At 36.0% G+C, this 57,671-nt stretch carries 32 protein-coding genes (1 of these 32 cut by a window edge); all 32 read right to left on the bottom strand.

Annotated elements, in window-relative coordinates:
- On the bottom strand, nt 1–553 hold the 5' end (the start) of the coding sequence (locus CLV33_RS08810) for a glycosyl hydrolase family 28 protein (RefSeq protein WP_105473595.1). The gene continues 986 nt to the left of window position 1, outside the view; the window shows 553 of its 1,539 coding nt (coding positions 1–553); the start codon lies at nt 551–553; its stop codon lies off the left edge, out of view.
- Between the two features lie 12 nt (nt 554–565).
- Complete coding sequence (locus CLV33_RS08805) at nt 566–1,498, bottom strand: prolyl oligopeptidase family serine peptidase (protein WP_105473594.1); 933 nt, start codon at nt 1,496–1,498, stop codon at nt 566–568.
- A 16-nt stretch (nt 1,499–1,514) separates the two neighbouring features.
- Complete coding sequence (locus CLV33_RS08800; protein WP_105473593.1) at nt 1,515–4,259, bottom strand: hypothetical protein; 2,745 nt, start codon at nt 4,257–4,259, stop codon at nt 1,515–1,517.
- A gap of 79 nt (nt 4,260–4,338) precedes the next feature.
- Nucleotides 4,339–5,973 (bottom strand): GH39 family glycosyl hydrolase, encoded by a 1,635-nt coding sequence (locus CLV33_RS08795; RefSeq protein ID WP_105473660.1) that lies wholly within the window; start codon nt 5,971–5,973, stop codon nt 4,339–4,341.
- Nucleotides 5,974–5,986: 13 nt separating this feature from the next.
- Complete coding sequence (locus CLV33_RS08790; RefSeq protein ID WP_170063998.1) at nt 5,987–7,336, bottom strand: family 43 glycosylhydrolase; 1,350 nt, start codon at nt 7,334–7,336, stop codon at nt 5,987–5,989.
- Nucleotide 7,337: 1 nt separating this feature from the next.
- Nucleotides 7,338–9,128, bottom strand: a complete 1,791-nt coding sequence (locus CLV33_RS08785; protein ID WP_105473591.1) for an arylsulfatase — start codon at nt 9,126–9,128, stop codon at nt 7,338–7,340.
- Between the two features lie 10 nt (nt 9,129–9,138).
- Entirely contained in the window at nt 9,139–10,716 is a 1,578-nt protein-coding gene (locus tag CLV33_RS08780) for a sulfatase family protein (protein WP_105473590.1), read from the bottom strand.
- Nucleotides 10,717–10,725: 9 nt separating this feature from the next.
- Nucleotides 10,726–12,525 carry an arylsulfatase gene (locus CLV33_RS08775; protein ID WP_105473659.1) on the bottom strand — a complete coding sequence of 600 codons (1,800 nt, stop codon included), beginning with the start codon at nt 12,523–12,525 and terminating at the stop codon, nt 10,726–10,728.
- Between the two features lie 401 nt (nt 12,526–12,926).
- The gene (locus CLV33_RS08770) at nt 12,927–15,011 is read right to left on the bottom strand and encodes a galactose-binding domain-containing protein (protein WP_105473589.1); all 2,085 of its coding nucleotides are present in this window, start codon (nt 15,009–15,011) and stop codon (nt 12,927–12,929) included.
- A 155-nt stretch (nt 15,012–15,166) separates the two neighbouring features.
- On the bottom strand, nt 15,167–17,218 hold the full coding sequence (locus CLV33_RS08765) for a T9SS type A sorting domain-containing protein (protein WP_105473588.1): 2,052 nt from the start codon (nt 17,216–17,218) through the stop codon (nt 15,167–15,169).
- Between the two features lie 336 nt (nt 17,219–17,554).
- Nucleotides 17,555–19,495 (bottom strand): hypothetical protein, encoded by a 1,941-nt coding sequence (locus tag CLV33_RS08760; RefSeq protein ID WP_105473587.1) that lies wholly within the window; start codon nt 19,493–19,495, stop codon nt 17,555–17,557.
- A 261-nt stretch (nt 19,496–19,756) separates the two neighbouring features.
- Nucleotides 19,757–20,704, bottom strand: coding sequence for an SGNH/GDSL hydrolase family protein (locus CLV33_RS17690; protein WP_244906410.1), 948 nt, complete (start codon nt 20,702–20,704; stop codon nt 19,757–19,759).
- Between the two features lie 131 nt (nt 20,705–20,835).
- A complete protein-coding gene (locus CLV33_RS08750; RefSeq protein ID WP_105473657.1) occupies nt 20,836–22,200 on the bottom strand; it encodes an alpha-L-fucosidase in 1,365 nt (454 codons plus the stop codon).
- A gap of 6 nt (nt 22,201–22,206) precedes the next feature.
- Nucleotides 22,207–24,567: a PDZ domain-containing protein gene (locus tag CLV33_RS08745; RefSeq protein ID WP_105473586.1), complete on the bottom strand. Its 2,361-nt coding sequence runs from the start codon at nt 24,565–24,567 to the stop codon at nt 22,207–22,209.
- Nucleotides 24,568–24,576: 9 nt separating this feature from the next.
- A complete protein-coding gene (locus CLV33_RS08740) occupies nt 24,577–25,443 on the bottom strand; it encodes an alpha/beta hydrolase (protein ID WP_105473585.1) in 867 nt (288 codons plus the stop codon).
- 4 nt (nt 25,444–25,447) lie between these two features.
- On the bottom strand, nt 25,448–28,234 hold the full coding sequence (locus CLV33_RS08735; protein WP_211297548.1) for a heparinase II/III domain-containing protein: 2,787 nt from the start codon (nt 28,232–28,234) through the stop codon (nt 25,448–25,450).
- 9 nt (nt 28,235–28,243) lie between these two features.
- Nucleotides 28,244–30,916 (bottom strand): hypothetical protein, encoded by a 2,673-nt coding sequence (locus CLV33_RS08730; protein WP_146109725.1) that lies wholly within the window; start codon nt 30,914–30,916, stop codon nt 28,244–28,246.
- A gap of 127 nt (nt 30,917–31,043) precedes the next feature.
- Entirely contained in the window at nt 31,044–32,723 is a 1,680-nt protein-coding gene (locus tag CLV33_RS08725; RefSeq protein WP_105473582.1) for a sulfatase family protein, read from the bottom strand.
- 12 nt (nt 32,724–32,735) lie between these two features.
- On the bottom strand, nt 32,736–34,718 hold the full coding sequence (locus CLV33_RS08720) for a glycoside hydrolase family 97 protein (RefSeq protein WP_105473581.1): 1,983 nt from the start codon (nt 34,716–34,718) through the stop codon (nt 32,736–32,738).
- A 4-nt stretch (nt 34,719–34,722) separates the two neighbouring features.
- A complete protein-coding gene (locus tag CLV33_RS08715; protein ID WP_105473580.1) occupies nt 34,723–37,533 on the bottom strand; it encodes a heparinase II/III domain-containing protein in 2,811 nt (936 codons plus the stop codon).
- A 4-nt stretch (nt 37,534–37,537) separates the two neighbouring features.
- Complete coding sequence (locus CLV33_RS08710; protein WP_105473579.1) at nt 37,538–39,022, bottom strand: sulfatase-like hydrolase/transferase; 1,485 nt, start codon at nt 39,020–39,022, stop codon at nt 37,538–37,540.
- 5 nt (nt 39,023–39,027) lie between these two features.
- The gene (locus CLV33_RS08705) at nt 39,028–39,849 is read right to left on the bottom strand and encodes an alpha/beta hydrolase (protein ID WP_105473578.1); all 822 of its coding nucleotides are present in this window, start codon (nt 39,847–39,849) and stop codon (nt 39,028–39,030) included.
- Between the two features lie 14 nt (nt 39,850–39,863).
- A complete protein-coding gene (locus CLV33_RS08700) occupies nt 39,864–41,189 on the bottom strand; it encodes a sugar porter family MFS transporter (RefSeq protein ID WP_105473577.1) in 1,326 nt (441 codons plus the stop codon).
- 37 nt (nt 41,190–41,226) lie between these two features.
- On the bottom strand, nt 41,227–42,312 hold the full coding sequence (locus CLV33_RS08695) for a glycoside hydrolase family protein (RefSeq protein WP_105473576.1): 1,086 nt from the start codon (nt 42,310–42,312) through the stop codon (nt 41,227–41,229).
- Between the two features lie 14 nt (nt 42,313–42,326).
- The gene (locus CLV33_RS08690; protein ID WP_105473575.1) at nt 42,327–44,096 is read right to left on the bottom strand and encodes an alpha-L-fucosidase; all 1,770 of its coding nucleotides are present in this window, start codon (nt 44,094–44,096) and stop codon (nt 42,327–42,329) included.
- Nucleotides 44,097–44,296: 200 nt separating this feature from the next.
- Complete coding sequence (locus tag CLV33_RS08685) at nt 44,297–48,328, bottom strand: hybrid sensor histidine kinase/response regulator transcription factor (protein WP_105473574.1); 4,032 nt, start codon at nt 48,326–48,328, stop codon at nt 44,297–44,299.
- A 31-nt stretch (nt 48,329–48,359) separates the two neighbouring features.
- Nucleotides 48,360–49,184 (bottom strand): alpha/beta hydrolase, encoded by an 825-nt coding sequence (locus CLV33_RS08680; protein WP_211297547.1) that lies wholly within the window; start codon nt 49,182–49,184, stop codon nt 48,360–48,362.
- A 55-nt stretch (nt 49,185–49,239) separates the two neighbouring features.
- Nucleotides 49,240–50,592, bottom strand: a complete 1,353-nt coding sequence (locus CLV33_RS08675; RefSeq protein ID WP_170063997.1) for an alpha-L-fucosidase — start codon at nt 50,590–50,592, stop codon at nt 49,240–49,242.
- Nucleotides 50,593–50,687: 95 nt separating this feature from the next.
- A complete protein-coding gene (locus CLV33_RS08670) occupies nt 50,688–51,989 on the bottom strand; it encodes an alpha-L-fucosidase (protein ID WP_105473571.1) in 1,302 nt (433 codons plus the stop codon).
- A gap of 44 nt (nt 51,990–52,033) precedes the next feature.
- Nucleotides 52,034–53,350 carry an alpha-L-fucosidase gene (locus CLV33_RS08665; RefSeq protein WP_105473570.1) on the bottom strand — a complete coding sequence of 439 codons (1,317 nt, stop codon included), beginning with the start codon at nt 53,348–53,350 and terminating at the stop codon, nt 52,034–52,036.
- A gap of 56 nt (nt 53,351–53,406) precedes the next feature.
- The gene (locus tag CLV33_RS08660) at nt 53,407–55,071 is read right to left on the bottom strand and encodes a hypothetical protein (protein ID WP_211297546.1); all 1,665 of its coding nucleotides are present in this window, start codon (nt 55,069–55,071) and stop codon (nt 53,407–53,409) included.
- 126 nt (nt 55,072–55,197) lie between these two features.
- Nucleotides 55,198–57,531, bottom strand: coding sequence for a GH92 family glycosyl hydrolase (locus CLV33_RS08655; protein ID WP_105473569.1), 2,334 nt, complete (start codon nt 57,529–57,531; stop codon nt 55,198–55,200).
- Nucleotides 57,532–57,671: the final 140 nt, after the last annotated feature.

Genomic DNA, 57,671 nt, shown 5'->3' with positions numbered 1-57,671 from the left:
TAACATCGTGAACACCAGGACCAAAATATATTACATTAGGGTCGGTAGGATTAGGTATGTCTTCCTCAAAAGGATTTGCAAAAATGTGTAACGATTCATGCCAATCGCCATTAACTTCAATGGTTAAGTTACTTGGTTTATCAATTACAAACGAAATGGTATTTCCTTCAAAATTGGGTTGAATTCCATACGAGGTTGGTAAAATTTTCACCGAACTCACCGGTTGCGGATACGTAACTCTTACCATAACAGCTTCGTTCATATCAAACGATGCAAATGACGCAAACCCATGCTCACTACGCGAATGATTTAATCTTGGAATGGGTTCTGCGGGTGGAATTTTAGTCTTAAATACTGGTACATTTTTATTCTCAACTTCTACCACAAAAGCCTTAGAAAGTTCTATGCCTTCTGGAGCAGGATAAACTTTTACTTTTTCTGCATACTCCTTGTCTTCAGATTTACTTTTACAGGAAATTGAAATTGTGAATAAACATAAAACCAACGTTAATACGCGTAAAATCTTAAAACTATATGTACTAAAATTTGACATGATTACCCTTTTTTATTTTAAATGTGACAGTATATATGCTGTTGCATAATTATTTAGTTCCTCTATTGACGGTGAAATATTATTTCCATGAAAACTATGTGCAGCATTTTTTACGGTAAGTAATTCAACATCAGCCTTTTTTTCTTTGGCGACCTCAACCATATAAGTAGAATTGACAATTGGTAACACCGTATCTTTATCGCCATGTATTAATAAAATTGGCGGACTGTTCTTCTTTAAAAGTTCGGTAGGACTTAGTAATCTCGCCAATTCAGGTTTCTCATCTAAAGGTGCACCTAAAAGTCTTACGAATAATTTACCATCTTCAAAAATAGAACCTGGACGTATTTCTGGGTTTAAGCATGAGGTAAACGGAAAATATGATACCACACATTTAAACTTAGGTTTGCAAGTTTTAAATTCTGAATCGCCTTTAAAGTCTGCATTTTTACCCAAGGCTGTTACTAAACTAAGATGTCCTCCAGCAGAACCGCCCCAAACACCGTATCGTTTTTTATCTACTTTGAAACGTTTTGCATGTTTTAGAAGAAAACGCGCCGCATCTTTGGCGTCTACTACAGCATCGTAAGCGTTAGAATTTCCTTTGGCTAATCTATATTTAATTGTAACACAGATAACACCATTATCTAAAAGAGATTTTAAACTCCCTAAAAATGCTTTTTTAAGGATATTGTATTTACTACCTCCTGCCCATCCTCCGCCATGAACGTGCATCATCCAAGGGTTTTTAGAAGTCATTTTTTCTTCATCTGGATAAAAAATAAGCATGTCTAATTCTTGTCCATCTACCGTTTTATAGACTACGGTTTCCTTGTTTGGAAATGTATCCAAAATCTCTTGTTCATTTGGCTTTTGAGCCATTAGTGCTAACGGACAACACACTAAGACAAATAGTATTTTAATAGTTTTTATGCTTAATTTCATTTAAAATCGTTTTGTTTTATTTAAAGTTAATTACCCTATAATCACCAACATCAAACTTCACTTTTTTAGAGTTTTGAGTTATTTCAACTGGTACTTCATTATGCAACATTAATTGCCCATTTTGTTGTTTTAAAACGATATTTCCGTAGGTAGTAGCTGAAATTGTATAACCTTTGGCTATAACCTCTTTTCCGTTTCCAATGAAGATTACCCAATCATCATTTTTTTCTTGAGCAATCACCGTATAAGTGGCGTCGGTAGTCATATCTTTATACTGCACTTTTTCGTGATTTGCTGATGAAAACACAATATCCTTACGGCCAGATTTATGGCTAATATTTAGCCCAACAAACTCTTTATTTCCGTTTTCATCTTCAAAACTCGAAATACTTTTAATGCTTTTTCCTTCAGAAGATGTAAACGGTTCGTAAACCGATACAAACGGTTTTTCCCATGCCGCACCATGTTGTCTTGCTGCGAAAGTTAAATACGGTTGTTTGTCTACCTCATAAGGCAAGCCATGATTTCCTTTAAAGGCTTTATTTGGAGGTGATTTAATAGAAAATACTTCGCGCCCTTCGGTACCTTTCATCCACAAGTTCATAAAAACATCGTCTTTACCATCTTCAAAATCTATTTTCCATTCTACTTGGTAGTCGTTATTGGTTTTTTTAGATTTTTTATCCCACATATAGTCCAAAGCATACAAATGGCCACCAGCAAAACCCATTTCGTCACTAGGTGCGAGTTCCAAAGGGTTCCCGTCCGCATCCATTATTTCCATTGATTGCCCTAAATTATGATAGTAGTAATCATGAAATTTATCGCCTTTACGTTGTTTTTTAGAACGGAACACATCGATATAATACCCCGTTTCTTCACCTGTTTTTACAATACTCACCAAACGCGATTGGTCGCTGCGGGTTTCTGGTTCTAAAAAGTAAACATCAGAATAAGTGATGTCTGGATAATAGCCTCGTTTTTGTTCCGATTTTGGATATTCGCCCATTACATCGAAAGCATGGTAACTCAACATTTCGGTATAAGACGAAGCACCATCAACCATTACCGTATTATGTGCTGGAAATTGCGAATAATACTCTAAATAAATAGGTTGAAGGTATCCTGCTCCTTTTCCTGGATCGGCGCCTTGTACAAAGCCTTTCCCGTAGAGTTCCATATTAATGCCATTAGCATGCATATGGTTGCCCAAGGAACCGTTTAAAGATACCATCATACCGTTTTTGCCCTCTCCCATTCGTTGCACATGCCAACTTACGTTAGGCGCGTAAAACGTTTGAGTGATGTAATCCTCCAGTTTTCCTGTGCCATATTTTGGGTTCAACTCAAGAGGTTTACTAGCAAAAAATGAACTGATATTGGCTCTCGGTTTTCTATCCCCTTTAGAGTCTTTTGAACCTTCAGTGAATAAGCGATACATTTCGGTAAATTCTTTCTCTAATTCTGCATTGTTATTTTTTTGGGCAATTCGAATAATATCGCTAATAGCATCGGTTCTTAACGCCCCATAATTGCTATCGCCAAAGGCCACCGTTTGTCCGTTTGGAAATAGATATTGCGGAAGTACTTTTACAGCCTTTTCCATTACTGGTAGATACGGTAAAATATTATGGTTAAATGTGTTATCGAAATCATTAATAAAACGAACTACGTCATTGGTTACCCCAAACGAATACCCCGGACATTCTGCCCAAATGCCATTATTTTTATCATACCCATAATCTAAGAGTTTGGTTAATGACCATTGACGTGGCGATGTTTCATTTAAAATATAATTGATATAGTATTCGCGTCCTTTTTTGTCCTCATAGTTTTCATCGCTTTGCAGAACCATGGCCGCTTTTAAAATGATTTTCGCCTGATGCAAATTCCAGTTGTTTTGTGGCACACCATTTTTAATAATTTGGTCGTTCCATTTTTTTATAGTGGCATCGTAAATTTTGATTTTTTCTGGATGATTATTTTCAATGTACTGATGTAAAAAATCATAAAGTTCTGAAGCAGAAATCAGTGTTTTTTCATGAATTACTTGAAAACACTCCATACCAACCAATGTTTGAATATGCCCATTCATTAAATCAACAGGCGCGTTACGGTAGTACATACCCGTCATGTAGGTATCAAAAATATCGAAGGCGAATTTTGCAAATGGCTCATCGTTTTCAAGCCAATACAAAAAGGCGGCATCACGAGCCAAATCCATTAACTTCTGATTGTGTCGGTGAATTATTCCACCTGTTTTAGACTGTTCTACCCACTCTAAAGGCTTTCCTTCTTTGGTTTTATTCCTAAGGTAAAGTCCGCGTTCATCATCCATATAAGGCAAAATATCTTCCAATTCGGGCATTGCGTAATTGGTAGTATAATCTCGAGAACCAGTAAAACGCACTGTAGGCACTGGTGCTTCTCCATCGGCATGCGAATAGTAAATACCATTAACATATACATTGGTGGCTTTGGTTTTCCAATACATCATTAACCTGGAAACCATCCACTCTGGGTCGGTTATATGACGCTCTACATGCGCGTCGATTCGCTTATGAATTCCAGAAAGTACATCTTTTGCCCAAGCTTCCTTTTTAATGGTTTTTTCGAGCGATTTCTTTTCGGATTGCGTAATGTAAATTCTAGGATAACCTTGTTCTAAATTTTCAGGTAGTGGAATTTTGTCTGTTTCCTGTGCATGCACTATGCCTCCAAAACAGAGGATAATTCCAATTATGGTAATAAGATTTTTCATTATTTATGCTTTTTAATATTATAACCTGAATGCTTTCAGCAAACTTTTTAAAACTATTGTGGCCGGCAGTTTTATTTAACTAATTGATTTGTTCTATTAAAACAACACTCCAAGGTGTTAACTCCTTCTGAATTTTCAGATTTCCATTAGTATCAGCAGTCACAATATTAGTATTTAAGCGCTCCGCAAATGCCTTCATCACTTTTATCTGCTCTCTTGTTGGTGGTTCTGGTTTACCCATTTTTTCCCAGTAATCGTAAATATTACCGTGATCTTTATCTAATATTTCTATTTTGAATTGTGTACCAGGTTTTAATTTTGAAAGTGAAAAATTGAGTTGTCTCGAACTTCCGTTATAATGTTTATCAATTTTTCGAATACTTTTTGGAACAGCATTATAGTGTTCTTTTGGATAATTGTAAGCCAATGCTACTATTTTACCATTCCCGGACTTACGACTTACAAACAGGAATTCATCTTTATATAATTTCTCATCACCAAGTTGATGTAGCATTCTGTACGCATGATACGAAGGTTTTACTAACCCTTGATAGTTTATCATTCCAAACCCGCCATGAAAGATACTTTCACCACCACCTTTCTCTTCAAAAATATCTGTAAACGTCCAAAAGGCAAGCGAGTTGGTTAAACCAATACTCTCTAAATTTGTGCGAACAATATAAGCCGCAGGTGGTAAAAAATCGTGCATTGCATCTCTACTGTTTGGTGTGGTATTCCATTCTGTAAGGTGAATTTCGGCATTAGGAAACGCACTTTTAGCCAGTACTTTATTCAACCATTTAATATCTTCTACAGTAGATTGTACGTAACGCGAAAAGTCTTTTCCTTTTCCTGTACGCGGATCTAAAGGAAAATCTGTGGGATAAGGATGTGTACTTATAAAATCTACAGGAAGGTTTTCTTTTTCACAATAGTCTAGAAAGTCTTCAATCCAAACCCCTCGCCACTGGAGTTCGTTAATATTTTCGGCAGTAAACGTAACTGTAAAACCGCCAGTATCTTCTTTTTCACCTTCGTAGCGACCATCTGCAACAAAATTACTAGACGATGGTCCGCCAACTTTAAGACGGTTATCTACAGATCGCACCGCTAACACCGATTGTTTATACAATTCGAAATACTGAGATTTTGTACCGTCCCAAAACCCACGAGTTAAGTTAGGTTCGTTCCAAACTTCAAAGTACCAAGTTAGCACTTCATCTATACCATAGCGGTCTACACAGTGTTGTGTAAACGCTTTTACTAAATTATGCCACTCGTTATACTTAGATTCATCGGGGGTGATATTTGCTTTCCACCAAAATTGAGTTTTACTATTTTCTGCAGCTAAAATTGAAGGGAAATAGGCTAATTCAACAAAGGGTTTTACGTTTAAATCGAGCATTCTGTCGAATAAATCGTCAATGTATTGCCAGTTATAGGTTATTTTACCGTTGTGTTCGAAAACTGGAAACATATCGTCGTGAAAAATGCCATGGAAACGCACATACTCGAATCCGCAATTTTCCTGAACTTTTTGAAGTTGTTCTAACCAACCTGCTCGTAAGCCTTCGTTTGCTCTACCAGCACCAACCATTTTGCTCCAAAAGTGTTCGAACTTCTCACCGTTTTGGCTAGCATCTATGTTGATATCTTGCGATGATATAGGGTTAATGAATAGAATAGAAATGAATGCAATACAAAAAATTCTCATTATAATTTGTTTTTTAATCTTCAAAAATTTGTTCTAGTTTAATATAATCTAAGGCAAAATATCCTTTAGTTGGTTTCCAATTGCTCCTAAGAATGCGTATAATATTATCGCCTGCTTTTAATTCAACAGGACCAAAATCGATTTCTCTAAACGTTTCTGATTTTGGAAACTTAAATTCGCGATATTGGTGGCTATTGATTAAAACATCATGGTTTGATTCTCCCTCGGGTGATGCATAACGTACAATAAAACGGTATTTAGCAGGTTTAGCTACTTGAGCTAGCATTGATACGTGGTCGTAAGGATTATCAAAATTGGTAACATATCCTTTACCACCGTAGTCTTTCATATAGGTATCAACTATTACGTTGTACAATTTACCTCCTGCTGCAAATCCATTTTCTGCTTCTAAATGTATAGTTGTTTTTGTTCGATTTGCGTTACCTAAACCTTTTTTAGAAGGTACAATAGGGATGATATTTCCGTCTTTATCATAATGCAAATAATCGGCCATAACCGATCTTGTTTCACTTAATCCACCAGACAACCAAGCACTATGATAAAACATGATATCTTTTCCTTTATAAGTTACAATACCGCCATGATTCGTTCCGCTTTGCCCTTCAAAATCATCAATAAAACAATCTTTAAATTCATAAGGCCCCAAGGGTTTATCAGCAACTGCATAAAACATTTTCTCTGGCCAACGTCTTGGTGTAAGCCCCGGATAGGTGAGGTAATATTTACCTTTGTATTTATGAACCCAAGGTCCTTCAAAAACATGAGTTAATTGCGATGTTAAATCTACATAAGTCTCAGGTTTAATGGACATTAAATCGCTGTTTAATTCTGCTCCAAAACATTTTCTATCGTGACCCCAAAACAAATAAGGTGTACCATCATCGTCTATAAATATTGCTGGATCTTGTCCAAACTCTACACCTTTTACATAACCTAAATCGGTAAAGGGGCCTTCGGGAACATCACTTCTGGCAACACCCGTTCTAAAAAGTCCTATACCGGCCTCTTTCATACAGTAAATAAGATAGTAGTGGTCTCGATAATATACGGCATCCATTGCCCAAGCATGACTCTCTGCCCAATCTACATTATCTAAGTGTAGTATACGTCCGTGATCTGTCCAATTAACCATATCGGTAGTAGAAAATGCATGGTAATCGGTCATTCCATAGTGATTATTTGATCCTGGTTCGTCGCGAGTAGTGTAAACCCAAAGTCGGTCGTCGTTGGGCCACACATGTGGTGCAGGATCTGCAGTAAACAAATGCGTAAACACTGGATTCTGTGCGATTGAAAACACCGAAACACTGGTAAATAGTAAAACTAAGAGGCTTTTTTTCATTCTAAATTTTTTCGATATACACATAATATGCAGGGTGTCTTCTACCCGCTTCATCTATAAGTTCTGCTTCCATATCGTACTTGCCCGCAGGAATTGTACCTTTAAATGTTACTTCTTCTTGTCCATTTGATATTTCTTGTGATTTTGAAATATTGGCAAAAAACAAGTATGCTTCTTTAAAATCTGATTTTACTCCTGAAGGTGACGTTCTGTCGTATTCAATAGCTTCTTCCTGAGCTGGAAACGTAGCATTTATATGCAAACCGCTTTCTCGAGGGAAACGCCTTAAAGAAATGGTATATTCGCCATCTTCAACCACTTCTATTCGCCAAGAACCACCTGATGGATTTGGGCGTATAGCACTATTTTGATGCCATGCGTTGGCATATCTACCGGTAATTAAATCGTGTGCTGATATTCTACTAGGATTTTCCTGAGAAGAGCCCACCTTTATATAGGCATATTTTTGATCGACACCATCAGCTATAAACGATTGCCACCAAGTTTCGTAACCTACAGCTAATCGATTTGCAACTTCTGGATAATTTTCAATAACATTGTGTTCCTGTGCTCTATCTTCGTTAATATTATACAATTGATTGCCATCAACCAAACGCCAATTTTCGTCCATTACCGTATATTTTTTGTACTTCACAAGATTTTGCTCTCGTTGGGTATCCATATAAAGTATTCTGTTTTCCCAATCGGTATTCGGGTTTTTTAATAATGGTTTTAAACTTTTACCATCTAAAGGTTTCGTTGGATTGAATTTTAAATTTAGTAAGTCTACGAAGGTTGGTAACAAATCGTAATGTGCCACTAATTTATTAATGTCTTTTCCTCCCGTTAGTTCGCCATTTGGCCAACGAATGAAAAATGGAACGCGATGACCCCCGTCGTACTGACTCCCTTTACCGCCTCTTAATCCAGCATTGTAAGTGCTTCTACCTGCAGATGTGCCGTTATCGGTTGTAAATATTAAAATGGTATTGTCGGCAATTCCTAGTTCGTGTAACTTGTTATCTAGTTTCTTAAAATTGTCGTCTATGTTCGTAATCATGCCATAAAACCTTCTTAATCTTGGGTTTAAATCCTCATACTTCTTACCTTGATACATGTTGTAATATTCCTTAGGAAGGTTGTAAGGTCCATGCGGTGCATTGGTAGATATGTAACAAAAGAACGGCTTGTCTTTATTTTTTTCTATAAAATCTATGGCTTCAGAGAAAAATACATCGGTGCAATAGCCTTGGTATTTCTGGGTTTTTCCGTTATGCCAATAGGTATCGTTAAAATAATCGTTACCCCAAAAATCTGGACCTTGACCTATACCTCCAGCACCGTGCCTTACCACTTCATGAAAACCTCTATCCATAGGGCGAAACGGATAATTATCACCTAAATGCCACTTACCATACATAGCATTAGTGTATCCATTTTGTGCCAATATTTGCGGCAGAATTACTTCATCTTCAAATAACAAAGAACGACCTGCTATTGTATGATATACATTAACACGATTGCAGTGGCGCCCCGTCATTATAGAAGATCTGGTTGGCGCACATGTGGTAGACACATGGTAATTTGTAAGCCTAATGGATTGCTCGTACAACCTATCGATATTTGGTGTTTTTATATAAGGGTTTCCGGTACACGCCAAATCTCCCATACCTTGGTCGTCGGTAATAATGAAAACTATGTTAGGTTTTTTATTATCGTTTTGAGCCATTACGGAATAGCTTCCCACGCATAAAACAATTAAGAATTTTTGAAAAAGCTTTGATAATTTCATAGCTACTGTATTATAAGTTTATCCAATTAACTTGTGGCCAATTGGTTTTTATGTAATCTTGAGGTTCACCCTGTGTAGACCTTCCGTTTTTTATAATTTGCGTAATTTCTGTTTTAAGATCATTTACAATCTCTGGTTTTTCAAAATACAAATTGGTGGTTTCTCCCGGATCGTTTTTAATATTATACAGCTCAAAAGGCGCGTCTCCCTCTGTTACCTCGATAAATTTAGGCTCTAATGACCCACCAGAACCACGAAACATATTTAGCTTCCAATCGCCTTTTCGGATAGCAAAATGTCCCGTAAACGAATGATGAATAACTGCTCTGTCTTTTTGATAGTCTTCGTTAGAATTCTTATCAACTAAAGGCATAAGGTTATAGCTATCTTCACCAGCATTATCGGGAAGTTCTGTACCGATAATACTCGCTATGGATGCTAAGTAATCGCCTTGATAAACAGGCTCATTTATTTGTGTTCCTGCATCTATCACCTTAGGCCAACGCATTAAAAAGGGTACGCGATGTCCGCCTTCATAAATATCGCGTTTACCACCTTTAAAGTTCATACAGCTATAATGCTGAAATGTATCTCGTTGGTATTTATAATTGGTTTCTGCTCCATTATCAGAAGAAAATATAACCAGTGTATTATCTTCTAGTCCGTTTGCTTTTAATGCATCTAGCACTTGCCCTACGCGATAATCGGTTTCTTCCATAAAGGCTCCGTAATTGCCACACTCGCTACGCCCTTGAAAATCGGGATGTGTACAATGTGGTAGATGCGGACTTGTTAAAGGAAAATAGAGAAAAAATGGCTTTCCATTTTTAGCATCGTTCGCAGATTTATTGATGTATTCTACTGCTTTGTCAGCGAAGGTTTCTAAAACCAATTCATCGTTAAACGATGGTGCTACTTCCACGTGTCCTTTGCTCCATTCCTCCTTATACGGAGGCGTCATTCGGTACGTTCTAGGCGTTACGTCTAGCTTTTTTTTGGTGTACATAATTGGAGGGTCTAGAACACGGTTGTTTTCTAAATATGTTAGTACTCCATAATTCATTGATCCTGCAATTCCGAAAAAATAATCGAAACCATATTCAATTGGTCCTTCTGTAAATGGTTTAGACCAATCTCTTCCTTCTTTTACAGTGCCTTCAAATTGCATTTGTAAGTGCCACTTCCCTACCATTGCGGTATTATATCCGTTGTTTTTTAAAAGTGAAGCAATGGTCATTCTATCTTTTTCTATTAAGCAAGGACCATCGGCGCGCAATACACCTTCTTTCAACGAGGTTCTCCAACTATATCTACCTGTTAATAACGTATAACGTGAGGGTGTACAAACCGCATCGCTACTATGGCCATCGGTAAACACAGCACCTTCGTTTGCTATTCGGTCTATATTTGGAGTTTTAAATTTGGCGTTTGGGTTAAGAGCACTTACATCGCCATAGCCTTGATCGTCGGTATAAATAATTACGATATTCGGTTTCTGTTTTATTTCATTGCTTTTCTTTTGGCATGAAACCATAAACCAACAACATACACTTAAACACCAAAATAATTTATTAAAAGAATAATTCATGTTATCCTGTTATTTTTTTTTAATATCTACATAGTATGCTCCCAATTCTTCACCATCATTGAGTGTAAACCATGTTTGCATTTTAGTTTCCCCTGCTTGTAAATCAACTTCAAACTCAACATATTCTTTTGAAGCATCAACTTTTTTTACTTCATCATAATTTTGAATTTTTAATCTCGCATTAACAATATTTAGTGCAATTCCTTTTTTTGTTGCTTTAACACTGGTGCCTTCTAAAGCGGGCCTAATTGGCGCTTCTGCATTTAGAGACAATCCTGTTTCCTTTGGCCATCTCCTTAATTTCATACTATATTTTCCTGTTTCTGCTACTTTAACTAGCCAGTAGCCATTGTCTATAAAGGCACTTCGTATGTGTCGTTGATGCCATGGTGTCGCTTCCTTTTCGGTGTGCCAATCGTGACAATATAGTGTTACTGGATTTTCTTTTTCATGACCAATATAGATGTATGGTTGGTCTTTATAAGAAGGTGAAATCTCCTCCCACCAAGCATCGTAAGCTTTTTTAAGTTCAGCTACTTTTTCTGGGTGTTGGTCTATGATATTATGACGTTGTTCTGGATCTGTCTCAAGATTATAAAGCTCTACGCCATCAACCAAACGCCATTTTCCTTGCATTAATGATGTTCTGCGCCAAGGTTCTGGGTTTTCAACTCTTTGTGAATTGGTTATTACTATTCTATCTTTAAATTCTGAATTATTACCATTAAACAATGGTTTAAGACTAGTACCATCAAATTTTATAGAATCGTCTACCTCAAGGTTACACAAATCTACAAGTGTTGGAACAATATCGTAATGTGCAGTAAGTTCGTTAATATCTTTACCAACGTTTAGTCCGCCATCTTTCCAATGAATAAAAAGAGGCACTCTATGTCCGCCTTCATATTTACTAGCTTTAACTCCTCGCATTCCAGCGTTGTAGCCTTGTTTTATGAACCCGTCTAAACGATGGCCTTCGGTTTTAGCGCCTTGAGCCGTACCGTTATCTGTGGTAAAAATTAGAATGGTATTATCTAGTTTAGCAGATTCTTTTAGATAGGTTACCAACTTCCCTAGATTCTCGTCTATATTTCTAACCATACCTAAAAAAGGCGCATGAGGGATGCTATCATTACCTTCTAAATCTTTATAATACTTATCTTCTACGTTGTAATTTGAATGTGCTGTATTTGAAGGAATATAGCAAAAGAATGGTTCGTTTTCTTTTGATTCTATCCATTTAATAGCTTCGTCGAACCAGATATCTGCACTGTACCCTTCGTACTTTTTTAGCTGTCCGTTGTGCAAATACATATCATCGAAATAATCGTTATTCCAATAATCCATAGTTTGCCCCATACCACCACCACCATGGGATAAGACCTCTTCGAACCCCTTATCTTCTGGCCTAAACGGATAGTTATCACCAAGATGCCATTTTCCAAACATACCTGTGTTGTAACCGTTATCTTTAAACATCTGAGCTACTAAGGTTTCGCGTTCTAAAATTAAAGACCTTCCTTTCACAGTATTCCAAACACCAGTTCTGTTATTATGACGTCCTGTTAATAAAGCAGCACGTGTTGGCGCACAAGTTGGGCTTACATGAAAATCTGTAAATCTTGCGCTTACATTATGAAGTGCATCAATATTAGGTGTTTCTATAAACGGATTACCAAGCGCGCTAATATCTCCATACCCCTGATCGTCTATTAGAATTAAAATTACGTTAGGCTTACTTGAAGCTAATTGTTGTTTCTTTTCTTCCTGATTACAGGATAACACAATTAATGCTAGTAACAATGCCAAAAAAAAGGCTGAATTCTTAAAATATTTTAACACAGTTTTGAATTTGATGGGTTTTTAAACAGTTATTTCATATTACAAACTAAAATATAAGTAATCTATATTTTGTAGTATCAATCATGATTCTTTTTGTATAAATTATGAACTGTTTTATAAAAGTGCGGAACACAATGATGTGATACCACAAGTTATAAGAAAGTATTGTATTTGTTAATGAAATTGTACTTTTAAAAATGGCTTTAATTCACACTATAAATTACTTTACAATTATTTTAATTCTATAGGTTTTAATCGCATTAAAAACTGCTTTCCATTACTTCAATTTCAAAATACAGTAATAAAAAAAGCACCTTTTTGCTATTAATGAAAAAAGGTGCTTTAAACACTATTAAGCTGTACTACTTTTACAATTTCACTAGTTTTTTAGTTGCCGTTATTTGTCCGTCGCTTATGTTTAAAAGATAAACGCCTTTAGTTAATTGCGATACATCAACAACCATGTCTTTTGCTCGCATTGGTTTTAATTCTAATACCTTTTGTCCGCTTAAAGCATACACATTAATTTTAGTGCTATCTAGGTTGAAATTCATCTTGCTTATCGAAATATAAAGCTCATTCTTTACAGGATTAGGGTACAAACTAAGAGCTTTACTAATATCTTTAACTGATAAAGAAGATGCAAAAACCTGAACTTCTGCCAGAGATAAGGCATAACTATTATTTAATTGAATAATTTTTATACTTTTTCCCATGGCGCCTCCTGCATTAATAGTGGTGGAAGGGCTAGGTGCCAAAAGTTCATCGTATACATATGAAAATGTTTCTATACCATTAGCATCAAAAACCTTAACTTCAAAGTCGGCTAACCTCAAAGATGTAGATCCTGTTCTGTTGTAAATTACTATATCTCCTATAGCTTGCTCTGAGTTTAAGTTTACTTGCCACCAAGCATCAGTATCAGATGGATTTGTGTGGGTTACTGAATTATTGTTGTAATTACCATTGGTATTTCCATCTATAGCTCTATTTGCTAAACCAGAGTAATCTGTTGAGGATTGTATTGCTGCTCCTGTTAAAGCTATATTTGCGGAAGCGCAATCTAGAGATTCTACACTGTTTCCAGAACCGTTATTAATCACATCTGAAGCATCACATTCTTGCACACGATTATTGGTTGCATCGGCATGTAAAACCACAGGAAAATTTGTTAAATTTTTTAAGAACACATCCCTAACAGTATGATTGTTTTGTGATGCATTACTACCATTCAACACTCGTAAACCTTGTAGATCTCCAGCCATCATAATCTTTAAATCGCTTGGAAAATCTGTTTCCGCAGATCTAAAAGTAAGATTATGTTCTTTTCCTCCAATATATGCTATTGCACCATGACCGTTGTAATAATCATCACTTGGTGGTAAAATAGTAATATCTGCGCTATACCCTGTATCGCTTGCATAGGCATTTTTATAAACAGGCCCATAGATTGCATCAGCACCACAGTTTAATACAGTACCAGAGCCTATGGAATACCCCGATTCGCAACCCAAAACCACACAATTTTCTACGTGTTTCTTGCCTGTAGCATGAACAAGCACAACTCCAGTTCTAGCATTTTTAATGGTACAGTTTTTTACGGTTGGATTATCGGTTCCGCGCTGAATCTCAACACCATCAATATAAGTTGTTCCGGCATTGTAAGCCCTAATACCACCTTCCTGCAAACTCATCATGTATCCTGGAGGTAATTTGTAGCCCCAAGTAGTCATAAAACCTTTATCATAAGCAGGTCCTGATGTTTCTGCTAGCATATCATCTGTTGTACGCATTTCACCTTCTATATAGCATCCTTCAATTATAGGGTAACTTGCGGCTTGCATAAATACACAATGCCCATAAGAACGTGAAATTACCGTTGTGTTTTTTAAATGGTTTCTTAGTCCACGTATTAAAATACCGGAGTGTTTATAATGCTTAATTACAGTATTTGTTCCTCCTTTTCCAAAAGCATCTCCGTAACCGTATGGGTAAGACCCACGTACTGTTAAATGAAAGCCTTCTATTAAATTATCCCTTCCATCCATGGCAATTCCTAATGCAGTTCTTGTTGGCCTTGTATTACCTATATCCTCCATGGTTAAGTTTTTAAGCACATTGTTATTACCTAATATTTGAATTTCCTTCACATCTACATTACCAAATTTTGTAAATACAAACGTATTAATACTAATTTTAGCACCTGTAAAATCGTAAGTACTGTTAGATCCTTCAAATAGAAGCAATGGATTAGAGAATTTTCCTGCTGTAATATCAAAAGCACTAATGGAATAGTTTCCAGGTGCTAATTTTACATCAACATTATCATCATCTAGATAAGGCAATAAATCTTCTAAAGAATTTACTGTTATAGTCTGTGCTTTAACTTCCTGTACAAAAAGCACAAACATGGCTATAATACCCGTTATGAGTAAAGTGTAATTTTTCTTCATACTTTAAATGTTTTTTAAACTTCAAAAATACAAAAGTGGAAACCTGAAGATTATAACATATGTTCCTTAGCCTATAACATAATACCCTAAATAAAATAAAAGCACTTTCTTAATTAAGAAAGTGCTTTTAATTATGGCTTATATTTTTATATATGTTAGTGTTTCACTATTTTTTGATTGAATACTACGTTTTCAGATTCAATTCTTACAACATAAATGCCCGATGGTAAACTGTTTAGATGTAATTGTTTTTTGCCATTTATATTTTCCAAAATAAGTGTTTTTCCGGTTAAATCTAAAATTGAAATTTTGGCTGAAACCGAATTTTTAAGTTCGATGTTTAAAATATCTGAAGTTGGTACTGGAAAAATAGAAACGTTATCCTTAAAAATATTATCATTGGTACTAAGCGTCATACTTGTAAACGAAAATCTTGTATACGAACCTGAGCTACCTGTTGTAACAACATCTACATAAGTATCGAAACCTCGTAATCTTCTATTGTTTTTATTGGTAATATGAAATAAATCGCTATCATAAACATCAAATCTCCATTTTGCAGAATCATCGGTATACGTACTAGGTTGCATTATTGAAACCGTGCCTGCATCAGCTGAAATTCTGGGTTTAGCACCACCACCAACACAATCTATAAAATAATAGCCTGTTTCCCCAGGAACAGGAGTAAACTTCCATTGTGCGTTAGTACTAGTTTCTGTCTCACCCAACATTAATAATTCATTTCCTCCGTTTGCCCCTAATCTGGCTGTCCATCTTGGGTTATTTATAAAATAAGTAGCATTAGTATCTGGAAAGGGAGCAGTATCATCACAAGCCCCCAAATTATTATTTGTTCCATTATCTGTAACTACCCCACAAGAATCTCCTGTAACATTAGAACTCATTGCATCTAACGTAATTGGAAAATCAGTTAGATTATGAAGTTCTAAATTTGATGCTGTAAGCGGATTTTGACTGGATGAAACACCAAGTAATCGTACGTTATTCTTTTCGCCACCAACCTGAATTCTAAGATTCGCAGAAGGATCTCCTCCACGTAAAGTAATATTATGAGAACTACCACCAATGTAAGCTACAGTTCCACTGCCATTATAATAACTTCCTTCTGCAGGCAAAACGTTTATATCTATATTGGTGTTTTTATCATTTGAATACGCAAAACTTAATACTGGACCATATTGGGCATCGCTACTACAGTTTATAACAGTACCACTACCTATGGAATATCCCTGCTCACAACCTATAAGCGTAACACCTTCAACATGTTTCGTGCCAGTGGCATGAACTAAGGTAACTCCTGTTCTTGCATTTTTTATCGTGCAATTTAGAATGGTTGGGTTATCTGTTCCTCTTTGTATTTCTATGCCATCAATATAGGTGGTGCCTGCGTTGTAAGCTCTAATGCCACCTTCCTGCAAACTCATCATATAACCTGCGGGAAGCCTATAGCCCCAAACGGTTTGGAAATTAACATTATCTGCGGGCGATCCTGTACCTTCTTCAGCCAACATATCATCAGTAGTTCGCATTTCACCCTCAATATAGCAGCCTTCAATGGTAGGATGACTTGCGGCTTGCATAAATACAATATGGCCATAGGAACGTGAAATGATGTTACAGTCTTTTAAATGATTTCGCAACCCTCTAATTAAAATACCTGAATGTTTTCTGTGTGCGATAACTGAACCGCCTCCTTTTCCAAAAGCATCGCCATAACCGTATGGATAAGATCCTCTAACAGTTAAATGAAATCCTTCTATCCTATTATCTCTACCATCCATTACAATACTCTGGGCTCTTCTTCTTGGTGCGGTAGTACCTATGTCTTCCATGGTTAAGTTCTTAAGTACATTATTATTACCTAAAATTTGTATTTGGTTAACGTCTACATTCCCAAAAGATCTTAACACTTCAGTATCAATATTTATAGTAACTCCCGTAAAATCGAAAATACTGTTTGACCCCTCGAAAAGAAATAAAGGATTAGAAAATTTATTAGCAGCAATATCAGATGCTGTAATACTGTAAGTCCCGGGTGCTAGTTTAACATCAACATTATCATCATCTAGATAAAGCAATAAATCTTCTAATGAATTAACCGTAATTGTTTGCGCATAAATTTGTTGCGAAAAGACCAGTAAGACGGTAAAAAGTATTCCTTGTAATAATGTAATTTTTTTAGTCATAGTTCAATTATTTATTTTAAGGTAAAACTAATTATTGAAATGCTATACTTTTATAAACCATGTTGCATATAATATAAAATATAACCCTTAGAGCTAAAAAAGTGCTGCTTACAATGTAACTGTTTTGTTAACGGATATGAAAATAAACCACTATGGACTGTAAGCCCCTAGTTTTTACAAAAGAATGAAGCACAAAGAGAAACCTCACCATTATAAGATTTCTTGCCACTTGTTCCTCACTCTATGGAAATGATAAAATACGCTTAAAAGTTTATAGAAACTAAAGTAATTGCAATGAAATTGCAGGATTTTAATCTGTAACTTGATTATAAATTTCTAATGGAATATAGGCGTATATTTTACCGTTACACTTCCTGTTTGTAATGGTTTTTTGAAATCTAACCCAATTCGTTTTGCATCTTTTCCATTGCGTAATGCTTTTACGGGGACGGGCTCAGGGTTAATTATAATTTCACCTCCTACACTAGAAATTTCAACTTTCAACTTATGGTTTTTACTAGTTAAAATAATGGTATTGTTGTTTATAATTTCATATTCTGAAAACGTCATTAAAGCCGTTCCAAACGTAACATTGTTTGATGCTTCGAAATAATCGGTAACACTAATAGCGCCATAACCAGATTTATCGTTTATCATGGTACGTTCTAAGACGTTTAATCCATCAACTTCATAGGCAGGTTTAATATTCATCACTACTTCATCTCGCATTTCTTTAAAATCTGTTTTTAAAACTTCTCCTTTAAATTCATACCCATTAGATTGTAAGATGTTATTTATTCTAGGTACAGGATGCCCCCATGAGCTGCGAGCTTTATTACGCGGAGAAAAGGCCCCTGCCGTGTAAGATGGCGCGCCTATATCGCCACTAATAAAATCTTTCTCTAGCAACAAGGTGTAAGTACCTACATCGCTATGGTTATGGTTCTCCGCATTATGGCCTGCTTTTATTGCTATAGAAAACGGTATTTCTTGTTTTCCTCGAGAAATCACCATTCCAGAAGTGTTAAAATATGTAACATTTGGCAACTGTGGTTTTTCTGTACTTTTTCTTTCTGAAAATATTTCAGGGTGATTCCATGCTATTAGTTGTTCAGCAGCTTCTTCAAATTTAAATTCAGTTGGTACACTAGCGCCATAATAATATGCAGATAATGCATAAGGGAAATTACCTTTAGTATTTGCCGCCACTATGTTACCATCTGCAAAGGGTGCAAATCTTAATTGTTGTATTTCGAAGTTTTCAGGAAAGTTACCTACATTCTTCAGTTTTTCTGGATTGCTGTGTTTAAACATATTTATTTTTCCATTGGTATAATCTAAAACAAACTGTGCCATATACAAATAATGACCAAATCCGTAGCTCCAATAACCAATACCTTCTGAACAGTAGCCATCGTCACCAAATCCGCTTAAATAATATCTAGAACTATTTATAGCACAACCAATAGCGAGCAAACGCTCCTTATAGCTATTTGAATTTGAAATGGTTGAAAACACAGTACCACTATTACAAACCGAATTCCAATTACTTGTGCTACGTATCCATCTGTTTAATTTATTTTCATCTCTGCAACTTGCCAAATACGAATCTGTTATACGCTTTTGAACCATATTAACTGCCGCTGTTTTAAGATCGTTTGGAAGCCTATCAGCTAAAAGCACGATGGCCAAGGTTAAATCGGTACCAAACTTACGAGCACCCAAATCTATAGTAATACTTTCACCTTTTAAATTACTGTTATTATTATCGTCGTGATTAGGATGTAACCAAGACTTCATGTCCATAATGGCCTTCATATACACCCTAACTTGGGGTATAAATCTACCTTTGTTTTCTATACATTCGGCCAAAATGAAGCGCTCTAAACGATCCATAGTACGGTAATATCTGGGTTTATAAATACCGCGATTGCCTTCTTTATTTGCACGCCTGTAAATCTCATCAGAAATGGGTACTTCGGGCTTTTTATCTATTTGCGAAATGGCATAAGCTACATATTCTTGTCCCGATTTAGACTGCGCTATTCTTTCCCAGTATTCCCTATCGTTTATATGAGGCGCTGGTTGATAAGCATTATTTGGGATTACCTCCTTAAGCATTTTTATTTGCGCACTGTTAGGATAAATGGCATCGCCTTCAACAAGACTTAAAAAGGATTTAATATTTAATGTTGAAATGTTATCTTGGGCAAGTGCTTTATTAACCAACACAACAAATAGCGTTAATGAAAAACAAATTGTTTTTAAATACCTCATGGTTTTTTTTGTTAAATCTAATTTTTTATTGAATAATTTCGATTTTGAGCCACCACACCAAAAGTTACTGTGCAGATTAGAACAATTACCAATCTTTTTATTGTAATAATTTTAAAATTCGATTCGTATTTTCAATATTACAATTTAGAGATTCAAAACCTTATAAACCATTGTTCATAGTTTATAAATTATGACTTATTACTATTTGAATATGAAGTTTTAATACAAAAAAAACCACTTTGTTATTATGGGGCTATAGATTTATTTTTTTAATGCCTTTCGTATCGCTTTAATAACCAAAGGTTCCATAATCGCATACCCTTCAATATTAGGGTGCACTGTATCTCTTCCATAGGCTTTTATTAATCCTTTTTCATCATTTACCATTTTAGAATAGTAATCTAGATACACAATGTTATGCTTTTTGGCATATGCTTCAATTAGCGTATTAAGTTCGCTAATTTTTTCAATGGGTTCTATAGACGGGCTCCATGAATAACTACTAGCAGGAAGCACAGATGCTAAAATTACTTTTATGTTATTCGCTTTGGCTAATTCGGCCATTGAAAAAATATTATCGGCAATTTCAGGAACAGTTATGAGGCCTCTATTTCCAGCAATATCGTTGGTTCCTGCATGAATAACTACGGCTACTGGATTTAAATTAATAACATCTTGTTTAAACCTCAATAGCATTTGCGACGACGTTTGTCCGCTAATACCTCTACCAACATAATTGTTTTCGGTAAAAAACTCTGGATGAAAATCTACCCATCTTTCGGTGATAGAATTCCCCATAAACACTACCCTGTTTTCTTTTTCTCTTGTGGATTTTAGTGCCATATTTGCTTTTTTATACCGTTTTAAATTTGCCCAATCATCATTAGGTATCAACTGAATTTTTATAATTGGAACCTCAACATCTGGTTCGTTTTTTGGCAGTAAAACAGTTAAATTACCATCAATTAATTTTATTTTTAATTTTTTTGAAGGATCTGACACCAACCTAGCTTCCCTTGGTTTAATTGCTCTATCTATAACCAATTTACCGTCTTTTGGCCATTGATTAACATGTGCGTAAATAAACCCACCTTCTGAAGTATACGCTCCCCAGTCTGGTTTAGCATAGTTATTTGATTGAGCAAACCCAACCAAAACATTAAAAATAATGGCTATGGTAACAATTATTATTTTCTTTGATAGATTCATTTTTACGATGTCTTTAATTTAATTGATTATATAAAGCTACAATTACTTTTAATTTTAGATATAATAAATTAAAACAGGCAAACACCACTAGGGTATTTGCCTGTTTTATCTTTAATATACCATATTTGGTATTAGTTAGCTAATTCAATTTTAACCACAGATACAGGATTGTCTGGTGCTAAAACTGGAACTTCAACCAATAACTCTCTAGAGGTTGCTAATGTTTCTAACGCTACATCTGGGTTAGTTAATAAGGTAGCTTTTTTCACCTTAATATCTTTATGCAACTTTAATAAACCGCTTTCTGGCCAATCGAAAACATGAGCATAAATAACATTTCCTTTTTTGGTGTAGCGTCCCCATTTTGGTCTTTCAAACGGACTAGCAGAAGCACCATAAATGGCTTCCCCATTCTTTTTGGTCCATTGCCCCATAGCATTTAAACGACGAATACTTTGTGCTGGAAATCTACCGTAACCATCAGGACCAATGTTTAATAAAAAGTTTCCACCTTTAGAAACAATATCCACTAATTTTTGAATTAAATCTTCGCTACTTTTCCAGTTGTTATCATCTGGTTTGTACCCCCAAGTTCCGTTCATAGTCATACAAGCTTCCCAATCTTCAGCTATTCCTGTATCTGGAATTTCTTGTTCTGGTGTTCCAAAATCTCCGGCAAAATTACCTTCTGCATCCATACCTTCCATACCTTTTCTACCTTTATCAACTCTGTTGTTCACAATGGTATTTGGCTGAATATCTCTAATAAAATCGTAAAGCTCTTTACCCATTTCCGTAGTGTAATCTGAAATCCAATCGCCATCAAACCAAACCACGCCAACATCGCCATAATTGGTTAATAATTCTTTAACCTGTGGCTTCATATAATTTTTAAAATACTTCGGGAATTTTGGATTAACCACAGACGGATCGTCATGTTGTGCTATATTATAATTTGGGTACAAGTTTCCTTGCGCTTGCGGATGATGCCAATCTACAATAGAATAGTAAAAACAAAACTTAATACCCTGTTTTTTACACGCTTCTGCCAATTCCTTTATTATATCGCGCTTAAATGGCGAAGTATCCATAATGTCGTAATCTGTTACTTTTGAATCCCATAAGCAAAACCCTTCATGATGCTTTGAGGTAATAACAATATACTTCATGCCAGCATTTTTAGCCATAGTTACCCACGCATCAGCATCAAATAATACTGGATTAAACATTTTTGGGAATTTCTCGTATTCCTCAACGGTATAATCTAATTTATCCATGGCCCATTCTGCGCCACCGCCTGCTATTTTTGTTCCGCGCTCGCCCCCAATTATTGAATATGCGCCCCAGTGGATAAACATTCCGAATTTAGAATCGCGCCACCATGCCATACGCTCATCATCAGAGAGCTTTTTAGTGCTAGAGCTTTGTGCAAACCCTAAATTGGTGCCCATTATAACAACCAATGCAAATAGTACTATGTTTTTTAAAGTTTTCATTTTCATTTATTTAGTATTAATAGTTATTTTCATTTCCGATTGATTACGCATGATAACCACATCTAATTTGTTGGATTTATTTTTTGAATTTATTTTGAAAAAATCTTGAATGGTTTTCACTTTTTGTCCGTTAGCCTCTAAAATTACATCGCCTTTTTTAATACCGTTATTTTGTACTGCTGGACTACCATTCCAAGTTCTTAGCACAATAACACCTTCCGCTGTATTTAAACCATAAGCAGATTGTTCTTGATGAGAATCAACACTCTTTAGCTTGTTTCGTAACCATGCTACTTCCGGACTGGTTTTAGTACTAGAAGGATCTTTAATTGTTGGAACCTCTGGCGTTTTAGCTATTTTTTTTAATTCTGGTTTTTGTACTCCAAATTTATCCATTGGGAAATTTTTAAAACCTAATTTTAATGCTGGTGAGTTTTCAGCAACTGTAAAATCTAAATGCTCTGGATCTTTAAACATAGGATCGCCATATGCACTATTTACATCTCTATCATAAATTTGAGGCTTCATCATAGCGGCTTCGTTTGGAAATAAATTATAATCTAATTCTTTTCCCCAACCCAACAAACGAACATCTTGATACGTAGCCCCAACAATGTTATATTTAAATACATCTTCACTATTAGCAAACCACACATGTGGGTGTAGTGAATTATTAACCATAATATTATTTTCGGCAATACGGTTAAATCCTTCACGCAATTTAAGTCCACTATTCAACATTAAATTATTATAAATATGGTAGTTTGAAGAGCCATCATCTAAATCGATATCCCACCCATGGTCGCAACGAAAACGGTTATTTCTAATAATGGTTGTTTTTACGGCATCCCATGTGTACATATCTGGAATAGCTGTGGTTAAGCTATCCATTTTACTTCGATTTGGTAACCAAAAACGATCGCGCCCCCAAGAGTTAAAAGAGCCATGGTCGCTCGTTTCTAGAACGGTATTAAATACATCATTGTACTCTAAAATGTGTCCGCCCCAAGTACCGTCGCCAATATTAATACCTGCTCGTGGCACATCGTAAATACTATTATGACGTACGGTAATATCCATAGCCATTGAAATTTGCACACCTGCTGTTTGTTTTTCAATTCTTCCTATTCTGTAAATTAGGTTGTTTTCAACTAAACATTCACGTGGAAATAATTCGTTTTTCGGACCCGAAATTGTATCCATTTCGTTATACGGAACAAATTCGCCATAATTAAATGAAGGTGATCTTACAGCTGAAGGATCACCAACAAATGATACTGCACTGGCGCCACAATCGTAAATGTGATTACCCACAATTTCTAGCCCTTTATTGTATTTACTTGCTAAAATTACATTGCCTCCTAAATTGGTGAACACGCTATTTTCCACTTTACAGTTTTCTGTACCTTCAAAAAACAGGACTGCACCTCTGTACATGGTCCAATCGCTACGTAATAAAGGTTCGTATTCTTCCATGAAAGTACGTTGGGTATTTTCAAACGAAATATTTTTTATAGTTACATGTTTAACTGGTTTTTCTAATGTGCCTTCTACTTGAATTAAGTCTTTTAATACCGCTACTTCAAATTCATCTGTATCTAAATTCACCCCGTTTGAAGGCCAATAATATAATTTATCACTGTCTTTATCTAAAAACCATTCTCCGGGACTATCTAATTCTTCAAAAACATTTTCAACCATTCGGTATTCATCATGAAATCTTGAACCTCTGTTATTTTGATGTCCGCCCTCTAAAATAGCTTCTCCTTCTGCATTTACTCCAGTGATTTTAAAATGATAGCCACCCCATCTTCCGCGGTGTAAGGCATGAAAAAAAGCACCATCGGGTTGTTCCCACGACGCTAATCGCTCTTTTGAAATAGCATCGGCAGCGTACCCTTGCCAATAGTGTCCATTTTCGTTATAGTTAGGATATCGTGCCAATATTTGCGCTTTACCGTTTACTACGAGTTGGTCAAATTCTAAATCATCAGGGACAGAACTCACGTAGATATTTTCTTTATATTTTTCCCATTTAGGGGCTAATAATTTAGAACCCTTAATATGCACTTCAGTAGCGCTTGTGCCTTGAATCGTTAAACCATTTAGCACAGGTGAAATTGTAATAGCTTCGTTTAAACGATAATCTCCTGGAAGTACATTGATAACAATCTTAACATCTGCATCTTCTGCCTTTAACTCGGTAGCCTTTTGCATCGCGTCTGCTATTGTAGCAAATGGTTGTTCTTTGGTTCCAGTTTTGGCTTCAGAACCTTGTGCTGATACATAAATTTGTACCGTGTTCACTTCTGTATTACAAGAAAATGTTAGAACTGTAATTAAAAATAAAACTAATATTCTTTTCATTTTAATTGATTAAATAGTTGGTTTTCCTTTGATATATCCTAGTGATTCTAAGAATTCATCGGCTGCTCTTGTGGTTTCTTTATAACATCTATCACCCTCTTGTTTTCCTTTATTAAAAAACCCGTGTTGTTGATTTTCATAAATAATAACTTCGCACCTGCTACCCACTTCTTCCATTTTTTCTTTGAATTTATAGGCTGTTACCACTGGAATTAACTTGTCTTTATCGCCCAAAAAGAAAATTGTTGGCGGAGCTCCTTTTTTAATATTATGCATAGGCGAAAACTCTAAATAACGGTCTCCAATTCTTTTGTATCCATAGCCTTCTTCGCTATTATCTATAACGGGATTGTAAAGCACTAAAGCATTTGCCTTTGGACTTATAGACGTATCATCGGTATCTTCGTTTATCCCAGAAAGTAAGGTTGTTGCGGCTGCCAAATGCCCTCCTGCAGAACCTCCTGATGCTACTATTTTTTTAGTGTTAATACCGTACTCATCTGCATTAGTTTTTAAAAAGCGCATTGCTGATTTGGCATCTTTTACAGACTCAAAAGGTGTAGTTCCGTGTTTATTTTTCACTCTATAATCTACCAAAACAGAAATCATACCTCGGGATGCAAAATATTTTGCTTGGTCTAAAAATTGATAGATGGTTCCGCCATTCCACCCGCCTCCAAAAAAGAACACTATAGTAGGATACTTTTTATTGGACTTAAAATTTGTTGGATTATATATTTGAAGTTTTAAAGTATCCTCATGGACAACTTTATAAACAAGTTCGTGTGCAAACTCATTAGCAACTTCATTTTTCTTTTGGCTATTCGCGATACTTACAACGCAAACTAATAGCAATAGGTGAATTTTTAATTTCATTATTTTACTGGGCTATTACGACTTTATCATAGTTTTTTTCCAACTTAAAATATTGGAGATTAGAATTGTTTCTATTTAATACTGCATTTCTAGTAGCAACTAACTTTCCGTTTTCATACAACAAAATTTTAGCACGCGTATCACCTTGTGTGTAAGGTATATTAATGGTAACTGGTTTATTATTCTGAATTTCATAGCCCTCGTCTACTTTTTCGATAGACACTGTAACCGGCTCACCAGAAGCTATAATTGTCCAATTTTTATAATCGAATTTACTAACTCCAGATAAAAACATAAACTCCAGGGTTTCGTTAGTGTTTGAAGTTCTGATGATTGATAATAATCCTTTTTGATATAACTCGTTAGTTTTTACAACATCAAGTTCCGATGCATTTACAATAATTCTATCTGAAGTGATGTTATCTGCTAATGACACATCAATAATTTGTGTTTGAGGATAATCCTTTAACGAGGTATACGACACATTTTTAACCGGGTTTTCTTCGCCTTCAATATAAGGGTTAAAAACTACTGCAAAAGGATTATTCCAAGCAGCTTCATCCTTTTTAACAATTAATGTTTGTAACGAGTCTTTTAAAATGGACTTTGGCGCAGTCCCTTCACTTAAAGCATTAGAATTTGGCGATTTAACCTTATAAATAGTTTGATTTTCACTGCCCTTTATCCATAACTTCATCACAGAATTTGGTGTGTCATCTTCTTTTAACGTAAATATGGCATTAACATCTTTGGACGTCATTGCTTTCTTTTTATCCGAAAAGAAATCATACCCTATTAAATCTCCTTGTTTGGAACTTAAATCACTTGTTTTTTGAAACTTTAAACCGTTGGAAGCTACATCAAAAACATCCAAAGTTTGTCCGATATTTCGATATATATATTCGTGCTTTTGCTTACCTCCTTTTTGTTTACGAGATCTAAACACATCTACCACATAGGCTTTTTCGGTGTTCGATTTTATTATGGCAGAAAATCGTTGCTGATCTGAAACTGTTTCGGGCTCTACAAACGACACTTTTGAAAAAGTTAACTTATCAAAAATAGTAGTCTCACCCGATGCCGGAAAACAATTATCTAACGCAAGAGGGTGGTACGTACGCATATTGTTATAATTAGATGTTCCATCTACAATTACCGTATTATGGGCTGGCATTCTTGCGTAATAATTTCTAAAGGTTGGATGCCAGTAACTAGGGCCTTTACCAGAATCTGGCCCAAGCACATAATTATTAGCAAACAGTTCTATAGATATACCATTGGCATGTGCATGATTCCCGTAAGAACCCACAGTTGAAAGCATAAGCGCATTATTTCCTTGACCAATTCTTTGGTTAAACATACTTATGTTGGGTGCGTAAAACGTTGGCGTTGTAATCGCATTTAAATCGGCTTTACTGTCAACAATATCATCAACATAAAAGAATAGATTGAAAAAATCCTTAGCTTTTCTTTCATATAAATTATTTGAAATAAACTCAGACAAGAACCCAGAAATTAATACTTCTTTTTCCTTTTGGTTGTACTTTCTATAATTAGCAATTAACAGTTCGAAATTTTCTGGTGGTAATATTTTATGTCCACCATCACCTACTCCAATCATATATCCTGATGGAAATAAATATTGAAATGAAGCCAATACCGCTTTTTCTAAAATAGGATATTTAGATATTTCATTATCATTGGTGACGTGGTCTAGTAAGGTAAATATTTTTAAAAGTGTTGTAATAACGTGTACCGAATAGGTTGGACTTTCGGGCCAAATACCAGTTTCTAGATCGTACACATTTAAAGATTCGCTTACGGCAATTTGTCTGTCTGTTGAAATATTAAAAGTATAATCTAAATAATACTCGCGACCTTTTCCGTTTTCATACATTGTATTACTTTCTAAAACCAGAGCGATATAAGTTAAAAATCGGGCCTGAAACAAGTTCCAGTTATTATCAGGAATACCATTTTTTATAATTTGATCTGCCCATTTTTGAAAAACCGATGCTGTATTTGATAAATCGCTATTTTCAGATTTAAAATAATTATATAGAAAATCGTAAGCAGTAACTAAATGAATTACGATGCCTTCATGAATTACCTCAAAGGTTGCTAACCCCGAAATGTTTTGTTGGTTGGAGTTTTTTAAATCGACTGGAGCCTCTCGGTGATGCATTCCGTCTATATAAGTAAAAAACACTGGAGCAGCGAATTCTGCATAAGTTTTTTCACCAGTAAGCCAATATAAAAAGGCAGCATCGGCCACTAAACTCATAATTTCTTCATTAATTTTTTCAACGGCAAACCCTCCTTTGGATGGATGTATCCATTCCTTTTTGCCCGTTTCTTTGTGCTCTAAGTAAAGACCACGAGGATCATCAAAATAGGGCTCTACGTCCTCCAGCTTTGGGCGGTTATAATCGGTAGCCCAATCCCGCGTTCCCGAATACCTCACGGTTGGCACCGGTGCAGAACCTTCAGAATGCGAAAAGTCTCCTCCCTGTAAAAACACTTTGTCATGCTTGGTCTTCCAATTCATTTGCAAACGCGATACCAACCATTCTGGGTCGTTTTTCCACAGTTTAATATATTTTTCGAGTCGCTCTTTTTTCTTTTCAACTAACTCTTTTTTCCAAGCTACGTTTTGTATCGTCTGTAAAAAATCGTCTTTAGCATTGTTGGTAATATAAATTCGGGGATGCCCCAAATCCTGAGCTATCGTCATATTAATACAGCCCAAAAAACAGAGCGCTGAAACAATATATATTTTAAGTTTTTTCATTTTTAATTTTTACTGAATTTCAACATGATATCCTGCCGGATAGGTTTTTGCCTTTCCATTTTTAAGCTGAATTGAAATGGGTTTATCGGAAGAATAATAATATTTACCTTTTTCGAATTTTAACTCCGCAGAAACCGTTCCGTTTTTGGCTTCTATTTTATAGTCTCCATATTGAACCAAGTTTCCTTTTCCTAAATATAAATATTCGAACACCCCATTGTTTTCGGAAGCCACAGCAAACGTACCCTGAAATCTTAAATCTTTTGAAGGCTTATAAACGGCTTGATCGGTAGCGCTTAAAATAAACTGCATACTGTTTTTCGATGCTACTTTTAAACCCACCAAATCTACAAACTGCCCTATTCGAGAAATAGATTCAATAGATTTCTCACCTGTTTCGTACGTTTCGAAAACTGAAACAAACGGATGTTTTTTTCCATTAATCCCATTTTGGCGCACGATTAATGTTGGTGTTTTCTCTGGACTTTTATTCACCTGCCCGGGAGTTACATCCTCTCTTAACGTTGTTGGTGGAGCATCAACCACATAAAGCTCTCGGTTGGCTTGACCCATCATCCACATATCGGTCACCAACGCCGGTTGCGTATTATTTACCGTCCAAGTGGCATTAAAATCTTCTGTATAACTTACTTTTCTTTGGTTTTTGAAGAAGCTATAATTCTTATCATATTCGGTACCCAAATCGTTAACATTTTGCAAAGACAATGTGTTATTTAAATCATCTTTCAGTACCATTGAATTTCCTAAGTTATGATGGATGTAATCGTTATTCTTTTGGTCGGACCTAAAAATATCGACATAATACCCAGAAGTTTCTGAAGTACGAATCATAGCTACCAAACGTCTTTTTTCTTCCGCTGACACATCAGCAAAAGAGACATGTTCAGATGTTTCGGTAGTATTATAAAATCCTTTGGTGGTATCTACCCACGGATCCATGGCATTTACTTTTATCTCTCCTGATTTATACCCTGGCACAATGGTATTGGAACCTAATATACCCCTGTGGTAACCGGCATCATCAGACCAATACGACTCGTATGCCGAAGCATCGGGTGCCATAGCCCAAGCGTTTCCATAAAACTGCATAGCCAATCCGTTTTCAGATAAATGAGATTTTTTCTTCCCTCCATACAGGGTAAACATCATGCCGTTTTTTTCGTCATTGCCATTTTTAAAAATCATATGCCTATGGAACTCTGAATAAGCCGCTTTATGAAACGGCAACTCATTTCCTGATTCTGGTAAGGGCTGATTGAAAACAATACCTTGCCAATCGGAATTATTCCTATCATACTGACCCGCAGCTATGTTTTTACGAATTACCGTTGCCATTTTTTTTGAGGTTTCAGTATCGTCCTCCCAAGTAGCATAGGTTAACAACGATTCAAAAGCCGACATGTTAGAAGGCCCTCCGCGCATATCGCCGAACACCACCAAATTGCCACGCGCATCCAACCACCCTAAATTGGCCATCGATGCTTTGGCAATCATCGGATTTCCCGAAAGGGTATTCACGCCAGACTTATAAAGCTTCAAGCCCATATCTAACACAAAGGGAATCATACCCGAAGCATACCCCGGAGATTCTGGCCATAAACCTGTTACCTCATCATAATTCGCCATGATTTCGGGTAAGCCTGCATAGTGCTCCCCAGATTTTTCAGTATAAAACGGAATGTAATACTCACGACCTTTTCCGTCCTCATAAAATGCATTAGATTCTAAAGCCAAAATGCTCCCAATAATATTTTTATATCGGTTTACGTTCCAATTACCTTTTTTTCCGCCGCGTACTAAACCAATTTCAATGAATCTCTTAAAAACCTCTCCGGCCACTTCAACCGGTTTTTTGTCGAGTGCTTTTAAGTGTTTATGCGGATTCTCATTTAAATAATCAAAAAGAAAATCATAAGTGATGGCCATAGGTATTTGCCTATCGTCGTGAATCACCTCGTAATCGTAATAGCCTAAAATCCCTCCTGGTTTATAACCTCCGGGACCTCCAGTAGATTCATTTGGATCTAAAGGTGGGTTCATGTAATACGTCCCCAGCATCCATGTCCAAAAGATATCGGACGAAAACTTAGCGTATTTTTCTTCTTGGGTAATGAAATAAGCAAAAGCCGACTTCTCCGCCAATTTTAAAATTTCCATATTGTTTTGGCGAATCATATGCCCTGATTCTTTGTATGGCACCAATACAGGCGTTTTATCGCCACTAGAACGACTAATGCCCCACATATCTCCCGTTTCGTTATACGGAGTTCTGTCCTCTAAAGGCACGTTTAGGTAGTCGTTCCATTTACGCATACCGGGAAGCCTTACCGTGGGTACGGGTGCATTGCCTTCTCCATAATCCCAATCTTGCCCCTTAATGTAGCATTGAGTATAACGTTCGCCGTCTTTCCAATACATAGCCAATCGCGATACCATCCACTCTGGGTCGGTAACATGACGGTTTATATGAACATCAATAGTTTCTAAAAGTTTATTCCAAGAGGCTTTCGCCCAAGCTTCATTTTCTATTTTATGCAAAATGGCTTGTCGGTCTCCTTTTGTTGCAAACAATCTAGGATGGTCTCCGGATTGTTGTGCAGCCAAAAAAGTACCATTTAGCATTAAGATTAGGACTAAAAAAATTGAGGCTTTAAATTTCATAAAAGTTTACTTATGTACTATTTTAGTTTAGTTTCCCATTTTTACTTCAGCTACTACTAGTGTAGCCACGGGAATGACCATTTTAATGAAAACCCCGAGGCCAGAGCCCCGAGGAGTTTATTTTTAATTAATGAAGCGGAACGGTTTCAATATCTGGGTTATCCTTCGCTTCAAGGTATTTTCTTAAAATTTCTTGGTCTAATTCTGAGCTATCGCCGTAATGAGCGCGTAGTTCCTTAAGTTGCTTTTTCAGTTTTACAACTACATCGGCATAGGCTGGGTCGTCAATTACATTGGTCATTTCATTAGGGTCTTTTTTACGGTCGTACAATTCCCATTCATCAACATCGTAGTAAAAATGCGCCAACTTATAATCTTGTGTAATGATGGCGTAATGTCTTTTCACCATGTGGATACCTGGGTATTCATAGTAGTGATAATACACCGCATCTCTGGTCCATTCTTCATCGTTGCCTAATAACAATGGAATTAAACTTTCACCTTGCATATCGTCTGGAGCTTCAATATGAGCCGCTTCTAGGATGGTTTGAGCGAAATCTAAATTCTGAACCATCTCTGTATTGGTAATTCCTGGTTCAATAACATTTGGCCATTTAATTAACAATGGTGTTTTAAACGATTCGTCGTACACAAAACGCTTATCGAACCAACCGTGCTCCCCTAAATAAAACCCTTGGTCTGAGGTATAAATCACAATGGTATTGTCATCCAAACCTGTTTCATCCAAATAATCCAATAAACGGCCAACGTTTTCATCAACCGAAGCAATACATCCTAAATAATCTTGCATGTAACGTTGGTAACGCCATTTCATCAATTCGGTATCGTTCATTTTTGGATATTGTTTTTTAAACTCTTCCATCATTGGGCGGTATACCGAATCCCAAACGGCGCGCTGTTCTTCGTTCATAGCACCAACTTCGCGGTGGAAAGCTTCAATATCCCAACCTGATTTGTCTTCAATACCCAATTCTTTCATTATTTCAGGGTACATTTTAGAATCGCCTGCCCAATTCATATGCTCCAATAAATTCATTTCGGCAGTTTTGGCAGCAGTTCCTCTTCCTTCGTAATCATCGAACAAGGTTTCTGGCTCCTTAAATGTCTTTTTGGTGTATTCTTTAAAGTGACGAGGCGCTGGCAACCACTCTCTGTGCGGTGCTTTTTGCATAGAGAACATCATAAATGGTTTGGTTTTATCCCTTCCGTTTTCCAACCACTCTAAAGTCATGTCCATAATAATATCCGTTACGTAACCTTCTACAGTGATTTGTCCGTCATTAGTATTAAAAATAGGGTTGTAGTATCTTCCCTGTCCCGGTAAAATTTTAAATTCATCTACACCTTTAGGATTGTTTCCGAAGTGTAATTTCCCGAACATGGCCGTTTGATACCCCGCTAGTTGCATAAGCTGCGGAAAGGTAATTTGCGATTCATCAAACGGAAACACATTATCTACTTTTCCGTGAATGTGGCAGTGTTTACCCGTTAGAATCGTGGCACGTGAGGGCGCACAAATGGAGTTAGACACACAGGCATTGGTGAATTTTATCCCTTCATCAGCTATACGGTCGATATTTGGTGTTTCAATCAAATGATTGCTATAGGCACTAATGGCTTGGTACGCATGGTCGTCGGACATCATAAAAATAATGTTCGGGCGTTCCTTAGGCAACTCTTTTTTCTCTGCTTTCGCTACCTCTTTCTTCTCTTCGTTCGATTTACATGAAACCACTCCTACAACTAGGAAAACGGATAATGCTTTTAATAAGGTTAGTCTATTCATTTGTTTTTTGAATTATAATTTAGTGATGTGCATAGCAAAACCATGATTGCTATTCAGGTCGATATTTAATGTTGATTCGTTTGTAACTTCTATTTCTTCAATTTTCACTTGAGTTCTGGTATTCACCGTGTCGTCATCAGTATACACTTTAGATTTGTATTTTGCACCTTCTTCTAAAAATGAAAAGTCGACTTTTACTTGACGAGCTGTTGGTCCATTTATGCCTCCCACAAACCAGTCGTTTCCTGCTCTACGAGCAATCACACCAATTTCGGCAATTTCGGCATGCAATACTTTTGTTTCATCCCAAGTGGTGGGCACATTATTGAAAAACTCCAATTCAGGTTCGTTACCAATGGTTTTAGTATCACCCCAAAGTCCGTCGTCTTTAATTGGCGCTGCAGGGGCTTTATCGTACCAGTATAAAAACTGTAATGGACTAAAAATACAAACTGTTTTTGCCAATTGTGAAGCGTGCGAGCCCATTTTATCCACGCGTTTGTTATAGTAACATACCGTATTATCAGCTGCTCCAGCTAACATTCTGGTAAACATGGTGATTAACGTATGTTCGTTTGGCACGGTTTCTTCATCGCCACGAATACCTTCTTGTGTTAATAAATTTGGGTAGGTTCTTGAAAAACCTGTTGGGCGGTATTCATCATGAATATCTATCACCAGTTTATACTCTGCTGCTTTTTTAACCGCCTCGTGCATCCAAGTGGTTGCATCTTGGTCGCCTACGCGAACAAAACCATATTTTACACCTGAAACACCCCATTTTTTCAGTACTGGAAACACCTCATCTACTTTACCTTCTAAAGCTCTTCGGTTAATATACAGCATGACTTTTACGCCTTTTTCTTTGGCATATTTACAAATCGCTTCAATATCAAAAGGACCTTTAGAACGTTTTGGGTCTAAGGTTACCGTTGTAGCATCAGAAGCATTATCCATTTCGTTTCCGTACCAACCGGCATCAAAATGCACGTATTGCATATTATGGCTTGCTACAAAATCGATAGCCGCAAAACCGCCTTGGGTGGTTAAAGTGGTTTCACGCAATACTTTTCCGGGTTCTACCCAAGAATCATCAATGGCTGATGGCGGGTTTAAATTTTGAATGATGTAATTATTCTCTAGGAGCTCCCCATAACTATCGCCCATCATTACCACGCGCCAAGGCGATTGAAACGGTAATGTTTTATGCACTTGAGCGCCTTCTATTTTTCTTTCGGCAATTACGGCACCAGTAATTGTATCGTGCTTTTGTTCACTTATCTTACCATCAAGTGAAGACACAATGCTGTATTTTGAAGCATTTCCTTTGTTAAAACTCATTCGGGCATAATCTACCAAACGCGCTTCGGCTAAAGCAATTTTTACGCTATCGCCTACTTCGATTAATAACGGACGTTCGGCACCTTCTTCTAATTTGGTAATAGGAATTTTCCTGTATTCCCCTTGTGCTGTTAACACGCCTTTTTCACGTTTTGGGGTTGACCAAACTGGATAATCCTCTGAAAAATTATAGTGCACATTTTCACTTAAACCAATTTCGGTAATGTTGTTTTGCTCTGGAACTTCATAAGAAAAAGCTACGCCTTCATTGTAGGCTCTTGCAATCACATTGAGTTTGGCATCACCTTGTTTTAAGTAAATTTTTGTTTGATTGTAATGGTCTGGAATGGTGCTCAACTCACTAAATCTTGAATTCCAAGTAGAATTTTCAGAGGAATTCTCTACTTTTTCTACAGATACTTTTCCTGAAAAATTTAACTCTTCTGAAACCAATTCCAACACAGAGGTTTGAATAACTTGTTGGTTACCGTAATACACCGAAAACGAAATATCATTTGGATTTTCGCCATCCATAAACACAATTTTTTTCGATGCGTCGGGTGAAACTAATTCAATGAGTTCATTTTGTTTACAGCTCGTTAAAACCAATAAAAGCAAAACCGCTACACTACTTTTTTTGAAAAAGATTTTCATTAATTTATTGTTTTAGTTTGATTGAAATATTCTGAAAATTTGTTGGCGGCACTTTAAACTGTACCACTTTTTGTCCGTTTATAAGTTTTCTTCCGCCATTTAACTGCTTAAAGCCAATGTTTAAAACCACATCGCCTTTTTTGTAAATATCAGGTACGGTTAGTAAAATAGCATCGTTACAAGTTAACTCCAATTGCTTGCCCGTAACCAAAGTAGCAGCACCCGATTTTTTACCTAGAATTTCAATGGAATACCCATTATAGTTTAGTTCCTTTCCGGCTCCAATAAAGAGTGTTGTTCCCTTATCGTCTTCTGTTACCAGTCCAAATGTGCCTGTAAAACGGATGTCGTTATATGTATGGGCATCAAAAACATCAGAAGAAAACACATAGTCCGTTCTATTGTTTTTACTATCAATTTTTAAACCTACAACACTTGATTTTGAATCTACCGCAAAGGTCTCAACCGAATTGATAGTTGCTGGTTCATCTAAAGACGATGGCTCATAAACCGCCACAAAAGGGGTATTCCAAGCTTCGCCATATTGTCTTACTACGGTAGTAAGTTGTGGTGCTTTTTCAATATCTTCAGGCAATATGTTTCTAAAGGCTTCGGAATGTGGTGCTTTTACTTTGAACAACTCACGGTTTTCGTTGCCATTCATCCACATATTCATTTTTACGTTTCCGTTGTTGATAGACAAATTGTAAGTCGCCTTGAACGGACTTTCTATTTCTGTTGAAGTTTCATCTGAAAAATAATCATAAGCTTTAATGTTTCCTGCTTTTGAATTCAGTTTTGAAGATGGTTTTAAATCAATAGATTGATTTTCTATAGTTGAAAAATCTAATTTCTGCCCTAAATTATGATAGAAATAATCGTGATACTTATCGTCTCCCGCTTTGGTTTTCGACCTAAAAACATCGATATAATACCCAGAAGTTTCACCCGTTCTTATAATGGCCATCACCCTATTTTGGTCCGCATCGGTGCTTGGTTCATGAAAATATAAGTCCGAAAAGTTGATATTAGGGTAATATCCTGTTTTTCTTTCGGACGCCGGATACACATGGTTTACTTCAAAAGCATAATAACTGCGCATTTTGTTGTACTGCGATTTTCCGTTAACCGAAACCGTATTGTGCGCCGGAAACTGCGAATAGTACTCACGGTAATCGGGACGGTAGTAGCTTGAACCACGTCCGCCCTCTGGGGCCAACACATAGCCTTTTCCGTAAAGTTCCATTGCAATCCCGTTGGAATGTGTATGATTTCCTAAAGCCCCGATTTGAGATACCATTAACCCGTTTTTTTCATCCATGCCGTTTCGCATGTTTAACCAACTTACGGTAGGAGCATAAAAGGTTGCAGAAGTATAATCGGAAATATTTGCCGCTTCAATACTAGCATCTAATTCCACTTTAGTATTGTATAGTAAATCATTAAAAACATTTTTAGGTTTAGTAGCTTTTAATAATTCCTCCTTGTCTTTCAGCATATACAGTAAAGCTGTAAACTTTTCTTCTTGTGCTCTTTTATTGAACTTTTGAGCGTTGCTGATTAAGTCTAAAAAAGGTTCGGTTTTCAGTTCGCCGTAATGTGAATCGCCATATGCGACGATATGCTTGTTGGGATGTAAATATTGTGGCATTACCTCAACAGCCTTCAATATTACAGGCATATTGGGCATGATATCTACTTCTAAAGCGTCTTGAATAATTCTTACCAAATGCGTATACCCTTTTGCTACGCTCAACGCATAGCCCGAACTTTCGTTCCACACCCCATTGCTATGGTCGTAGCCATAATCTAACACATCGTTAACCGACCACTGTCTGGCTTCCGATTCGTTAAACACTCGGTTTAAATAATACTGGCAGCCTTTACCATCTTCATAAGCCACATCATTATCCAAAACCAAAGCGATGTTAATGACTTTTTCGGCTTGATGTAAATTCCAGTTGTTATCTGGCACCCCATTTTTGATGATAATTTCAGCTAATTTCTTTAATGAGGTCGTATAAATGTGATTTTTGTCCTTGTGATTTTCTTGAATGTAATCATATAAAAAATCGTAGGTTTCGGCCAACTCATCTACTATATTTTCCTTAATGACTTGAAAGGATGTTAACCCAATTACATTCTGCTCATTTCCTTTTCTTAAATCAATGGGCTCTTTTCTGTAATACAATCCGTGGGTATAAACATCGAACAAATGGTGGGCTAATTTGGCGTAATCTGCATCGCGCTCAATAAAATACACCAAGGCTGCATCACGAGCCATTCCCATAATGTTTTCGTTAATGTTTTCAATAACCCGACCTGTTACTTTGGGTTGCACCCACTCCCATTTTCCAGTGTTTTTATTCTCAAGATAAAGTCCTCTTTTATCTTCCCAATAAGGTTTTATATCTTCTACTTTCGGAGTTTTGTAATCGGTTATATAATCACGTTGCCCTGTAAACATAACCGTTGGCACAGGTGCTTTCCCTGTAGCGTGAGAATAGTACTTACCATCTACAAACACATCGGTAGAATGACTCTTCCAATACATTTGGAAACGCGACGACAACCAATCGGGGTCCTTTTTAAATTGGGCGACATATTTTGCTACTTTACTTTTTATGGCTTCATATGACGTCTTTACATCTTCTGATTGATCTATATGACGTAGCAATTCCTCTCGATTAATTTCAGAAGAAATCAAACGTGGATGTTCCCGTTCTATGGTTTCAGGAAACACGAATTGCGCATTGGCATCCTTCATAAAAAAGATGCCAATACAACATAGTATTAATGAAACTTTTTTTAACATAAACCTATTCTTCTCTAACCCAAATATGACTTTCGTCCAATAATTTTTTGTATTCCACTTCCAACAGTTGTTTCATATCTTCAAAAACTTCTGGCTTTTGTGTCGATAAATCTTCGGACTCGTTAATATCATTTTTAAGATTGAACAACACATGGTCTACCAACTTCGCATTTTTAACCAATGCTTCATTGCCATCGTACAAATTATGTATTTTTGGCAAAGTTTCTCCGTTGGCTTCAATACGTGCTAAAATTTTCCAATCGCCATTGCGCATGGCTACTCTGCGTTCATTAATAGCATCGTAAAACGCCCAGATTAATGGCTTTTCTCTGTTGAACTCCCCCTTTTCTAAAAGCGGTACAAACGACTCACCATCTAGATTTCTATTCGGTAATTTGGCCCCAGATAATTCTGCAAACGTAGGCATGTAATCTAAAGCAGAAACAACATTATCAGTAGTTCCTGTATGAATATCTTTGCCAATCCAATTAATGATTCCAGGCACTCTAAAACCAGCCTCGTTAGTCCAAAGTTTCATTCCTTTCAATGCTCCCGGCGAACCATACGAATGCTTCGCTCTGCTGTAGCGCATTAGCGTTTCCGGACCATTATCTGAACTGAATACAATTAAGGTATTGTTCATATTATTCTTTTTGAAATACTCAACCAAACGTCCAACGGCGATATCAACGTTTTCAACGTTGGCAAAATATTCGGCTTCCTCTCTATTTTTTGCTTTCGGAAGGTATTTTTGAACCAAATCTTCAGGCGAAGCAATAGGCTCGTGTGGTTCATGGAATGTTACTTCTAAGAAAAATGGCTTATCATCTTTTTTATTGTTCAACCAATCGATAGCTTCACTAACGATTATCTGGCTACTAAACCCTTCAATTTCGCCCACTTTTTCACGATTACGAACAAAGTTAGTGGGGTTTTTATGACTGGGTGCTGCATTGTTGTGAGTGGCCATCCAATGGTCGAAACCAAAATCGTCTGGTTGTGGTTGCGCGTCAGAATTAAATCGAGAACTACAGTGCCATTTCCCCACTAAACATGTGGCATAACCTACAGATTTTAACATAGCAGGAATGGTTTCTTCATGCGCTTGAAGGTGTACCAAATCTCTGTTATCGGGACTCTTTTTCAACCCTGGAATGAAATCGTAAATACCTGCTTTATTCGGACTTCTACCTGTTAACAATCCTGCTCTTGACGGCGAACAAACCGGTGCGGTAGAATAAAAACTGGTAAGCTTTATTCCCGTTTCCGCTAACTTATCTAGGTTTTTGGTTTCTATAATTGGGTGCCCAAATGATGATAAATCGCCATAACCCAAATCATCACATAACAACACCACGATATTAGGCTGTGTATTCGCTAGACTTGGAGTTTCAATTCCTTGTTCCTGCTTTTTTGCATTTGTATTGCTTTTACAAGAAAAACACAGTACAGTTATAAGTAAAAAAAGACAAACTGTTTTAAAGTTCATTAGTATTAATTATTTGAATTATTAAAAAAATCGTTAAAATATAACATATGATATTTTATAGAATTGGCCCAATACGCATTGGTATGTCCTCCGGGACGCTCAATATAATCGTGCGGAATTCGTCTCGCCAATAGTTTTTTATGAAGGCGTACGTTGGCATCATAAAAGAAATCGTCTATGCCGCAATCAAATAGAAATTTTAAATTCTTTCCATCCAATAAATGCACTAAGTTAATTACCATATTGTTTTCCCAGTTTTCTGGATGTTCAGCATATTTACCCAACCGTTTAGACAGTTCCCATTGCAAAGGAAACCCTCTAACATCAACACCACCGCTCATACTGGCCGCAACTCCCCAAATATCAGGATGTTTAAAGGCTAAATACAAAGCGCCATGTCCTCCCATACTAAATCCTGTTATAGCACGGTTATCTTTATCAGCTTTTGTATTGTAAGTTTCATCAATCTTAGTTATTAATTCTTTTGAAATATAGGTTTCATACCTCATGCTATCATCCACAGGACTATCGAAATACCAACTGAATTTATCCCCATCGGGGCACACCAAAATTACATCATACGCATCGGCATAGTCTTTAATTTTTGGCGCTTTGTCCAACCAAGCCTTGTAATCGCCCCAAGCCCCATGGAGCAAATACACTACCGAATACTCCTTTCCTGGTTTAGGGTAGGAATTGGGTGTAATCACTACATTTTTTATGGTTTTATCCATGGATTTACTATGCACCATAAGCGTATCAACCTTTGACGCAAAAAGCGAAATGGAGATAAAACAACATAATATGAATGCTATGGTTTTCTTCATGAATGATGACTGGTTTATTTTTTCAACATCACATCTTCTAATTCTTCTAAAGTTTTTCCTTTGGTTTCTGGCATCATAAAGGCTACGAATAATAATTGTAATATCATCATACCCGTAAACACAAGAAATACAACGCCTGGGCCTATCATAGGGTGGTTGAACAAAAATGGAATTAACGACGGAATTATCGCAGCTAATATCCAATGCGTTGAACTTCCGAACGCCTGCCCCGATGCCCTTAAATGGTTAGGGAAAATTTCAGAAATAAACACCCAAATTACAGCACCTTGACCAACGGCATGTGCCGCTATAAATAAAAATAAGAAAATGGGTACTGCCATTCCTGTCCATCCTAAAAAGAAGGCTGCTGATACTAATCCCAAGGAAACTATATATCCTACAGAACCAATATACATAAGGGTTTTTCGTCCTAATTTATCAATTAAAAACACACCTAATAATGTAAAAATTAGATTTGTAACACCAATTCCAATACTACTTAAAAGCGCTGTACTTTCACCAAGACCTGCTTCTTCGAAAATACGCGGCGCATAATATAAAAAGGCGTTGATACCAGATAATTGATTGAAAAAAGCAATTAAAAATGCCAACATTAACGGAAATCTGTATTTTTTAATAAAAATAGTTTCAGTTTTATCACTTTTATCTGAATGTGCATTAAATTCATTTACTAGGTCATCTACATTAGCATCTGGCTCTATAATTTTTAATACCTCTCTAGCCTCTGCCTCTCTTGATTGCGACAATAACCATCTTGGACTTTTTGGAACTTTTAAAGCGAATAAAATATATAAAACGGCTGGAATAGCTTCTACACCAAGCATCCATCGCCATGCATTTTCACCTATACCACTCAACAGATAATTGGATAAAAACGCTATCATAATACCAAAAACAATATTAAATTGGTACATGGCTACTAAGCGTCCTCTATCTTTAGCTGGCGCTATTTCTGAAATATAAGCAGGCGCTGCAATAGTTGAAGCACCAACACCTAAACCACCAATAAAACGTGCAAAAGCAAATACGAAAGGATCGTTTGATAAGGCAGAACCAATAGCAGATACTGCAAACAAAATACCTATAACAATTAACGTGTTTTTACGTCCGTATTTATTCGTTGGTAAACCTCCAAATAAAGCACCAACTACGGTTCCCCAAAGCGCTGCTCCCATAACCACCCATCCGTGGAACGAATCGGAAGATTCCCAAATAGCTTGTAATTTTTTATCGGCTCCCGAAATAACCACAACGTCGAATCCGAAAAGAAACCCTGCTAATGCTGCAGTGATAGACCATAATAATATTTTTTTACTCATCTTGTATAAAGTGTTAGTTGGTTTTATTAATTGTTATTTATTTTAATGGAATAACCATATTCCAAGTTTTTGTACCATTACCAAATCCCCCAGGACCATCCATAGTGGCAAAGAAGATATGCGTTGGTTTTCCGTTTTCAACAAAAACAAACGGACGTTCTAACTGTCCTTGTTTTATAGTTTTGCCATCATTCCATTGTACTGTTTTGGTATAGGCTCTAGGGTTTTTATCAACTTCCCAATGAATACCATCTTTGGAATGCGCTAAAAGTCCGTCGCCTTTTCCTCCGGTTATCAATCCGCGTTGGTCTTTGGCTACCAAATGAAAACCCTCATCATCGCTCCATAAATGAGGGTCTTCCACCTCGCCTAAATGCTCCATAGAAAATAAAGGCTTAGTACCCACTACGGTATATTCACCATCAAACGACGGTGCTGTAGCCACACCAATGCTCATATCACTATGTTTTATACCATCTTCTTGATAGCTTCTTCCTTTAAAAAGCAGCACTACCGAACCATCTTCTTTAATTAGTGGCGATGGATTGGATGTTAAAAAACTATAATACGAATCAGGTTTAACATCTAAAATTGGAGCGTCTAATCGCTTCCAAGGGCCATACGGACTTTTAGACGTTGCAATCCCCACTCGTTTTCTCCAGCGTGCGGCGATACACCATTTACTACTTAAATCAAAATCTTCTACATTATTTTTAGTGATCTCTTCAAACGGATGAGTAGACCCCATATAATAAAGAATATAAGTGTCTTTATATTTTACAATTTTAGGATTGTGACACGAGCGCCCGTCCCAAAATTGTGTACCACGACTACCCAAAGCTACGTCTTGAAACTGGTATGGCCCTTCAGGCGTATCTGAAATAGCATGCACAATTTCTGAAGCTACCATCCATCCAGGGTGAAACGGTAAAAAACTAGGCCATCGAGAGGCATACATGTGGTATTTACCATCATCACCTTTTATAACCGAACTACCCCAAACCCAGTAATCGTCCATTTGTAAACCGCCGTTTACAGGAGCTTCTTTCAAATTATCGTAAATGGCGTTTTGGGCATTGCATGACATAAAAACACCAAAAAAGAAAAGAAAGATATACTTCATCGTTGTGTGTTAAATTAGTTTTTAATAGGTTGAATTTTTATCTCTTTTAAATTCAAAGCGTTCCATTTTCCTGCTACTGGCATTATGGACACTTCCTGCTTCCCAGTTTTTTCAATTGAAAACGTTCCTAATTCAATTTTCTTAAAGCGTTTTATATTAGTTCCGCTTGCCGATATTTTTATGTTTTTACTCGCTCCGTTAATAGAAACAGAAATTTCTGTCGCCTCTTTTGCTGAATAATGAGCTACCAGCTGATATGTTCCAGGCACATTAAATTCTAAATTCCAATACACTCTTGCTGTTTCACTTTCCCAATCGCCAATGCAATCTAGATGTTCATTGTATTGTGCTCCTGGACCTTGCAAGTTCTCGTATTGTGCTCTGTAGGCTGGTAAAACTACAACACCATTTTCATCTTGTCCTAGTGGTTTTATTGGTAATGCATTAGGCATACTTTTCAGTTTTAAAACAATTACTGAAGCAATACTATCTGGTGCATCACCCGTTAATTTTACATTGATACCTTGTGCTGTAGTTTCTGCTTGAAAATTTCTAGATTCGTCAGTTAACAGATAACATTGTTCTACTTGATTGTTTAAGCGAATGGGTAGTGAAGCTCCATCTTTCCAATCGTAAACATGTAAATAAAGTAAACCTTTGTTATCTTCGGTTTTCATGGTAATTCTACCCCAATCTGGTATGGTTTCAGTTGGACTAGCTTGAGTACCGTAAATAGCTTTACTGTTTTTATCCATCCATTGGCCAATAGCTTTTAGTCTTTCTACAGCTTCTTGTTTTAAGGTACCTTCGTGGGTTGGACTTACATTTAACAGATAGTTTCCGCCCTTACTTGCTTGATCTATTAAATTCCTAATTAACGTTGGAATGGATTTGAAATTATCATCATCACTTCTATACCCCCAGCTACCACTTATTGGTTGACATAACTCCCAATATTTAGCTTCGGGCTTGTATCTTGGTCCATTTCTTTCAAAGGTTTTATGGTCTCCTGGGTAATCATCGCCTAAGCGGTCGTTTGTAATAATTCTTGGTTGCAATGCTGTGGTAATATGATGCAAACTATCTACAACAGATTTCGTCATTTTTCGAGGCGTATCCCACCAAAAAATGGCAATGGGGCCATATTCTGTTAACAGCTGCTTTACTTCAGGTAATGCTTTTTCATACACATATTCATCGCTACTTACACGTTTTATACTTTTATCCCAATGGTTGCCCATACCTCCTGGGTGATGCCAATCTTGAGCTTGTGAATAATAAAAGCCGAATTTGATGCCTTGTTCTTGACATTCTTTAGCCAATTCTTTTAAAATATCGCGTTTAAAGGGCGTAGCATCTACAATGTTATAATCGCTAGCTTTAGAATGAAACATAGAAAATCCGTCATGGTGTTTTGCTGTAATTACCATGTATTTCATGCCCGCCTCTTTTGCTAAACCCACAAATTCTTTTGCATTGAATTGGGTAGGATTGAAGTCTTCTGCTAATTTTTCGTATTCTGCAATTGGAATTTCAGCTCTGTTCATAATCCACTCCGCACTATTGGGTTGTGCCTTTCCGTTATAAAACCCTGCCAACTTTGTATAAATTCCCCAGTGAATAAACATGCCAAAACGAGCTTCTTGCCACCACTCCATACGTTCTTCATCTGTAATTTGATTTGAAGACGCTACATTCGAAACCTCAGATTTCTTCTCATTTTGGTTACAAGAAAAATTCAATAAAAGAGCCAACAGTATGCTATAAATTCCAACCTTTTTCATTCTAAAAATTTGCTTTTTCGACAGTTTATATTACTATCCACAATAATAGAAATTACATGGTTTTTTTTATATAAATCATGAAGCATTGAATATAAACTATCACTCTTTTGGTCTTTCTGTTACTATGGCAAGCAACAATGGTTGAAATTTCAAGTGAATTATAAATTATACTACTACAACAATTGGTGTTATGCCTCTATCTATTTAATTAATTTACTAGGAGGAAAACCAAACTGTTTTTTAAAGCAACGACTAAAATATAAGGGGTCGTTAAAACCTACTAAATCGGTTACTTCAGACACGTTGTATTTTTTGGATTTTAAATATTGAGCCGATTTTTTTAATCTTACAGTTCTAATAAATTCGTTTGGAGATAGGTCTGTTAATTCTTTTATTTTCCTATATAGTTTTGACGAACTTACCCCTAATTTATCACATAAAAAACTAGTAGTTAAATCGGGGTTACTAAGGTTTTTTCCAATAAGATTAGACACTTTTTCCATAAACTCTTTATCGATGGGAGAATGTACTAATAAGCCCACTTCACTATCAGCTTCATCTGAAAATTTAGATTTAAGCTCTAATCGTGTTTTTATAATATTAACAATTCTAGACTTTAAAAGCGACGGATCGAATGGTTTTGCCAAATACCCATCGGCACCAACATCAAAACCTTTTACCATATCTTCGTTTTCAGATAAGGCGGTTAATAAAATTACGGGGATATGACTTATAAATTCATCATTTTTAAGTTCTTTACAAAATTCTAGTCCGTCCATAACAGGCATCATCACATCGGCCACACACAATATAGGCTTTACTTGACGACACAATTGCAGCCCCTCTTTACCATTTTCTGCCTCATAAACCTTGTAATGATTAGATAAGTAATCCACTAAATATTTTCTTAGCTCAAGGTTGTCTTCTATAACCAAGATTTTTTCTTTTATATTGGTATTTGTAGTTGTTTTTTTAACCTCAACTTTAGGAACAACTATGTTTTTTTCTTTGTTGGTAACAATTTCGAAAATTTCGTCGTCGTCGTAAAAATGGCGCTCCATAGGTAAAGTAACTGTAAATACACTCCCTTTATTAGGCGCACTTTTCACGTGTATTTCACCCTTATGCAGTTCTACTAACGACTTCACTAAAGATAATCCAATTCCAGAACCCGTATTATTTTCTTTACTATTTGTGGCTTGATAAAACCTGGTAAATATTTTTTCTTGACTATTTTTTGGAATACCTATACCATCGTCACTAACCTCCATAATAAGGTAACCATCCTCATTATCTTTTAGGCCCACATACAAATCTACATGCCCGAATTTATTGGTGAATTTTATAGCATTTGATAATAAATTATAAAGTATCTTATCGTATTTATCTCTATCAATCCATCCAAAAAGTTCTTCTGACTCTCGATTGAAATTAAACTGTATTTGCTTATTGTAAGCTAGTTCTTTAAAAGAATCGAATGTGTTATGCGTATACTGTAAAATATCGGTTTTAGACACTTTTAGCTTTAACTCTCCTGTTTGGGCCTTTCTAAAATCTAGCACCTGATTTACTAAATTTAACAATCTACTGGCGTTTTGATGTATGAGATTATATCTGCTTTTTTGATAATCGGTACTTTGGTGCTTAGATTCTTCTAACAATTGCGTAACAGGGCCCAAAATTAGCGTTAATGGCGTTCGCAACTCGTGAGAAATATTGGTAAAAAATCGTAGTTTTTCGTTATTTAGTTTTACATCGCGCTCGCGATTTACTTTTTCGGTGACCAATTCTTGTTTTAAACGCATGCGATTTCTAACCTCTCGCCTAATAAAATAAATTATGATAGCGATTAGTAATAAAAATAAAAATAACGCTTGATAGGTTAACCAAAAAGGGCGTTCAATTTTAATATTGTAGGCTACCTCATCGCTCCAATGGCCATCGCTATTACTGGCTTTTATTTTAAAAACATACTTTCCAGGAAATAAATTGGTGTACTGAACTGTTCGTGAATTACTACTAGTTGTAATCCAATCGTCATCAAAATTTTCTAGTTTATACTGAAACTTATTAAGGCGTTCGTTGGTGTATGAAGGTGAAGAAAATTGCAACGAAAAATTACGGTTTTTATATCCAAGGTTTACACTTTTAGTTTCGTTTAAATCTACAGTAAGAGGGGTTTCATCGTTAATTTCGGTTCCAGGAAGTATAACCTCATTATCTATTTTTAATTCCGTAATTATGGGTGATGGCGATTGCTTGTTTTCGTTGATGCTATAGGGCGAAAAGAAAATTATACCATTTTTTCCTCCTAAATAAATGTTTGAATCATCATAATTAAAAAATCCACGAGAACTAAAAAAATCTAATCGGTTTCCACTGTTAACATGATAAATATTGTGGTTATTATTCGTTGGATTAATTTTGGCTACACTGTTGTTGTTTACGTTTAACCATAAATTCCCGTTACTATCTAAAAGCATATCGGTAACCCATTTTCTGGCTAAGCCATTATAACCAGTAAGTGGCATAAAATTGTTTTTATCATCATCAAAAATGCTTAAACCTTCACGAGTAGCTGCCCATAATTGCCCAGAGTTATCGAAAATTATGTCGCTCACATTATAATGTGGTAAGCCCGTATTTTTATTAAATGATGACGTGTAATTAGTTTTTGTATTTGAAGCCGTATTGTATTTTACCACCCCAGCTTCAGTTGCAAACCAAACATTGCCAATACTATCCATAGTAATTTCATTAATGTTGCCGTCCTCTAATAAAACGGTACCATCGGATAAAACATTAGAACTTTTAATCTTTAAAATATTAGCCCCTTGCCCAAACGAGCCTACTACTATGTTATCGTCATGAATGATTTGTATGTCAGAAATTGGAATGTCTTCAAAACCTACATTAACTTCGGTTGCAGTGTTATTCAAAAAATCGTAAATCAGCACTTTTCCATTCCACAATCCGCAATAAAAAATCTTACCATCCTTGGAGTATATATTTGCTATATCTTTCTGGTTATTGAATAATGGCACAAATCCATCGTCCTCTTCAATAAACAGTCCGTTATGCCTTGTTGCTGCCACAATTTTATTATTGTAGGTTTTAGCAAACCCTCTAATTCTAGGCGCCTGCCCTTCTATATGTTTAGAAATATCTTTGTTGAAATGAAACTGATTTTCATAAGGGTCGTATTTATCTAAACCATCTTCGGTACCAATCCATAAAATTCCTGTGGCATCGAAAAACAAGCCTGAAACCAGATTATCTACCAATGAGGTTTGATCGGTTAACACAGAATAATACCATTGAAAATCTCCCACCGCAATATCTTCTAATTGGTTACAAACCAACAAACCACCTAATGTTCCTACCCAATATTCACCTTTTGGCGATTGTGCTACAGAAACTATGTAAGGCCCTAAAGCATCACGAATTTCATCATTTTCTATATATAAATTTTCAAACTGGTTTTTGTCTTCGTTTAATTTGTAAAGTCCTTTCCGCGTGCCAACAAAAATATCTTTTTTGGAATCTTCATATATAAAATTTAGATAGGGATTTATTTCTGTTGTATAAGGTACTTTAAGCGTAAACGTTGTGGTTTGTTGAATTGCGCCATTATCATCAAGCGTTAGTTTTGCTATAGATGCACTTTCATAGCTACCAATCCAGATATTTCCGTGTGAGTCTTCAAAAATTTCTTTTATGTATCTAAAATTGGGTAAGTTTATTTTTTCAAATCTATTTTCATTAACATAAAAAATATGTAAACCCTGCTCTTTTGTTCCTATCCATACGCGTTTGATTTTATCAACATAAACCGATCGGATTTCATCTTCAGGTAAACTATTCGGGTTACTTGGATCATTTAAAAACGTAGTAAACTTATAAGTATCCAATTTTAACACAGTTAACCCTTTTCGTGTACCAATCCATAATTGATTAGCGTCTTCATCTAACTCTAATGCGGTTATATCGTCATTATTTATTTTGTTACTGCCTTCAGAAGTACTTAAATACGATTTAAACTCGTATCCATCAAAACGGTTAAGTCCAGAAAAGGTTCCAATCCATAAAAACCCGTGTTTATCTTGCACAATATGGCGTACAGAGTTATGCGACAAGCCATTGTTATCATTATAATGCTCAAATTTTATATTCTGTGCTTGAGAACATAAAAAGAACAACATTATATAAAGAAGTACAAAACGCTGTAGCATTAGGTTATTTTATTTATTATTATTTTAATATTTATTCTGAATTCAACAGATTTTCCATCCAAGTTTCGGCTAATATTGGCCATGTTTCGGCTGCTCGGTTTCCTTTTCGTAAACCATAGCCATGACCGCCTTTGGGCAGCATATGTAGCTCTACCAGTATTTTATTATTCCTTAACGCTGATGCAATAACCAATGCACTATTACCGAATGGATCGTCGGCCGTTTCAAACACAAAAAATGGAGGTGTTTGTTCATTTATTTTTAACTCTGGACTCAATGTTTTTTCCTCTCCTTTATCTAAATACGCAGGGTAAACGAGCATTGTAAAATTAACACGAGCCGACACATTATCTATAGTATCACTCTTTGGATAGGTTTCGTTCTGATAATTTATTGAAGCCTTAGCTGCCAAGTGTCCTCCTGCCGAAAACCCTAAAAGCCCAATTTTCTGTGGATGTAAGTTATGGATTTCAGCCTTACTTCTTACCCATTTTATAGCGCGTTGTACATCTTGCATTGCTCCCTCTTGCTTTTGAGGCACACGATATTGTAATACAAATGCAGTATACCCTAAACTATTTAACCATTCTGCTATTTCGTAGCCTTCTTTATCAATAGCCAAAATATTGTATCCTCCACCGGGGCAAACAATAATTCCTGCACCTGAATTATTAGCGTGTTTTGGTGTATAAACAGTTAACGTTGGATTATTAACATCAGTCAAACGTATTACATTGCCGCTGGTATTATCAATTTGTCGTGCTTTTTGTTTCGGCAAATTTTCACCAGGCACATTATTTGGCCATAGCTCAATTACATTAACAGATTGACTATAACCTAAGTATGAAAAACACATACTAATTATTACTAACACATATTTCATACCGTGAATATACTAAGGATAATTGTTATTACCTTACATGTATTTGGAAACCCGTTATAGGGATTTCATTTTCTGAGTATTCTGGCATTTCAATTCTTAATCCTCTGGTATCCTGTTCCCATTCTACCTTTTTATTGGAGCCCAATTGTACCACGTTTTCAACCTTAAATTTTGAAGTAAAACTTTTTATAAGTACTTCAGGTTTATGATAGCTACATACGTAAGCATAAATTTTACCATTTTTAAAAGTGAATTGAACTTCTGGAATGATATCTTTTGGAGTAGCATCGTGTACCGCATCCTTCAAGGTGTTTTTTCCTTCCTTTTTTTCAACTATTTCGGCTTTTGTTTGATTGGTAAGTATTTCATTTTGAATTTCCCAGGGTTTAGACCCGTAAATTCCCTCTCCATTCTTATCCATCCATTCTCCTATTTTCGCTAATCCTTCCTTCGCCAATGGGGTTATTTCCCCTTTTGCAGTAGGACCGTTATTTAGCAGTAAATTACCGCCTTTACTCACAATTTCTAGGAAATGACGCGTCATTAATTCGGGTGTTTTATAAATGGTATCGTACTCTATATAGCCCCAATTTTTTCCCATAGTAATGCAAGCTTCCCATGGTTCTGGCTCCAAACCTTTTGCTATTTTTTGTTCTTGAACTTTATAATCTCCTAAATTGTTCCCAATTCTACTATTTATAATACAGTTGGGTTGAATACTTAAAATTAAATCTTTTAATTCTTGGCTTTCTTCTCCAGTAATATCATGTGGTGTATCAAACCATATAATATCTATAGTTCCATATTGTGTAAGCAACTCTTTTACTTGTGGTTTTACTTTTCTTTCGAAATACCGATGAAACACTTTTGCATCTTCATCAGGGTAATCTACTATATTACTACGTCCACCTTTAAATGGCCAATCGGTAGGCACATCTGGGTCTTCCCAATCGCGACCTAAGGAATAATAAAACCCGAATTTCATTCCGTGCTTTCGACAGGCTTCAACCAATTCCTTCATGGGGTCTTTGGCATAAGGCGTGCGTTTTACAATATTGTAGTCGCTTGATGGTGAATTAAACATTGCAAAACCGTCGTGATGTTTAGAGGTTATAACTATGTATTTCATTCCTGCATTTTTTGCAGTAAGCACCCAGTCTTCAGCATTAAAATTTACAGGGTTAAAATCATCGGCAATGGTGGCGTATTCCTTTAGAGATATTTTCTCATGAATCATAAAATGCTCGTTACCTTTGGCTTTATGTCCTTTCCAATACCCCGCAGTTTTAGAATATAAACCCCAATGCAAAAACATACCAAATTTGGCATCTTTCCACCAATCCATTTTATCGGCAGACTGTGCGTTAACTAGATTGCACATGAAAGCAACTAGTACTATAAAGACAATATTTTTTCTATAATTAGTAAACGTCATAAGGGAATATTTTTCTTTTTTAACTTAAAAACTCAATCGTATTACTCGGAGAATTCAACATTGGTAACCTTTACCACAATGGCATTAGGCCAAATTTTGTTATTGTATAGTCTATGGGCCTTACTTACCGATATTTCTAACCTATCCTTATGTTGAACAAACGTAGTTTTCGGGTCGTTTTCTGGCCAATATTCTACCACCTTGTCATTTTGCCCTAGCACAGACACCTGCGTGTTTTTAGTTGCTTTGATGTTTTTTAGTAAAAAATTCCTTCTAAAACCTTTAAACCAATGCTGTTGGTTGGTAATAAACACATAAGCCGTATTTTCGTTTTTAGCTTTTGTAAACCAAATATCACCATCTTTTATAAGTCCAGGAACGGTTCTTACATTTTTTACAGCTTCGTTATTTACAAACATCCACAATGCTATTTCACGTAAACGTTCTTCTTGCTCAATAGGAATTTCTCCGTTAGGTTTAGGTCCCACATTCATTAAAAAATTACCGCCTTTTGCTCTAATTTCAATGAGTTTATTAATAAGTTCCTTTCCACTTTTATAATCTTCGTTGGTGGGTTTGTAAGCCCATTGCGTTCCCATGGTCATACAGGTTTCCCAAGGCCCAGGAATAGCGGTATTGGGTATTTTTTGTTCGGGAGTACTTATTTCGCCACGGGTTACCATTATATTGGGATCTTTCTTATGGACAAACTGAACAATATCAGCCTTTTTAAAGGAATCGAAAAACATCATATCTGGACTGTAGTTTTCAATTAACTCTGCAATTTGTTTTTTGTCGTACGCCAACAATTCTGGGTTTTTATCAACACCGCTCATTTCTCCTTTTCGGGAAATTAAATGCCCTTGTTTGTAAATAAAACTAAAATCTTCGGGAGAAAAATAGAATCCTACCTTAATACCATATTTTCTTAACGATTTGGCTAACATACCAGTAATATCTTTTCCGTAAGGCGTATTCATGATATTGAAATCGGTAGTTTTGGTATCCCACATGCAAAATCCGTTATGGTGTTTGGTTGTGAAAACCACATATTCGGCTCCCGTAATTTTAAATAATCTTGCCCATTCATCCGGGTCGAATTTATTAGGAACGAAAGTTTTTGGAAGTTCGTTCATGTAACGTTGTACATAGTCTTCGGAAGCCCCCACCATAGAATGACTTATTACAGTACCCAACTGTGAATCCATGCTCCAATGGATGAATATGCCAAAGCCCATATCCATAAAATCTTCTACAATCGCCGGTTTATTTTTTAATTGTGCTAATGTTGAAAAACTTATCGTTAAGCAAAATATTAATGTAAATTTTAAATTTAAACGCATGTTATATTTTTTTGTGCTATTATTTAATTATTAAACTATTGCAATTAATCATTGTTGTTGACAAACTCCACGTTGGTTAATTTCACTACTACCGCATTGTGCCAAATCTTGTTATTGTAAACTCTTTGCGCTCTGGTTATTGAAAGTTCCACGTTGTGCTCTTGTTGTTTAAAACGAGATTCTGGTAAGTTATTGGGTGAATATTCTACTACCAAATCATTTTGACCTAACACCGAAATCTCTGTATCTTTTGTAGTTTTTACGTTATGGATGTAAAACAGTCGTCGTTTTCCTTTAAACCATTCGGGTTGATTTGTAATAAAGGCATACACCGTGTTTTTATCTTTGGCTTTTGTAAACCATATATCGCCGTCTTTTATTTGGGTAGGTACGGTTCGTACATTTTTTACAGCTTCGTTGTTAACAAACATCCAAAGTGCTATTTCTCGTAAGCGCTCCTCTTGCTCAATGGGTATTTCACCATTTGGTTTTGGTCCTACGTTCATTAAAAAATTACCACCTTTTGCTCTAATTTCAATGAGTTTATTAATAAGTTCTTTTCCACTTTTATAATCTTCGTTAGTAGGTTTGTATGCCCATTGTGTACCCATGGTCATGCAGGTTTCCCAAGGCCCTGGTTGCGCTCCTCCAGGTATTTTTTGCTCTGGCGTACTCATTTCACCTCTGGTTACTACAACATCAGGTGCAATTTCATGCACGTACTGTGCCATGGGTTTTGCATGAAACGCATCAAAAAACATGACATCAATAGGACCGTAATTTTCAATTAATTCTTTTACCTGAGCTTTATCATATTCAAAAAGTTCTTTATTAGCGGTAACTTGAGTCATTTTTCCCTTTCTAGAAATAAGATGTCCTTGTTTATGGATAAAACTAAAATCTTCAGGTGAAAAATAGAACCCAACCCTTAAACCATATTTACGTAATGATTTCACCAACATGCCTGTAATATCTTTTCCGTAGGGCGTGTTCATGATATTGAAATCGGTAGTTTTGGTATCCCACATACAGAAGCCGTTATGGTGTTTTGTAGTAAACACCACGTATTCTGCACCTGTTAGTTTGAAGAGTCTCGCCCATTCGTCTGGGTCGAAATCTTTGGGATAAAACGTTCTGGGAAGCTCTTCCATATATCTTTTTACATAATCTTCGGAAGCCCCAACCATAGAATGACTAATAACGCTACCCAACTGCGAGTCTAAACTCCAATGGATGAATATGCCAAAGCCCATATCCATAAATTGTTCGTTGAGTTCAGGTTTATTCTTTAGTTGACTGAACACAGAAACGCTTATAAAACTAAATAATAGGACTAATTTGTATTTTTTATACTTCTTCATAGTGTTATTTCAATAAATATCTAGAATTTTTGTTTTTTTAACTATAGATTAAACTTTTATAAATCTCCTTCAAGCAACGGCCAAGAATCAAAATCCCTATTAAGTTTTTTACCATTTACAGCTGTCATTACCCATTTATTTTTAGGAGCAAGAACATCGTATTCTAATAACGGTCCGTTTGGAAATTTAAATTGTGAATTTAATATTTCAGAATTTGAATTCTCTTTTAAAACGTCTTGGAAAATTTTTAAAGGTTCTACATTTTCAAACACTGCGATCATACCAAAATTTTCCGTGGAGTACACCACAATAGTTACATTATTCTCATCTTTATAACATGACCAATGTCCTTTTTTAGCAATAGACAAAACACCCTTTGGAATGACTACTGCACCTGCAGCACAGGCAAAGTTTTTATAGACCCCTGTGTTGTTCCATTGCATAAAATCGTTGGTAGAACCCGATAAGTGAACAATTTCCGAAAGCTGATCTGCACTATCATTTAAGAAAAGGCATATAGGCCTTGCTACAATTAATGACTTTTTACCCCTGTTAACACCTCCAGCACTTATTAAAAAGTTTTTTCCTGCGCTGCTAATTTCTGGTGATGCCTTTGGGCCATGACCTTGGCGTACAAAATACCCATCTTGCTTATTAAACAGCATTTCAATACATTGGTCGGCAGGACGATAAGGCATACACGCCCCCATTAGTGCATGAATTTTAGCAACCCCCACATTTTTATCATAGTTCTCAATTTTGGAATAACTGAGCCATGATTTTATAAATGCAGAATGATAATCGGTTGTGAGTTCTTTTATACTTGCTTTTTCATACCTTCTTCGCATTGGCGGAAAATGCTTTAAATTATAGCTATTTAAAGCATAACTCCAATTTATGTAATCGAGTACATCTCGGGCTTGTTTACTCAGCTTTTCTGAAGCAAAAGCTTCTAGATTAAGTAAGGCTGTAATTGTATATCCAAGATACGGAATGGAGTTAAATTCATACAAACCACTAGTTTTCATTTCTTCCAAAAGTGACATTAGTTTGTCTTCCATACCATTTTGGACATTGTTATAATACTTATCTGAATTCCCGTGTTCTCTAACCCATCTGTTTTTTAGATACCTAGAACCTTCGGTCATTAACATATGGTTTTCGGTTTCCATAACAAGTCCCAAAGTTTTAGGAACCGTATAACTAAACGCATTACCATCTTCTGATAATAACACATGTAATAGATGTGCTTTGGTTTTAGGATATAGCAAATCGGGTTGTTCACCAAATTTCCAAAGTATTGTAGTAAGAATGGTGAGTGGAAAATCATAATCTCCTTTAGGATTTAGTGCCCAAGAAGAACCACAATTTCCCCAAACCGTCATTTTTTGTAAAATGCTATTGACTTCAGAAATATTTTGTTTCAGCAGTAGTCTAGCCAAAAGTATACGCGTAGTATTCCCTTTTTTAAAGAGCATTTCATCTGTAATTGACATTTTTGCAATGTCGGCATAGATACTATCAGCAAAGGCGGATTCTGTTTTCCATTCCAAAGTTCTTTTGTGAGGCACTGCAATATTACCCGATTCAATCTCTACATTACGATACTTTATCGTGCCAAAAACCTGCGACTTTAGCTGTTTGTTATTGAATACAACCAATAACATAAGTATACCAAAAGGAATTATAACAACGTACTTTATCATCTTCTTAACCTTCATAAGTCTTTAATTTTTTGACTTTCGAGATTTTAATTCAATTGTAATTATCAATACCCCTAAACTTATCTTTACAACTATCTATTGCTTAATAATAAAAACGCATCATAATATAGTGTAGTGATGTTTTTAAAGTTGATCTTTGGCTTTATTGGTCATTTTTAACACTAAGGTTCCTCCTTTGGTAATTTGATCATGGTCAATTACATAACCTTGAATTGGTTGCTCGTTTAAAACTGCGGATTCTACATAAACATTCTCTTTGCTATTATTTACTGCATTAATAACAAATGTTGAATTTGAATAGTATTCTGGATGTAATTTTATGGCAATTTTATTGAAAATTGGACTTCCTATTTGGTATTCTGGATTATCATCGGTACCACCATTCATTTGAAACAATCCTATTTTCATGAGTACCGCTAAGCTTCCCATTAACCCTTGATCTTCATCTCCATTATACCCAGTAGAAGGCGACAAACCACTAAAAGTTTTTTCTACGATACTACGGCTCCAGTATTGCGTTAAGTCTGGTCTTCCTAATTTATTAAACACAAATGCAGTTTGTATAGAGGGTTGGTTACCATAGTTAATTGGTATTCTTCTATACTCTGGATGTTCCTCTAAATCGTGAGAAGTTCCTGCCGTAAAACTAAGCGCGCTCGCCTCTTCAAACTGCTTGTTTAGTTTTTTTACTGCGTTTTCTGTTCCACCCATTAATTCGGCTAAACCCGATAAATTATGTGGTACAAACCAAGTTGCTTGTGCACCATTGGCTTCTACGAATCCAACTTTATAATCGTAAGGATCGAAATTTTTAAACCACATATTATTAACATCTTTAGGGCGCATCCAACCTGAAGTTTCATCATAAACATTTTTAAAGTTTTCAGAACGATTCAAGAAATAATTGTAATCTTCATTATGCCCCAATTTTTTGGCTAATTGCGCAAGAGTCCAATCTTGATAAGCATATTCCATAGTAAGGCTAGCACCATCTTGATGACCCGCAAATCTTCCTTCTGGAATAGGGTAAGGCACATAACCTTTTTCTAAGTAATACTTAAAACCACCACCTAAATTGGTAGTGTGTTCGTAACCTGCCTTTTCCATAATTCCACCTTGCAAATGGTTTTGCTTTAAGGCTTGGTAGATATATTCTAAATCTTCGGTAATCAAGCCTTCTTGTATGGCGCTTACTATAAACGGTGTGCTAGAAGACCCCGTCATCACAAACGTATAATTACCACCCGATGGTCCTCGCGGAACTAATCCACCATCTTTTTGATATTGTATAAGTGAATGTACAAATTCCTTTTTTATTTCAGGATAAACTAATCCCCAAAGGGTATTAATTGTCCATTGTGCACCCCAAAACGAGTCAGAGTTATAATGATTAAATTTAGGTGTACCATTGTCATGTAATGGCAACTGCCCTATTCTAAATTTGTCGCCCGTGTTATCAGGATAAGCCCCATTGGCGTCGCTTATAATTCTTCGACCTTGTAAGGCGTGCCATAAATCAGTGTAAAATCTGCGTTGGTCTGTTTCTGTACCGCCTTCTACATCAATTCTTCCTAATAATCCGTTCCACTGCTCTTTAGATTCGGCAACCACATCATTAAAATTCCAGTGCGATAATTCTTTATCGATATTATTTGCGGCATTATCAATAGATGTGTATGAAATACCAACCTTCATAAGCACCTTATCTTTTGGGTTTACAAGATTTACTAAATAATTTCCTGTTTTAATATCTTTTTCTAAAGAAGCGATGTCTGTATTTAATTTGGCTTTAAAATAAACGGTGAAAGGTTTTGGCCGTCTTATGGTCGCTTCCATAACCAATTTACCGACTAACTCATTTTCGCTAATTTTTGTGAGTTCTCCATCTATATTTTTACATGGCCCTAATTTGGTATTAAGGTTGAATAAAATCGCGGCTTGGGTGTTTTTAGGAAAGTTATATTTGTGAAACCCAACGCGCGTTGTACTAGTTAATTCTGAAGTAATTTGATATCTATCTAATTCTAGGTAGTGATATCCTGGTGTTACTTTTTCTGTTTTATGACTGAATTTTGAATAAAAATCGTTATAAATATTTTTCTTGTTAGAATCTGTGATGGTAACAGGCATTACGGATATACCCGACATTTGCCACGCATGAATATGGCTAAAGCCTTTAATGGTATCAGTTTTATACCTGTAACCACTGCCCCATGCACCATCAATCTCTGTATCTGGGCTAAGATTTACCATACCAAAAGGTCTACTAGCTGATGAAAAGAAAAACCATCTGGAATTTTCGGAATCTAGCAACGGATACACTTTAACGCTATAATCTATAACGTTATTATCTATGGTCTTTGCTAATAGTTGCTCTTCTTGTTTGCACGATAACAAGGAAAAGACCATAATAATTACTGTATATGTTTGTATTTTACATATATAACTTAACTTCATTATTCTTGTTTTAAGATAAGATTGTATTTAGACTAGATTGTATTGTGCTAGACTCATTACTTTTTATGCTATTATTTTTAATATTTATTGAGATAGCATTTTAGTAGCTCCATATCTTTATCTACGTATAGACTTACAGA

It is taken from the genome of Jejuia pallidilutea (assembly GCF_002973595.1).
Lineage (GTDB): Bacteria > Bacteroidota > Bacteroidia > Flavobacteriales > Flavobacteriaceae > Jejuia > Jejuia pallidilutea.
The sequence above is the reverse complement of the archived record's forward strand: the minus strand, read 5'-3'. Positions and strand labels throughout refer to the sequence as shown.

Excerpts from the sequence above, each read along its gene's own strand:
- CLV33_RS08805 (WP_105473594.1), bottom strand. The coding sequence starts at position 1,498 with ATGAAATTAAGCATAAAAACTATTAAAATACTATTTGTCTTAGTGTGT.
- CLV33_RS08800 (WP_105473593.1), bottom strand. The coding sequence starts at position 4,259 with ATGAAAAATCTTATTACCATAATTGGAATTATCCTCTGTTTTGGAGGC.
- CLV33_RS08795 (WP_105473660.1), bottom strand. The coding sequence starts at position 5,973 with ATGAGAATTTTTTGTATTGCATTCATTTCTATTCTATTCATTAACCCT.
- CLV33_RS08790 (WP_170063998.1), bottom strand. The coding sequence starts at position 7,336 with ATGAAAAAAAGCCTCTTAGTTTTACTATTTACCAGTGTTTCGGTGTTT.
- CLV33_RS08785 (WP_105473591.1), bottom strand. The coding sequence starts at position 9,128 with ATGAAATTATCAAAGCTTTTTCAAAAATTCTTAATTGTTTTATGCGTG.
- CLV33_RS08780 (WP_105473590.1), bottom strand. The coding sequence starts at position 10,716 with ATGAATTATTCTTTTAATAAATTATTTTGGTGTTTAAGTGTATGTTGT.
- CLV33_RS08770 (WP_105473589.1), bottom strand. The coding sequence starts at position 15,011 with ATGAAGAAAAATTACACTTTACTCATAACGGGTATTATAGCCATGTTT.
- CLV33_RS08765 (WP_105473588.1), bottom strand. The coding sequence starts at position 17,218 with ATGACTAAAAAAATTACATTATTACAAGGAATACTTTTTACCGTCTTA.
- CLV33_RS08760 (WP_105473587.1), bottom strand. The coding sequence starts at position 19,495 with ATGAGGTATTTAAAAACAATTTGTTTTTCATTAACGCTATTTGTTGTG.
- CLV33_RS17690 (WP_244906410.1), bottom strand. The coding sequence starts at position 20,704 with ATGAATCTATCAAAGAAAATAATAATTGTTACCATAGCCATTATTTTT.
- CLV33_RS08750 (WP_105473657.1), bottom strand. The coding sequence starts at position 22,200 with ATGAAAACTTTAAAAAACATAGTACTATTTGCATTGGTTGTTATAATG.
- CLV33_RS08745 (WP_105473586.1), bottom strand. The coding sequence starts at position 24,567 with ATGAAAAGAATATTAGTTTTATTTTTAATTACAGTTCTAACATTTTCT.
- CLV33_RS08740 (WP_105473585.1), bottom strand. The coding sequence starts at position 25,443 with ATGAAATTAAAAATTCACCTATTGCTATTAGTTTGCGTTGTAAGTATC.
- CLV33_RS08735 (WP_211297548.1), bottom strand. The coding sequence starts at position 28,234 with ATGAAAAAACTTAAAATATATATTGTTTCAGCGCTCTGTTTTTTGGGC.
- CLV33_RS08730 (WP_146109725.1), bottom strand. The coding sequence starts at position 30,916 with ATGAAATTTAAAGCCTCAATTTTTTTAGTCCTAATCTTAATGCTAAAT.
- CLV33_RS08725 (WP_105473582.1), bottom strand. The coding sequence starts at position 32,723 with ATGAATAGACTAACCTTATTAAAAGCATTATCCGTTTTCCTAGTTGTA.
- CLV33_RS08720 (WP_105473581.1), bottom strand. The coding sequence starts at position 34,718 with ATGAAAATCTTTTTCAAAAAAAGTAGTGTAGCGGTTTTGCTTTTATTG.
- CLV33_RS08715 (WP_105473580.1), bottom strand. The coding sequence starts at position 37,533 with ATGTTAAAAAAAGTTTCATTAATACTATGTTGTATTGGCATCTTTTTT.
- CLV33_RS08710 (WP_105473579.1), bottom strand. The coding sequence starts at position 39,022 with ATGAACTTTAAAACAGTTTGTCTTTTTTTACTTATAACTGTACTGTGT.
- CLV33_RS08705 (WP_105473578.1), bottom strand. The coding sequence starts at position 39,849 with ATGAAGAAAACCATAGCATTCATATTATGTTGTTTTATCTCCATTTCG.
- CLV33_RS08700 (WP_105473577.1), bottom strand. The coding sequence starts at position 41,189 with ATGAGTAAAAAAATATTATTATGGTCTATCACTGCAGCATTAGCAGGG.
- CLV33_RS08695 (WP_105473576.1), bottom strand. The coding sequence starts at position 42,312 with ATGAAGTATATCTTTCTTTTCTTTTTTGGTGTTTTTATGTCATGCAAT.
- CLV33_RS08690 (WP_105473575.1), bottom strand. The coding sequence starts at position 44,096 with ATGAAAAAGGTTGGAATTTATAGCATACTGTTGGCTCTTTTATTGAAT.
- CLV33_RS08685 (WP_105473574.1), bottom strand. The coding sequence starts at position 48,328 with ATGCTACAGCGTTTTGTACTTCTTTATATAATGTTGTTCTTTTTATGT.
- CLV33_RS08680 (WP_211297547.1), bottom strand. The coding sequence starts at position 49,184 with ATGTGTTTTTCATACTTAGGTTATAGTCAATCTGTTAATGTAATTGAG.
- CLV33_RS08675 (WP_170063997.1), bottom strand. The coding sequence starts at position 50,592 with ATGTGCAATCTAGTTAACGCACAGTCTGCCGATAAAATGGATTGGTGG.
- CLV33_RS08670 (WP_105473571.1), bottom strand. The coding sequence starts at position 51,989 with ATGCGTTTAAATTTAAAATTTACATTAATATTTTGCTTAACGATAAGT.
- CLV33_RS08665 (WP_105473570.1), bottom strand. The coding sequence starts at position 53,350 with ATGAAGAAGTATAAAAAATACAAATTAGTCCTATTATTTAGTTTTATA.
- CLV33_RS08660 (WP_211297546.1), bottom strand. The coding sequence starts at position 55,071 with ATGAAGGTTAAGAAGATGATAAAGTACGTTGTTATAATTCCTTTTGGT.
- CLV33_RS08655 (WP_105473569.1), bottom strand. The coding sequence starts at position 57,531 with ATGAAGTTAAGTTATATATGTAAAATACAAACATATACAGTAATTATT.